We start from the raw sequence: 48,878 nt of genomic DNA on the forward strand, positions 1-48,878 counted from the left end.
CATGAATTAGGATTATACAAGAACGGGTAAGGCTCCCCGAACTGTTGTTCGATCCAATGATTTATGGCGCTGGATTCCATTGAAAATATCGTCAAAACCAGACCACCTACAACAACCCAAGAAAGAAAATGCGGCAAATAGACAACGGTTTGCACGAACTTTTTGAACCATAGCCTTCGCGCCTCATTCAGCAAGATAGCCAGAACTATCGGGACCGGAAAACCGAAAACCAAGCTCAATAAACTTAACAACAGTGTATTGCGGATAATATTCAGCGTTTGCGATTGATTAAAGAGCATTTCAAAATTGCTCAGGCCCACCCAAGGACTATGTAAAATCCCGTCCGCAAAGTTGTAATCCTTAAACGCAATGAGCAAGCCAAACATGGGGAAGTATTTAAAAATAATGAAAAACAAGACGACTGGAATAAACATCACTAACAATGGAATATTTTGGTTGAACCTCTTTTTGTTGATTGAAAAAGAACCCACGCATCGCACCACCCTAACCTAGTAATTTGTTCTGTATAGCTAATTGTAAAGAAACTGGCTCAAGCCAACATCTACGATTTATGGGGAAAAGGATACAATTTTTAGAACGTGTCAGGCCTTAGACTTAAAAAAGCTTCTATTCGAAGCCCTTTCGATGATGATACATTCGTGTAGTAGCGGTAGCTTTTCTTGCAATATCAGAAAAACGCCCAAATTGTCTTATTAGACAACTTGAGCGTCACTATTAATTAACCTTGATGCAGCTTGCGGTAATCCTTGGGTGTAAGGCCTGTCGACTGCTTGAACAGCTTGGCGAAATAATTGGGCAAATCATAGCCGATCCTGCCAGAAACTTCAGTAATTTTCATATCCGTATTGGCAAGCAGCTGCTTGGCTTTCTCCATACGCAATTCGACTAAATAATCCACGAAGCTGCGCCCGGTTTCCTTTTTGAATAAATGACTGAAATAGGCTGCATTCAAATGTATCTGCGAAGCCACCTGCTGTAGAGGGAGCGATTCGGAATAATGGTCTTCCATGTAACGGACCGCCTTCGAAACCGCATTTTCACTGTATTTTTCCTGCCACACAACAAAATTGGCCATAAACCGTTCCGTTTCCGCCTGTATCCAAGCGTATACCTCATCTATACTATCGCAACCATGCAACCTACTGATTCGCTCGGCCAACAGCTGTGGCTCGTGCTCCTGTTCAAACTGTTTGCGGGCTATATCCTGAAGCGCGAAGCTAACCGATAAGCCCTCAATTTTCCCGGCTTCCATGGGCATCATCCGCACCTCTTTAATAAGCGTGTTCAAATACTGCTTCAACAGCTCAATTTGTCCAGCTACTATCAAAGCAACCATCTGCGCACTGATCAGCTGCTGACGGGCTCGGTTAATCGGAAAGGCTGTTTTCATGCCATTCTCCTTATCCGCACGTTCAAACAATTTTGCCTCCTCCATACTAGCCTCATACAGATCCGCCAGATGTGTTACGCCTGGTATTACCCCTGAGGGATGCGCAGAGACCGTTAATCCCAGCAGACGCCCCACCGTTTCGCAAACGGCAGCACAAACCGACTGTTCCCGAGCCGTATCCTTCAAGAGCAGTGCATATCGTCCGTACTCAATCAGGAGCAGCTTACCTTGAATCCCATGCATGTCTAACAATTCACTAATAATGTTCAAGACAGCAAACTGCAATAAAGGCACGTCACGTTTCGTATATTCCTTGCGGGAGGGGTAGTAGTCGGTAATTTGGAACAAAATGAGCTTGCAGCCACCCAGGCTTCTCTCCAGCTCTTCAACCGCTTCGGTAATAAAAGGAAACCTCAGAAATATCGCCCGCAGGGTATTCTCCAGCAGCAGCTGATGCTCCGTCTCCTCTTTGCGAAGCCTGGCTTGCTTCTCCGATACAAGGGCATCCGCTTTATCCAGCACATCATAAATATCCTGTTTGCTGCAAGGCTTCACAAGCAAGTCAAGTGCACCGTAACGTAGCGCCGTTTGAGCATATTGAAAGTCCTGAAAGCCTGTAATGACAATAAACTCAATATCAGGGAACCTGCTTTTCACACGCTTCAACAGCTCCAAGCCATCCATTAAAGGCATTCTAATATCGGTAATGACGAGGTCTGGCAGCCATTCCGCAATCAATGGCTCCGCCTCTTGTCCATTCTCTGCTTCCGCACATACATTCCAGTTTGTGCCTGAATCTGTTATCAGCTTCGCGAGCCCCTTGCGGAACAAAGGCTCATCCTCAACAAGAAGGATTTGATTCATCTATCGTCCCTCCCTCCTTTAATGGCATGCAGGCTTCACACGGCAGAATCAACCTTACCTTCGTTCCCTGCTGCATACGTCGGATTTCCAATCGGTATGGCTCTCCATGTACCAAATAAATACGCCTAATGACATTTCGAACACCTATGCTCTCTCTTTCTCTGCGCGCATCATAGACGGATCGATCATCTAGCAGCTTATGTATCGTATCAGGCTGTATCCCACACCCGTTGTCCTCTATATCAATATGCAGCTCCGCTTCCTTACGATAAGCTCGAATCGTCAAGCGCTTGTCGGATGTCTGATCCCGAAATGCATGAACAAACACATTCTCCACTAACGGCTGGAGCAGCAGCCTTTGCATCCGGCAGACTTTCAGCTCATCCTCCGCCTCAATACTGACGTTCAAGCCCTCTCCATGTCGCGCTTCCTGTATGGTAATGTAATTACGGACTTGAGCCAGCTCATCCTGCAGCGTACTTGGTGTAGAGACAGAGGCCAAGGAATATCGAAGCAGCTCTGACAAGCTGGTCACAAGTGAAGCCGTTTCCGCATCATCGTAGAGCAGCATGATTTTCCAATAAATAGAATTAAGGGCATTATGCAAAAAATGAGGGTTCAGCTGAGCCTGAAGCGCCTTCAACTCAGCCTCCTTCTCACTCAGCTTGCTTATATACACTTCCTGAATTAACGATTGAATATCAGCTACCATCTTATTGAAGCTCTCGGCCAGAAAAGCAAACTCATCATTGGAGGTTTTGGAAATTTCGACGCGCAAATTCCCTTCGCGCAGCCGCTGCATAGCGGTCACTAACACATGCAGCGGCCGGAGTAATCTGCCACTGATGAACGATACGCTAACCGCCATAAGAATTACACTGATCAGACCGGAAATTAGGGCTACATGATATACGCTCCGACCTTTGGCTTCAATATCAGCCAGTGAAATTCCGCTTACCAGTGTGAATGAACGAGGCTCATACAAGCTTTTGACAAACAAATAATCTTCCTCGTTGTTACGCTGTATAAAAGTCCCTTCCCGCTTTTCCCATTCCGGCACAAATCCGTTCCTTCCCTCCGGCTCCCTGCCATAGAGCAGCCGATTGTATTGATCGTATATATATGCCCCTGTAGTTCGGCCTGCCATAAGCGGATCCAACGGACTTGCCAGGTACGATTCGTCGATAATCAAGATAAGCATTCCATATATCTCTTGCTGTTTGGGAGATTTGAGCACCCGGGCAGCTACTAAGCTATTTTTCTCCCCAGATGGTTCGGAGGAATCCGGAATTTTCAACCGCTGCCACACAATTTCGCCGGAAGGAGATTTCATACCGTTCTTTACCAGCTCATAAAAATCAGGAAATATAATTTGAATTGAAGGATTCGTATGGCTGAAATAATTATTATTGCCCTGCAGATCTACGATATATAGCGCACGGATTTGTGGTGTTTCATTCTTTAAGGGAAGTAGAATATCCGCTAAATCCCTCTCCAATATAAACCTCCGGTACTCCCTGCTCTCTCCTTCTCTGGGCTCGGCATTCATACCTTTGACAATTTGCTCTACAAGAGGATGAAAAATAATAAAGTCGGTAATACGGTACATATCTTGAATTTTGAAACCAATCTGCTCTATCGTTTGTTCACTTGTCTTAAGATACTGCTTGCTGATTTCGCTTTCAAACAGGTTCAAATATATTCGGTAAGAAACATACCCGGTAACCAAAGAACAAACAATAATAATGACAGACAGAATCAGAATTAATTTCACTTTAAAATGTTGATTGATATATTGAAGAACATGCCGATGCTTCACTTTTGAGAATTCCCCCTCTGAGAGCGGCACTAACTGACTAATAGCAAATACAAATAAAGTAGAGAAGCTGCTGTCACACAACTTCCCTACAGATTAACGGAATTTATTAAAGCAAGGCTGCTCCGATTACTTGGGTAAGCATAATCGGATTAAATCGTTTACATCGGCTGTCGCCAGACATTCCACCGTATCTGCCGCCCCGTAGTATATTTTGACCTCTCCGCTGTCCTCCAATATCATTCCCCCAGGGAAAATAACATCGTTACGGAACCCTCCATCCGTCTCATAGCTAAACTCTGGTGCGAGTAAAGGCTCTTGGCACATGCCGATGATCTTATGCGGATTGTCCAAATCGAGCAGCATGATCCCAGCTGAATAACGCTTCCTCCAGAACGGCTCCCAGCCGTTTTTACCACGGGAAGAGTCAATATCAACAGCATGGAACGTTGTCAGCCAGCCGTGAGAGGTTCTTATTGGAGGCGCTCCCGGTCCAATCTTATCATTGGCGAACGGCACCTGCTCCAAGCCCATCAGCAGCTCTGTATTCCCCCAATATTTCAAATCAGGAGAATCGGAAATCCATATGTCAAAGCTGTCCTTTCCACCTTTGCCATAGACAGGAAATGGTCTCTCCAGCCGTACATATCTGCCTCCGATCCGCTCGGGGAATAATACCATGTTGCGGTTGTCCGGTGCTGAAAGACTAAGAATCTCGAAGTTCTCGAAGTCATCGGTAACCGCTACTCCCCCCCGTACCCCGTGTTTGGTATCTACAGCAAAACAAAGATAACAACGCCCATCAATGACAGTAAGACGCGGGTCGTACGTTCTAATAATCTCTTCATTCTCCATGCCGAAGCATGGCTTCTCCTGAACCTTCCAATGGATACCGTCTTTACTGTACGCAAGCCCCAGGTTCGTTGTGTTAATAGGAAGCAGCGTTTCATTCCCAATGTCGCCATAATCGTTGCGGAACATCATGACATACTGACCTTCAAACTTAGTGACGCCAGCATTGAAAACAAGGGCAGGATTATAAGGGACGTCGCTGGAAGACAGGATTGGATTATTAGGATAACGTGTAATGCAGGAACTGGATTTAAGAGCTCCAATTATAGACATAGATGACTTCCTCCGTAATATACAATATTTTAAACCTTTGCGCACGATTAATAAATGATCCAAGCCTATATCGATTAGATAACTCTAGGCTAGTGTATTACATTCGCACTGGCTCAACATCTATAAATTATTGAAAAACAGATACAATTTTTAGATTGTGCTGCGACTATGAAATTTTAACTGCTCGCATCGATCGCCACAACACAGACTGGTCGCCAAGGCGTTCAGTCCGTTTAGCTCGTAAGCTTTATACTATCTCATATCCTTCAGGAACAATCACCTCAACCTCATGCCCGGCGGGTGCGACTTATCGAACTATAGCTTCATTGAGTTCTCACTTTCGTTAATAATCCAGGAAAGGTCGCTCTTACTCTTACTCTTACTCTTACTACCTTACTCTCTCACGGAACGTCAGTTCACTATTTACTTGCATCCTATCGAATTCATGATTTCCCGGAAGTACAGTGCGTTATTTCGTCTCTAACCAGCCAAAATGCTCCGTTATTTTGCAAATAAGGGATCGTACTTCCGTTTCACTTGAATGAACACGTGTGCATTTTAAAATAGAGCATCTCAGTTCCCCTACAGCTTAAAAAGGGGCTGTCCCTCTAGGTCTACGACCTTCGGAACAGCCCCTCCAACTGCAATTGCTTCAACGGATCTGCGATCCGACTGCTCTACTCAAACTTCCCATAGATTGCTTTACGATAAAACTCCGCCTGCTCTGTTCAAACTTCCCATAGAATACTTTACGATAAAGCTCCGTCTGCTCTACTCAAACCTCCCATAGAATGCTTCACGATAAAGATCGCCTGCTCTACTCAAACTTCCCATAAAATGCTTTCCGATAAAGCTCAGCCAGCTCTGTTACCAAAGGCATCCTCGGATTTGCGGTCGTGCATTGGTCTTCGAATGCGCGGTCAGCCAGTTCGTCGACGCGGGTTTCGAGCAGCTGGGGATCAATTCCGAGCTCCGCGAAGGAAGACTGGATTCCTAGCGCCTGATTCAACTTGCGGATTGCCTCGATCAAGCTGTTCACGCCTTCCTCTGTCGTCCTCGCCGGAAGCCCCAGAATACGGGCAATTTCAGCATAGCGTAGATCTGCAATAAAGTGTCCGTATTTCGGGAACGAAGCAAACTTCGTTGGCTTTTGAGCGTTATAACGGATGACATGAGGCATTAAGATCGCATTGGTCCGACCATGTGCGGTATGAAATTCGCCTCCCCATTTATGCGCTAAGCTGTGGTTGATTCCCAAGAAAGCATTCGCGAAGGCCATACCTGCAATAGTAGAAGCATTGTGAATCTTTTCTCTCGCCAACGTATCCCCTGTAGCCCAAGACTTTTCCAAGTATTCAAATACCAATTGAATAGCTTTGATCGCCAAGCCATCGGTGTAGTCGTTGGCCATTACAGACACATACGCTTCAATCGCGTGAGTCAGCACATCCATACCAGTATCAGCTACCGCTGTTTTAGGCAAGCTGTACACATAATCCGGGTCGATGATGGCTACATCCGGCGTAAGCTCGTAATCTGCTAGCGGGTACTTGGTATTGCCTTCCCGTTTATCCGTAATAACGGCGAAGGAAGTCACTTCCGAGCCGGTCCCTGAAGTCGTCGGGATTGCAACGAATTTAGCCTTTTTCCCCAACCGCGGATATTTATAGACCCGCTTCCGTATATCCATAAATTTTTGCTTCAATGACTGGAAGCTCGTATCCGGGTATTCATAAAACAGCCACATCGCCTTTGCCGCATCCATCGGGGAGCCCCCGCCCAAAGCAATAATGCAGTCCGGCTGAAAGCTCTCCATCATTTGGGTACCGCGCTCTACCGTATCTACAGACGGGTCAGGCTCTACATCCGCAAAAACTTCGATATAAACGGGTGTTTTACGTTTCCGCAAATAATATTCAACACGTTCCACATAGCCGAGCTTTACCATCATCGGATCCGTTATGATTAGAATTCGGGAAATATCCGGCATTTTCTCAAGATATTGTGTCGAGCCTTTTTCAAAATAAACCTTAGGCGGAATCTTAAACCACTGCATATTCACGGTTCGATAGGCAACACGTTTGATGTTAAGCAGGTTGACCGCCGTTACGTTCGAGGTTGTAGAGTTATGCCCATAGGAGCCGCAGCCCAAAGTTAAGGACGGCAGGTTCGTATTGTAAATATCTCCGATAGCGCCATGGGTAGAAGGTGCGTTTACAATGACACGGCCTGTTTTGAGAGCCGCTGCAAAATCTGCAATAACTTGATCATCCTTGGAATGAATCACCGAGGAGTGCCCCATGCCGCCATATGCTGTCACTTCGGCTGCCCGGTTGATGCCTTGGGCCGCATTTTTCACTTTATAGCAAGCCAGAACCGGACTCAGCTTCTCAGCAGACAGCGGATAAGCTTCACCTACTCCAGTCAGCTCAGCTACCAGAATTTTCGTATCCGAAGGTACAGAAATACCTGCCATCTCAGCGATCTTGACAGCCGGCTGTCCTACGATAACAGCGTTAACGGCACACTTCTCAGGATTGATGACCAGCTTGGACACCGCTTCCGTTTCTTCCTTATTCAAGAAGTAGCAGCCCATCTCACTCATCAGGTGTTTGGTTTGTGCATAGACGGGCTCTTCAATGATAACCGCCTGCTCAGAAGCACAAATCATACCGTTGTCGAATGTCTTAGATAAGATCAAATCCGTAACCGATTGCTGCAAATCAGCTGTTTTCTCGATAAAGCAAGGTACATTGCCCGGTCCGACACCTAGTGCTGGTTTACCCGTGCTGTAAGCGGCTTTTACCATAGAGGAGCCTCCTGTTGCAAGTACCAGCGCCACGTCCGGATGATTCATCAACAGGCTGGTTGCCTCCAGAGATGGATGCTCGACCCACTGAATGCAGCCCTCAGGAGCACCAGCCTTTACTGCCGCCTCCATTACCGTTCGAGCAGCGGCTTCACTGCACTTCTGGGCTGAAGGATGGAAGGCAAAAATAATAGGATTACGCGTCTTTATTGCAATAAGTGCCTTGAACATCGTAGTGGAGGTAGGGTTCGTTACCGGTGTTACACCTGCCACAATACCGACGGGCTCGGCAACCTTTTGATAATTTTCATAAGCATTATCTTCAATCACGCCGACCGTTTTATCATATTTGATGCTGTGATAAATATACTCGGAGGCGAATAAATTCTTAGTAATTTTATCCTCATAAACCCCTCTGCCCGTCTCCTCAACGGCCAGCTTAGCAAGAGCCATATGCCGATCCAATCCGGCTAAAGCCATTTGCTGAACGATGGTATCCACCTGTTCCTGGTTCAGCTGCATGAAGGAATGGAGCGCCTTCTTTGCCTTTTCTACCAGCCGATTCACTTCTTCCTGCGCCGGAGTTCCACCTGTAGCTTCCAGCTTCTCTTTTACAGCCATTAGTCCCGCCTCCATGATTCGTATATTTTTCCACTCTGATACTTTGTTTCCATTTTCGAGAATATCCGCATGACACAGGTGATAGATAACTGCTTGGTTAGAATAATAACTTATCGCAGAATCAAGCTTGTGAGATATGCCCGAAAGAGCCATCTTGGCGCTTATAGACTAGCTCCGTCAGATTCGTCTCCCGATTATGGAACAGATGGAAATCATGGTCCAGCAGCTTCATGTTCAGTATCGCTTCCTGCACATCGACCGGCTTCAGAAACACATTCTTCGTACGGACCACTTCGAAATCTTCGGCTCCCGCCACCTCGACTTCAGCGATATTCGCAAGCTCAGGAATTTCAAGCCCCTGCTTGCGCAGTCTGCCTTGGACCTTTTCCTTCAGCTTCCGCATCCGGCGCTCCAGCTTATCAGCTGCCAGATCAATGGCTGCGTACATATCGTCCTGCTTCTCTTCCACTCGCAGCGTCAGTCCGTAAAACCGTATCGTTACCTCCACTGTATGCTCATGCTTATGACCCTGCACAGATAGGGTTATATGCATATCCCCTTCTACATCGTACATACCGATAGGTTTACCTAGCTTACGTTTAGCATAGTCGCCAAGAACCGAGGTAACTTCCATGTTTTTTCCATGTATGATCTGTCTCATCGTGATCCGCCCCTTACTTTTTTTGAAAATAACTTACTTTGTGAACCTTCGCTTTTTCAGGAAAATAAATAATCCAAATCCGTTAAAACCTGTTCGGTCATTGGAAAAACAAGCTGTTCTTCCTTCGCCAAATGTTCTTTAAGAATCCGGCAAGCATGAATAAGATAAGCCAAAGCCTGATGAAGCTGTCCAAGCTCCGATTCCTGCTTAACTTCATGAACGGCTCTTAAAAAATACTGTATATACTCCTCAGCCAGTTCATGATCTTTCTCCAGCGCCCAGAATGAAGGGATCATTGAAGGCGATAGTTCTTGGTGAAAATAGTTATTTAGAAAAGGAAACAGCTCCTTCTTCTCCCATTCGGAGTGCCGCTCCAATTCCTGCATAAATGCCTTCACCCAAAGTCTCAGATGCAAAAGCGATGGGAGAGCCTTGCTCATGTCTGTTTCCTGCTCTAGCTGCCTGGCCTGACTCTCCATATCCAACAGTACCTGCATGAGCTCACCGTGCTCCTGGGTCAAACGATCCAGTGCCGCGGATAATTCAGTCGAGTGTGCAGTACCTGACTCCATTGAATGATAATTATTTTTCATGCACATTCCCTCCAATATGAAGCATTTCTTCCTCTGCCTTCTGGCTACTACACGGCCCCCAAGGTGTAAAGGCAAGGCGCTTAACACTCAATGAGACTAGAGGTTAAGCATGATTTGGCGTGTGGCCGTTTTTACCCTTGACCCCATGATTACGGTGATCGAACCAATGATGCATGTAGGGGAGCAAGTAATGATCAACACCGAATTTACCCGCGTTTGCCCCGGCAAGAATGATGATCCCTCCAATCAATACCAGCCATGGATTTGTGCTCACGGTGCCAGCGAACAGAAACATGAAATTCATCAGTAGGCCGAAGAAAGCGGCAATGGTAGTTAAGCATCCTAGCAAGAGCCCAAGACCTACCAAAAATTCCCCAAAAGGTATCATGATATTGATTAATTTGACGTTAGGAACCGCAAATCCATTCAGAAAAGCCGTGAAGGTCGGATAAACAAGCTCGTTTGTGGCTTTGTCAATGACCGGCTTGGCTGCCGCGTTTTTCAGAAATCCACCGGCGTCAAACCCTGCCGTAAGCTTATGCCAGCCTGCCGTCAACCAGCTATAACCAAGGTACAAACGAGTAATCATTAGAATTACCGCAGCATATTTGTTCCCTCTAAGCCAATTAACTAACATGGATACCATCTCCTATTAGAATTTGTTTTGTTCTTTCTGACTCCAGTGTAGCTGAATTCGGCAGGTTAGTATGTGAAATTAATCACATGATTGAAAGGAAATCAAGCCTCCTTTTTTATTTAAGCTCGCCGCTTTTTCATGTAGTTACTTAATAATTAACACCGGAGCTTCAGCGTGTTGTACAACATAATGGCTGACACTTCCCAGAAACATCTCCTTCAGTCCAGTAAGCCCTCGGCTGCCCATAATAATCAGATCGGAGCCCTGCTCATTTGCGAATTGGAGAATTTCGTTCTCCGGAGTTCCTTGTATCAATGAAACTGAATGAGGATTTGCCAATGTCGACAATTCTTTCTCCAGTCTCTTCACAATCTCGTTTCCATATTTCAGATCGGATTCATAAAAATTTTCAGTAATAACGGGATAAGCACCTGCTATAAACGCATGAAATTTTACAACGATAATAACATGCAAAGCAATATCCACATTTGTTTGAGCGATTTTTACGGCCTTGTCCAACGCCTTTTCAGATAATTCCGAACCGTCAAAAGCAACCAAAATCTTAGTGCAAAACATATTGTACACCAGCTTTCCAGTAGAATTGCTTTAAGTATACGTCCTGCAAGCACGGATGGATGTGAGATAAATCACGGTAAACATTTATTGAAGTGATTTGCGATAAGCCAAACGGTATATTCCTGCAACGAACAGGCTGCCGCCAACGGCATTTCCCAGGAAAACAGGAACAAAATTGGTTACATACTGAGCCCAAGTCGCCTGCCCTGCAAAAATACTTGCCGGTATTAGAAACATATTGGCGACAACGTGTTGAAATCCTAGAGCGACAAAGGCCATAGTAGGGAACCAAACTGCAAGGATCAACCCGGAGCCTTCGTCTGAACCATTAGCCATCCAGACGGCCAAAGAGACCAACCAATTACAGCCGATCCCCGAGATAAAGGCTACGAGGAACGGTTCCTCCAGCTTAGCATGGGTCATAGCCACGGTTTGAGCTAAGTACGGCCCATGCTCCGTCATCCCTCCGAGATGACCGAACACGTAAGCAACACAGATGGCTCCAGCGAAGTTGCTTATAGTGATGATCAGCCAGTTCTTAGCTACCTGCCAATAGGAAGCCTTGCCAGCCATAGAGGCGAAGGGCAAAGCCATCATGTTGCCGGTGAGAAGCTCACCCCCTGCAACCAAACAAAGTATAAGACCTAACGGGAATACCGCAGCTCCCATAAAGCTCCTGAAGCCTTCCCATTCAGGAGGCAAGCCCGCGCTTACTCGGATGGCTAATAAAAATCCAAGTGCAATAAATGCCCCCGCAGCAAAACCAAGCGGAAGCTGGACAGAAAGCGGCATATTCGCTTTTTTCACCCCGGCCTGCAGGGTTCGCAGGGCGATTTGATCCGGTTTAACAAAGCCCATTACTACCCCTCCATATTAAAAGTTATGTTATCGAATAAGCCTCAGATATCCGATTATCGATTCGCTAATTCAAAAGCCACCATAGTTATTTGAACGATCCGTCATTGCAGTGATAATCTCTTTTTCTTTACGGAAATGATTGTTCAGTATAGCGTGAGCTTGCAGCAAATAAGATGCCATTTCTCGGGCTTCCATACCATCTACAGGTTTAACAATCCCTTCAACCGCTTCAAGATAGGCATCAATAAATAGTTCAGCCAATTCATGCTCCTGCTCCATCAAAGTGAATTGTTGGAGTTCTTCACCGAAGTACCAAGCGATCATTGGAAACATAGCTTCTTCTTCCCAGTTCATATGTCCTTCCAGATCTCTTTGAAAAGCGGCAGCGTTGTTTCTTAAATCTCGCAGCGCACCGCCCCAGTTGATCACATCCTCATTCAAGCCTATTGCTTTGGCCTTACCGTATAATTCACTAAGCTGCTCCTGCAGAAATACATGCTCCTCTTCCAGCCTTTGAACCGCTTCATTCAATTCATATAGCGGATGTCCAATTGTAGTAAATAGAGTAGTAGACATATGTTCTTTCATAGGGTATCCCTCCGTTTTGATAAGGCTGCTGCCTTTTTATAATCAAAGTATAGCTCTACGAAATCACTTTGAATGTGAAAATAATCACAATCAATAAAAAAAGAAGCAGCCTCCCCCTTGCATCTAAGGAGGATTCTGCAGGCAGGAACCGCTTACGATTCGAGCAATCAGCTGCATGATCGTGCTGCACCTTCGGCTGCGCTTCATTTCTCCGCTTTCGTATTACGTGCTACGTGCGGAACACGGATGCTTTTTCTTTCAGTAAATCCGATTGACGCTGCAGCAATTCAGAAGAGGAAGCAATTTCCTGCATGAATGCGCTTTGCTCCTGAGTAGAGGCAGCTGCTTGCCGAGCGGAATTTAATATATCTTGCGAAATGGTATCTATGATTCGTTGCTTCTGTCCAGCATCCTGGATTTTTACCGCTTGCTTATCTACCGTCTGAGCGATACGAAGTACGGCGCCTTCCGTTTCATGGGCACTGCTTCTAATCATCTGAAGAGCTTGTTCCGTCTGCTCCCCCTTAGATGCTTCCCGATGCATGGCTTCTCCTTGCTGCTTTAACCGTTCCACAACGTCATCCACTTTACTCTGAATTTGCCAAATTAGCTCATCAATCTCTTGAGCAGACTTCGAGCTTTGCTCGGCTAGCTTCCTTATCTGCAGAGCAACAACTGAGAATCCACGTCCTTCCTCGCCAGCTCTGGCTGCCTCGATGCTTGCATTCAACGCAAGGAGATGCGTTTGCGAGGCAATCTCACCTACCAGATGGGTCACGTTCCCAATTTCCTTGGCATACACTTCTAGCTGCGCTGCCACCTCGATGGTCTCTCCCCCTGACTCGGATAACCCCATTAGGGTATGCACCAACGATCTGACGACTTGACTGCTCTCCTCAATCGTTTGGACCATTTGCGAGGAGAAGGTACATGTTTGTTCCGCTTGCTCGCTCACCTCAATCGCAGCTTGCGTTACTTGCTCCATAGCTTGGAAGGATTGCATAAACTCCGCCTTCTGCCGTTCTGCTCCTGTAGCAATCTTCTCTGAAATCAGGGAGATCCGCTCCGCTTGATTTGTAGCCTGCAGGATCGCTTCACTAAGCGCCGCTGTGCTTTGGCTCGCTGCTACTGCGTTCTGTGTGATATCTTGAACGATCTTCCTAAGCTGATTGACCATAAAGCTGAAGGACCGGTTCAAAATACCAAGCTCATCCTTGGAACGATGCTCGGGAATGGTAAGCTGCAGATTTCCCGCAGCAGCTTCATTAGCGACAGCCGTGAACTGCAATAACGGCTTTACGATCCATCTCGCCATGAGCCAACCAAGAAATCCCGTCCAGAATATACCCATACCAAGGGTCAATGAAATGAACATCCAATCCGGTAGAAGTCCAGCAAACCTATCCTTTAATACAAAAATAAAAAAGGCACTGGTTCCATAAGTTACAGCAGAAACACCCGTTACGCCGATGACCATTTTTTTTATCAAACCGAGTGACATGAAGCAGCCCCCAAATCCATAGTATTGACTCTTTTGGATTATACACAATGTTGGCAGAAATTAACTATGACAAAAATCATAGGTAACCCCTAAGCAGGTTGAGGACTGCTGAATTCTAGACAAGAAAAGCCCGATATCCAGTCAAAAACCGGATACCTGACTTTTCTCGTTGATCAGATTACTGCATCCGTATCCATGAATAGCTCTTCTTCCAAAGGAAGCATGGTTTCCTCTTCTGTTTGCAGATGCTCTTTGACCAATCGGCATGCTTGCAGCAGCTGATCGGTTAAACCGGAGCATGAAGGACGCTTTTGCTGAGCTAAGCAAATATCCGCTTCATCCAAGAAATAACCGAAAAACAAGTTAGCTAGTTCATGCTCATGCTCCAGCATCCATAGTGACGTCGTTGTATGAGGACGGTCAGGCAATTGGAAATATTCCGTTAACAGGGGAAACAGCTCGTTATCCTCCCACTTCGAATGATTATCCAGCTCCGCAATCACGCTGAGCGCTTGATCACGCAGGTCTGCCAGCTTACTTACATATTCTGCTGGCCTCTCTATTTTATTAAGAAGCTTGGCCTTATTTTCTAATTGATGGATAGCGTTGTATAAACAAATATGCTCATTCTTGAGGCGTTCGAAAGCAAAGGTAAGATCAGTTGGGTTAGCTTGCTTCTGCTTTAATTCAGTCATCGATCCTCAGCTCCTGTATCAGGTAAGTTCCACTCTGTCTTCCAAATTCATTGTCCCAAGAGATGCTGCAATACCCGATTGCATAATTCCCCATGCACGTTCCACCTCGCGCTCGGACGGTGTAGGCACACCTTCTAACGGGTAAGCTTTATTTAGCTGCTGCCATTTATATATGCCCATGCGGTGATAAGGAAGCAGCTCAGTCTTTTGCACATTTCCCAAAGTTCCTATAAAAGATCCCAGAGCATATAAATCTTCAAAGCTGTCCGTAATGCCAGGAATCAGAACATGGCGGATCCATACCGGTTTCCTATGCTCCGACAGCCAGCTGGCGAAACGGTGAATCCTATCATTAGATTGGCCTGTTAGGGCTTCATGCTTCGCCTTATTCATCTGCTTCAGGTCAAGTAACACAAGATCCGTAACTTTCATAAGCTCTTCTGCATGATCCGGCTCACAAAAGCCGGAAGAGTCAAGTGCTGTATGCAACCCGTACCGCGCCTTGCACTCCTTGAACAATTGAGCCACGAAGCCTGCCTGCAGTGTTGGCTCCCCACCGGTGACTGTAATGCCTCCTCCGGACCTTCGGTAATACTCCAAGTAAGGCTCCAGCTCTTTAAGTATCTCATCTACTGTGACCTGCTTTCCTCCCTCGGTATCCCATGTATCCGGATTGTGGCAGAACTGGCATTGCAGTGCGCAGCCTTGCATGAACAGAACAAAGCGAATACCCGGCCCGTCCACCGTTCCGAAGGTTTCTATTGAATGAATTCGGCCTTTCATACAGGCCACGCTCCTCTCTTGTGCTGTAGTTCTAGATGGCTCCGTGGAACGTGCGGTTGATTACATCAAGCTGCTGCTCCCTGGTTAATTTGATAAAATTAACGGCGTAACCCGAAACGCGTATCGTCAGCTGCGGATAGTTTTCTGGATGCTCCATCGCATCGAGCAGCTGCTCACGTTCGAACACATTGACGTTCAGATGATGTCCTCCGCTAGCCGCATAGCCATCCAACAGGGATACCAAATTGTTGATCCGCACCTGTGGCTCTTTGCCAAGCGCCTTTGGAACCAGCGAGAAGGTGTTGGAAATTCCGTCTAAGCTGTGCTCATACGGAATTTTGGCCACCGATGCAAGCGAGGCGAGCGCACCTTTGCGGTCCCGCCCGTGCATCGGGTTAGCTCCGGGTGCAAATGGCTCTCCCGCTTGTCGGCCGTCCGGCGTGCTCCCGGTTTTCTTCCCATACACCACATTGGAAGTGATGGTGAGCACCGACATCGTTGGCATAGCGCCCCTGTATGCCTTGTGCTTGCGCAGCTTGTTCATGAACGACTCTGCGAGCTCGACTGCCAAGCCGTCGACTCGATCATCATTGTTGCCGTATTGAGGGTATTCCCCCTCGATCTCGAAATCGACAGCAATCCCCTTCTCATTACGAATAGGGCGGACTTTCGCGTATTTAATAGCGCTCAAGCTATCGGCGACAACGGACAGGCCGGCGATCCCGCAAGCCATCGTACGTAAAATCTCACGATCATGCAGCGCCATTTCAATACGTTCATAGCAATATTTGTCATGCATATAGTGAATAACATTCAATGTGTTCATGTATAGGCGTGCCAGCCAATCCTGTACCCTTTCAAATTTGGCCTTCACTTCAGCAAAGTCAAGAACCTCCGATGTGATAGGAGACATCTCAGGTCCGACTTGAATGCCCAGCTTCTCATCAATGCCTCCGTTAATGGCATATAACAAGGCTTTGGCCAAGTTTGCCCGGGCACCGAAAAATTGCATTTGCTTCCCTATGCGCATCGCGGATACGCAGCAGGCGATTCCGTAATCATCACCGAAATAAGGACGCATCAAATCATCGTTTTCATATTGGATGGAGCTCGTTTCAATCGAGACCTTCGCGCAGTACCTTTTGAAGTTTTCCGGTAGCGCTGTGGACCAAAGAATGGTTAAGTTCGGCTCCGGTGCCGGTCCGAGGTTATACAGCGTATGCAGAAACCGCATGGAGTTTCGAGTTACGCGTGTCTTGCCATTCAACCCCATTCCACCGACAGATTCAGTAACCCATGTGGGATCCCCACTGAACAGCTCATTATAATCCGGGGTCCGCAGAAACTTTACAATCCGCAGCTTCATCACAAAATGATCTATGATTTCCTGCGCCTCAGACTCGTTCAAAGTCCCTTCAGCCAAATCGCGCTCGATATAAATGTCAAGGAAGCTCGATACACGCCCCAAGCTCATCGCAGCACCGTTCTGCTCTTTAATAGCAGCAAGATAAGCAAAGTACAACCATTGAACCGCTTGCTGTGCATTGATGGCAGGCTCCGAAATATCGAAGCCGTACGATAGTGCCATACGCTTCAATTCCTCTAGACTGCGAATTTGTTCCGAAGTCTCCTCTCGGGCGCGAATAACCTCCTCTGTTATAGAATCCACTTCAAACTGCAGAAGGTCTTGTTTCTTCTCTGCAATTAACCGATTTATCCCATAAAGTGCAACCCGCCGATAATCCCCGATAATACGTCCACGGCCGTAAGCATCCGGAAGCCCGGTAATAATACCGGCTTTTCGAGCTGATCGCATTTCCGTCGTATAAGCATCGAACACGCCTTGGTTATGGGTCTTGCGGATTTCAGTGAATAACTGCTCTATGTCCGATGGCAGCTTGTATCCGTAAGCTTCGCAAGCATCAACTGCCATTCGGATGCCCCCGTATGGTTGGATGGAACGCTTCAGCGGAGCATCTGTTTGCAAGCCGACAATCCTTTCGTACGATGAATCAATGTATCCGGGCCCATGTGAATTAATGGTCGATATCGTGTTCACATCGATGTCAAGCACGCCGCCATTCTCCCTCTCCTGACGGAGCAATTCACCAACCTGAAGCCAAAGCGCCTTCGTTGCATCTGTAGGAATAGCCAGAAAATCCTCATTTCCCTCATAGGGTGTTATATTTCTCTCAATAAATGAATTAATGTCAATGTGCTTCTGCCAGGCACCCGGTTTAAATGCCCGCCACGCATTTGTCGCTGCTTCTTTTTTCACAATATCGGATTCTTTCATTACCATCTGACAACACCTCCGCAATTGTTTTACAAGCATATGTTATCTTTTTCACAAAGTTTCTGCTATGAGGTAAGTCACATGATTGGCCATTTTATTATTGGAGGAGAATAGCAAAAGCAATTGTTCCGCTATTCTCTTGAAAACACAACAAACAGAGAGATACCGGAACTGCTAGTTCCGGTATCTCTCTGTTTGTGTATACAATGCTCAACCCTCAATTCGACTGCGTCGAAATCTGATCCAATAACACTAAAATATCCTCTCGATTAAAAACTCCATCCAGATTCACATCTATTTGCGTGGCAGTCTTACTCATCATTTGAACTATATCATCCATGCCAATTCTGTTATCACCCGACAGGTCCAGTCTTTTGAAGGTAATGACGGGTTTAGAAAGGATCGCCGTGTTAAACTCGTTGCTGCTGATTTTAAACGCTCCGCCTTGTAAGGATAAAGTAACCGATGTTTCATTCAGTAACACAGGTGATCCGAAGGTTAATTTAATCGTTTGATGACTATTATCGGTTAAATCATAGACGGCCTTTGTGGCTGTGCTTTGAACTCCATTTGCGATGATTTGAAATTTCGACGCTTGTATACTATACGTCACATCCAAAACCGATGATAGTTTTAACGTTATCGTTTGTCCCGCTGCATCGCTAAAAGCAGATAACACCCTAACGTCCCTCACAACCGGCAGTTCTAACGCAGCTATAGCCGCTTCCGCTGCTGTTAGTCTACTGAGATTGGTGACCAAGCTTTTCTGATTCTCTGTGAGATTATTATAGACTGCACGTGCTGCTGTAATCGCTGATTTGTCCGATAATGTAACAGCGGACTGGATCGGCAGCTGTCCAATTTGCTGCATTATCGCGGCCGCTGCACTCTCATCTGCCGCTTGCGCCGCTTCCATCGTGACTATAGCTGCTTCCGCTGCTGTTAGTCTACTGAGATTAGTGACCAAGCTTTTCTGAATCATTGTCAGATTATTATAGGCCGTACGTGCTGCTGTGATCGCTGACTTGTCCGATAATGCTACAGCGGACTGGATGGGCAGCTGTTCAATCTGCATCATCATTGCGGCCGCTGCACTCTCATCTGCCGCTTGTGCCGCTTCCAACGTGCCTATCGCCACTTCCGCTGCTGTTAGTTTACTAAGATTGGTCACCAAGCTTTTCTGATTCTCTGTTAGATTATTATAAGCCGTACGTGCTGCTGTGATCGCTGACTTATCCGATAAGGCTACAGCAGACTCGATGGGCAGCTGTTCAATTTGTACCATCATTGCGGCTGCTGCGATTCCATCCTCGGTCTGATGCAATAAAACCTCCAGCTCTACAAGTCCACTGTAAGAACCGCCTTTATTTGTAAATGTGACTCTTAGCTTGGAGGAAGTAACGGTATCAAAATTCACCATATTTAGTGTAGTCTCTGGTGTTGCCTGCGAGCTTAAAGCGGCCTCTGGTACTGCAGGGGTTTTGGTTTGGTTAATTAGGCCTTTCCAATCGCTTCCATTCCAATATTCGATTAGATAACTGGCTGGAGCCTGTACACCCCCACCGTCATTAAATAGATATAATTTTACCTGATTAAAAGATTTAACCGAGCCGAAGTCGATAGCCAGCCAATCCGTTTGATTCGGGGAGCCGTAATTAGTCCATCGGTCACGAGGGCTCTCATTGTAAGAGAAAATGCCATTAACCACACTCCAAGCACTATCACAACCGCATGTGTAGGATGCTGTAGCTTGAGGGTAGCCTGTACTACCCGGATTTAAAGCAAGATTGGGTTCACCCTCTGCATGAACTCTGTTTGAAATAAAAACCAGGGATAGAATTATAGAAATCATTACAAATACCGGCATCCTACATTTCTTAAACACGATATCAATTGAAATATAAATCCCTCCCCATCTTAGGCACACTCAAGCTCTCTTAGTCCGTATTCCTAAATGTTCATGAGGATCTCCGTTCTTTCTGAGACGATCTCCAACTGTCAAAGGGGGCTTCCAACTGCTTAGGCTTGCTCTCCCACATTAAACTGATGAGCAAGCCTAAAGTCGATATTAGAAGAATGCAGCCTAGTACGTTCCATAGTATCATTAACAAATTGTACATGCCTCCCTTGAAAATCTATAATCATCTGTAGGTGCTGAACGGTCCATACACATGCACGCTTCACTCCACATATCCCCAGACCTGTAGCTAATACCTTGCAATACAGCATACCTAGGTGACAATACCTATTAAAATGACTTAATCTGACATATCCCACTCTTCTAAACCCATTATAAATGATTCTAACGACCTAATAAAGATGAAATAATTCACTATAAGAGAACTAATTATGTACTTTTTCGACATATTTCACTATTTTACATGACTTAAGTCATATTTATGGTAAACTAAATAGAGTACATATTTCATTCTGTGAGGTATAAGATGGATGCTCAGCTAAATAAAAGAATAAATCTAATCTTGACCATGATCATTATTACAGCAACTGTCACCTTATTGCTCCATACTACCGAGTTTTCTATTGGATTATGCCTGCTAACCTGCACTTTTGTTGCAGTCGTCCTAATTCGAGATTACGTCTTGAAGGTCAATCTGCACCAAAAGACAGGCATTCTATTTTTATTTTTTCAGTTAGCCTTGGCTTTGGTTATTTTGGTAATGTCGGAAGACTTTTTTGCACAGGTTTATATTTTAGTTCTTATAGGGGAATTTACCTTTCATCACTCGAGAAATCATTCTATTCTTTTTACTATAGTGAGTTACACTTGTTGTTTACTGAGCCTTTGGATTATTCAACAATTCCCACCCTTTGAAGAGATATACTATGCTTTTCCTCGAATCATCGAATACTTTGCCATTTTTGGAATAAGCTTTCTTGCCAAAATTGCTTTTCAGCAAAAGAATCAACTGGCCAAAGATAATGAACAATTGAGAGTGGCCTCAATAGAGCTGGAGCGCAAAGCCATATTACAGGAACGAACCCGAATATCTCGTGAAATTCATGACTCCGTAGGACATACGCTAACATCAGCATTAACCGGACTGCAGACAGCAGCACATGCTATCGGGAAAAACCATTATTCCCTTGCCTTAGAAATGATCGATAGAACTAAGCAAAATATTCACAGTGGTCTGGATGATGTCCGAACCTCTGTACATCTGCTGCGCGAAAACATTCCAGATCACCAATTCATACCCGAGCTTATTGAGCTAATCGATGAAACGAAAAATCAAACCCATGTAGAAATTGCCTGTGAAATAGACAGCACAATACCGAATCTGTCACCCATGATCGAGCTAACCCTATATCGTGCATTACAAGAGGGTTTAACCAATGGAATTCGGCATGGCTCCAGCACCTATTTTCAATTTACATTAACTAATCATTCGGATCATATTCGATTTAAGTTGTCCGATAATGGTAAGTCTCCGCTCCAAATTGTTTATGGCTTTGGTCTGAACGCTATGAAAGAGAGGGTGGAGGATGTTGGAGGAGAATTGTCGATTTCGAACAAAAATGCTTCCAGCGGCATGACACTCGAGATAACCATACCTTTGGAGACAAAAACTATAGGACGGGGTGAACGAATTGTCTAAAACAACCATTCTTATAGCAGATGATCAACCTTTAATCCGCGACGGTCTAGCTGCCCTTCTAAGCATGGAGGAAAAATATACGGTAGTAGCTAAAACAGGCGATGGATTGGCTGCAATAGCGCAAGTACGATTACATCTCCCTCAGCTCGTTTTGATGGATATCCATATGCCGAAGCTAAATGGCCTGGAAGCAACCAAGCAAATCAAACTGGAATTTCCCGATATCAAGGTGCTCATTTTGACTACTTTCGAGGATGAAGAATATATATGGGAAGCGATACGTCATGGAGCCAGCGGATTTTTAGTTAAGGGGGTTGAGACTGAAAAGATTCTTTCAACAATTCAAGACTGTTTGGATGGGAGAATAAATTATCCCTTCAGTGTGCAGTTACGCCTTGCCCAGGCGCTCCAGTCATCCGAACAACAGGAAAAAGGATCATTGGATGAAGCAGCTGCCCCATCTAATTCCGAAGAGCAGCTTATGGAAAAGCTGAAATGCTTGTCCTCACAGGAACGAAACATTGTAAAGAACCTGATACAAGGGAAATCCAATCAAGCAATTGCTTCTGAATTATTTTTGACAACTGGCACCGTAAAAAATTATCTGAGCACTATTTACAAAAAGCTGAATGTTTCCAGCCGATCTGAAACTATTGCTTACTTTCATAATAACGATCTTTAATACTAACTGAGGCCTCTTTGCTGCCCAAACGGATGCAGAACAAAAAGGCACCCGATCTATATCGAATGCCCCTCAATTCACCTATCGCAGATCAGTCACAGCTACATTCAAGATTAATAGCTGACTGTAGGTTCAAGCACAGTTAATGTATTATTAAATGTATTTAGATTTACCATTGCTCCTATTGGGATCGCTGCCTTGTAGGGCCCGTGTGCGGTTGCTAGGTTAGTCATAAGAGGCTTGCCGAGAGGCACTACAAATTCTTGAATTAAATCCTCGTATGACTTGCCATATGCAACTGGACAATTTGTACACTCCCCCATGATTATTCCATTACATTCCTCGAATTTTCCTGCCAGCTTCAAATGATTCAAATACCTATAAACCGTATTAACGGGTTCGTGAGTCTCTTCCAAGAGTATTATTTTCCCCCTTGTATCTATATCAAAAGGTGTTCCCAATGTATCTACAAAGGAAGTCAGATTCCCCCCCACTATCGGCCCTACTACGTTACCCGGAACTCTGCTTATCAGAGGCATGCCTGGTGGATTTTGTATTTGCCTATAAATAGATATTGTAGAAGTAGCAGAAAAGAATTGATTATAACTATAGGCAGGAGTGTTTGGTGTAAAGTCAATAAGCATGAGACTCTGGAGAGTGATTAAATTAGAATATTGATACAATACGTTCAGTAAAATCGTAATATCGCTGTAGCCTGTAACCATTTTCGGCTTTCTTTGAATCAAATTGTAATCGAGATAAGGAAGAATTCCGGCAACGCCTACTCCCCCTCTGGTAGGTAATATCATCTTAACCTGATCGTTATCAAACATCCTCATCAGATCAAATGCTCGCTCTTGGTTCGTACCTGCAATAAACCCGTTTTGGGAATAAACATACTGACCCAGTATTACATTAAAGCCCATGCTTTTCAAAGTATTTACATTTGCATCAATCACCTGTGCCTCTAATGGACTACCTAATGTAACGATTCCGATCGTATCACCTTTTTGCAATATAGTCGGTCGAATTGCCATATGTATACCTTCCTCCCGAAAATGCAAATATCAATTCAGCTTCTATAAACTATATTGACAAATTGGGTTTGACATAACTTTTTTCATCTAAGAAAAACTAATTATGACATGAGCCCATACAATACATAGTCAATTGACTATATTATATTAAACGGAGGGCAACACATATGGGCTTTCATGGAGGGTTTGGGCACGGAGGATTTGGGCACGGAGGATTTGGGCATGGAGGATTTGGACATGGCGGGTTTGGTCACTTTGGAGGGCCATTTATTAATCCTTTTTTCCCGCGGCGCCGTTTCTTTCCATTTTTCTTCCTTTCTCCTTTTTTCTTTCCGTTCTTTAGAGGGGAAGATGACCGAGATGGTACCTATTTCGCTCAACATCAATGTATAGAAGGAGATACCCTGGGGACCTTGGCTCAGCGGTACAATGTTCCCCAACCTATTCTTGAGGCAATGAATCCACATATTCAAGATCCAAATGCCTTAATGCCAAATAGTATTACTTATATTCCACGTTTGCATATGATGTATTGTCACAAGATGTATCTGGAGCAAGAAGCACCTGCAAGCAGAGGAGATCCAGCGATGTACCCGGGGCAGCAAATGACTCCTTACACTTACTCTTACCCTTCCCAACAATAATCCGTATAGTGTGGCAATGATTTTATAAGTTCATGAGTTGAATGCCATACAGGTTAAACTCCTCGCGGCGTCCTTGGCACAATTTACGTATGCACTTTTGGGGATAGATACCGGTCTCACTCTTACTCTAACGGAACGTCAATTCGCTATTTTGCTTCGCATGCCTTGAATTCATGAGTTCACGGAACTACGATTCGTTATTTCGTCTCTAAGGCATCTCAGTTCCTTAGGAGTCAGAGCCTGTCTATTTTAGAAGAACAAAGGAACGTTTCGCACTAGTAAATAGAGTAAGCTTCACTCACCTGTAGCCTTCTTTGGCTAAGAAAAGTGGCTGATCGAATCCCTCCTGAAGAAGATACATACTTATACATTCTGTATAATATAACAAAAGGAAACAGTCCAGCATAGCTGGTTCTGCTTCCTTTTGTTGTCTTCGTGCTGCTTCCTTTTGTTGTCTTCGTGCTGCTTCCCTTTGTTGTCTTCGTTCCTGCTTCCTTTGTGTTCTCGTTCTGAATATTACTGTTTCCCATTTAGTTGTCCATTTAGTTGTCCATTTAGTTTCCCAATTACTGCTGATCGCTGCTATTGGCGGTACGGTCGCCAACAGTGACGGCGATATCTTGTTTATTACCGTTTCGGATGACTGTCAACGTCAGCTTGTCTCCTACTTTCAATGCTTGTACCTTTTTGGTTAAATCCGCAGGAGCTGCAATTTTTGTGCCGTTCACCGCGGTGATAACATCGTACGGACGAATACCAGCCTCGAACGCAGGAGTTTTCCGTTGTACATCAGCTACCAATGCGCCTTCGGTATTATCAAGCTTCAAATCACTTAACATATCCTTAGTCAATTCTCCTAGGCTCACTCCGATGAAAGGTACCGGTTCCTTCGGAATCTCGACGTTATTTTTTAATTGATCCAAAACAGTGCTAATGGTGTTGGTTGGAATAGCAAAACCGATTCCTTGAGCCTGCGAGCTGACAGCCGTATTAATACCGATAACCTCACCCTTAAGATTCAGAAGCGGACCACCGGAGTTACCAGGGTTGATAGCCGCATCGGTTTGGATCAAGTGTTTGTATTCTCTCGTCCCTTTATCATCCGGAATGCTGATCGGCCGTTCTTTTGCACTTAGCAATCCAGCCGTGACCGTATAGTCAAGGTCATAGGGGTTGCCGATAGCAACGACCCAGTCGCCTACTTTCGCATTGTCCGAGTTGCCGATAGGCAAGGTTGGAAACGGATTACTATCCTCAATTTTCAGAACCGCCAAGTCCAGATCATAGCTGTTTCCTAGCAGCTTAGCTTTAAACGGCTTATCGTACCCTTGTATGGTCACATCGATTTCATCGGCACCGTCAATAACGTGCTCATTCGTCAGAATATAACCGGATGATTCAAAGATGAAGCCGGAGCCGATTCCTGCAGGTTGTAGCTCTTGGCTTTGATCCTGTTGTTGCTGCTGTGATCCGTTACCGCCTCCAAAGAACTGCCGGAAAAACGGGTCGCTATAGAGCGGGTTGTTGCTGCCTCCGCTTTTTGGCTTTACCTTCGTTTCGATTTTAACAACAGCCGGGCCTGCCTGTTGGGCAATATCAGCAATATTGTTAGGCCGCATATCGACTGAAGCAGTTGTAGCGCCTCCATTATTTGGACTAGCAGCAGAAACATTAGAAACAAGCGGGGCTTGGATGTTGCTGAATAAATTCATTTTGTCGGATGTGTACATCAAGCCTCCTACCACCAACGCACCTGCCAAAAATGCAGCTAGCATACTTTTACCTGAAGAACGTTTTCCATTACCAGAGTTGGATTGATTGTTACCAGATTGAGAGAATTCAAAGAAACGGGGCTTAATCACGGTAATGTCTCCGGATACCGCTTTTCCTGGCTGCTCCTTTTTCCCTTGATGCTCACTATTATCGTTATCGTGCTGCTTTATGAAATCGCCGTATTCTTTTTGATTATCGTCCATGATTACTACCTCCGTTTTTATAGAATAGTCAAGTGTATGAGATACTTGTGCTTCTTACATAATCCATATTGCACCTGTAATCTTAATACCAACTTAAATATTCATAAAAACAGAATTAATTTCATTTTCCTTTTTTTTCATAGATTATTTAAAAACATTAATCTGTTCGATGAATTTCCTCGTTTCTAAGTCGTATGAAACGATAAATATAGACGATGACAACTTTACAAATAGCATAGCCTGGAACCGCAAAAAGCAATCCAATAGGTCCGACTATAGTTCCTATGACAAACAGTAAAAGAATAATCGTCAATGGGTGGATGTCAAGCCCTTTTCTAATGATTAAAGGAGTAATCAAATTCCCTTCAATTTGTTGAGCAATCAGTGTTACGACTAGTACTTTTATAACCATGCCCGGAGAGATAGTTAGACCTACAAGCAGAGCTGGTACTGCAGCAAGAAAAGCACCCAAATAGGGAATCACATTGGTAACCATCGCGAAGAGCGCAAGAAGAATTGCATAATTCAATCCTATAATTTTGAAACCAATTAGCATCAAAACTCCTACGCAAACGGCCACCATGATTTGACCTCTAATATAGAGGCTAATCGTTCTATCCATCTCAGAAAATAGCTTCCGACTATCTGAGAGACTTTTATGAGGCAAAATTTTTAAAAGCCCTTCCAACATTTTGTGTCCATCCTTCAGGAAATAATATAAGATGAACGGGATCATCACCACGAGGATGAAAAGATTGGTAATAAATCCAATAAAGCTTGAGAGGTTGGATGCCACCAGATTTAGCAGCTTTATCGAATATGCAGCAGCATTTTGCGAAATTTTCTCAGGGTCTAAGTTAAAGCTATGTATAAACTGAGCGAACCAATCTCTTTTAGCTAGTTCATAGCCTTTTGCAACAGCATTTTCAATGATCATAGGCAAATCGTTTATGAGTGATGTAAACTGTACTTTAATCATAGGCCCAACGATAATTATCAATATAATGACTACAAATACGATCACAAAATATATGAGTAATATAGATAGAGATATTGGTACCTTTCGTTTAATAAGTATATTTAGCAAGGGACGAAGCAAATAGAATAGTATCCCTGCAATGAGTAGAGGCGTAAATAACGTCTGAATAATAAGGAGCAGAGGTTGAAATATAAACTCAATATTGTCTCCGACCCATATAATCAGAAAAATCAACAGTATGCCATATCCTAGACGAAACAGCTTCGAATTTGGCATGTGATCTCCCCCAACTCCCAAAGATTATAATAGTGGAACTACAATGGTAGTTACTGTTAGACTACCCTATAAATCGTCCAATTACCCTGACACTAATTATTATCCAAAAGATACCTAGTTAATAATTCCTGAGTTGATTATTTCCACTCTTATTTGACTATGAAACCGTACCTGAGTGTACTTGTCGGCCCAATTCTCCTTTACTTGGCTCCACACCTCTGGATAGTACGCCATCAGCCGGCGAGCAATACCAAATCCGTCATGATGCGAATGCTGCATCTTTTGAATGATGGTTTTGGCTTTTTTCGTTAAATCATCGGATAATAGCTGATCCAGCTTATCAACAACTTCCTTCTTATACAGCTGGTTATGAGGATCTTCAATCACCGTAACCTTCAATTTCAAATCAAGCTGTACATCAATTTGCTGATCATCCTGCACCTTCACTTTCAATGTTCGCTTCAGCTTTTGTACAGCTATAGTTACATAATCAAGCTCAGCTACTTTCCGCTGAGTTACCGCCTTCAAAGTTAATTGTGCTGTTTTCCCCATTTGGTTGGCTAATAGTAAATACAGTGTCGATTCATCCAGATTTAGATTCCCTGTCATCCGTGTTCCGTGAAACATCGCTATTCCACTAATGATAGGATAAGGCTTGGAATTCATCAAATAAGGGAGTGCAAAATCATACCCTCGATCTAAAGGATGAATCGACTGAAGATTTACTTTGGGAATCGTAGTGGAATCTTCAATACTCTCAATCAGCTTATCCACATATTGTCCAATGGTAGTGGTACCGACTATTTTCTTGTTAATCGTATCTTGAGCTTTGCCATGAACAACGGCTAACCGGGCATTCAATGGACTTCTCGGGTCACGGAAATAAACATCCAAATTAGGCAAGAAGTCATGCTGCTTCACCAGCTCCTCACCGAGCAATAGAACCCTCATTTTAGACGAGGAATAACCTCCCGATACTTGTTGATTGAGCAGTTCTCTAGCATTCTGAGTTGTTTTAGCCATAACCGAATGAATTTCGTTCGAGTCCTTGGGCCCCGCTTCTGAGGTCTTCTTGTCACGGATAGAAACAGTAGCGAGCAGCATCCCATTGGGGGCTCGATCCATCCCTCCGATACTGACATTCCTTTGGTTCTTCAGCAGCCGTTGATCCCAGCAGCCGCTTAGTAACACCAAGAATAATCCACAAGCTAGGAGTAAGCAGCACCTTTTCATGCGAGTGCCCTCCTCTTCCTAAATATTCTCATTGAATAGTGAACGATCAGAAGAAAGATAGGCAGCCCAAGTATGAAAATATAGCTTAAGTACGAAACCATTTTCAACAAAGCACCGATCATGGCCTGATTTTGAGGAACCAACGCAATCATAAAAACTACAATCGTAACATAAGGAACGACCTTGTTATGCTGTTCTTGCCCGAAGAGCCTGGATACCCCTTTAACTGCCATAAATAAATAAGCCATGACTGAAGTTGCAACTACAATAACCCATATCGACAGGAAATAAAGGTCTGGCCGCTCTATAATACTAAAGGATAGAGCTTTAATCATATAAAGTACGGGCTGGGGAATAATTTTGAGTTCCAACTGAGTAAATACTACCAGACACGTAAACACCATGAACGTATAAAGCAAGGTTGAGAAAATATGGCCAAATAATACGGCTTTTAATTTCCCCTTGCTTCCCCCTTCCACATACGGATAACAGACCAGAATCATTTCAAAGCCATATATGGAGCTCATGGTTTCATTCATTCCCTTGACGATGCTCAACAAACCGGCTTGACCAACAGGTAAAATATACAAGAAATCCGCCTGTGAATAGGCATAAGCTGCGATGAGGATTAGGACAAGAATTAATCCGCTAACAAGCACAAAAAAACGGGCAATAGTCTGCACGCTATCCTGTACCAAATACGCGCATACCATCACGATAAGACTCAGAATGACCCATTTGGGCGTTTCAGTAAACATCCAATCCCTAATAACATCCGCAAACAGAACTAAGATCAGACTGCTTTGAAAAATAAAAAATGCGGCGAAAAGGACATGAACGATCCTGCCTAACGCCTTGCCAAGCAGTAGGTGCATATAATCAAATATCGTAAGTGTAGGGAATTTTCTTGCTAAATCCCACATGACCACAATAATCAGTTGGGCAAAAAATCCGGCAAGAAGAACAGATATCCATGCATCTCCCTTAGCAATCGCTTCAACTCTGGAAGGTAAATACAATATGCCTACCCCGACTTGCGTCTGAATGATGAAAAACATTAACTGTCCGGGAGTTATTTTATTCTCTTCTACGATTGTCATGCTGCCACTCCCTCGATTCGGTTTCCTGAACAAGTTTTTGAGGTTGGGCATCCCTCGGACGCTCGTTCAGCTTCCAGAAAGGGAGACGAACCAGGGTATCCTTCCAATCTTTCCATCTAAAAGGAGATACCGGAGCAAAGTAAGGAGTCCCGAATGATTTCAACTTACACAGATGGATTAAGATCACGGTCACGCTGAGCACGATCCCAAAGAATCCTAACAGAGCAGCGGAGAACATGACAGGAAAACGCAGCAAGCGAACTGAAGCACTCATTTCATGAGCGGGGATGACGAAAGAAGCTATGGCTGTTAAGGCAACGACAATAATCATAGGGTAGGAAACCAACCCAACTTTGACTACCGCATCCCCGATAACAAGACCTCCAACAATACCAATCGTCTGACCGATAGGACCTGGCAGTCGCATGCCTGCTTCCCTTAGCAGCTCTATGGTAAGCTCCATGAATAACGTTTCCAAAATAGGTGGAAAAGGAATCTGATCGACACTCCCTTTAATCTGGTAAAACAACTCCGCAGGAATTACCTCATAATGGAAAGAGACGACCGCAATATAAAAAGCAGGAAGCCCCACAGTAATAACAAGACTTAATAAACGGAGGACTCTAATAAATGACCCTGCAAGGGTTCGGCTATAATAATCATCGGGCGACTGAAAAAAGGCAAAGAAGGTGACTGGCATGATCAAAGCGCTAGGAGTCCCTTCTGTAAAAAGCGCGGCTCTGCCTTCCAGTAGATTGTTCACCACCTTGTCTGGCCGTTCCGTATTCAACAGCTGCGGAAATGGGGAATAAGACTTCTCCTCTATATACTCTTCGATCACGTTAGTGGATACGACACTATCTGCACTTATCGCTAGCAAACGTCGATCTATCTCCTCGATCAGCTTAGGATTAGCTAGATTATTTAAATAAACAACAGCGGTTTTGGTTTGGGTGATCGTGCCTAGTTTATAGATGCGAACTACTAAATTAGTGCTTTGGATCTGTTTGCGGACGAGCTGAAGATTAACCGTTAAGCTCTCAATAAATCCTTCATGAGAACCGCGCACTGTCTTCTCATTCTGCGGCTCATTCACATCCCGATTATAGGTTGAATTCACCTGAATGACATGGCACTCCGTTCCTCCTTCGAGAAAGAGTACAGCATACCCCTGAATCAAATCATGAATGACTTGTTCAAGCTGGGTTCGTTTATCTACCCTGATCGAAACCAGAATGTCCTCTAAGCTGCCGTCAATTCCTTGCATCAGCGGCTTCAATATCATGTCGTGAATCTTCGCTTTATCACACATTGAATCCAAGAAGACGAGGCTGCCTTTTTGCAATTGATAGGTAATAGAACGCTGATTCAAGTCCTCCGTATGAAAGAGTGCCTCCTGAAGATAGTCCACATTTTCCTGAAGAGAGGGGAATAAGACAGAAGCAGGATGGAGTGGCTTGGGCTTGCTGGAACTACGTTCACTCTTGGTTTTATTGTTGTTAAACATCTGCCGAAAGAAATTCATAGTCCTACCCCTTAGTTAGTCATTCATGTATAAATTCCCCTATTTACTGTCTAATTATTCCTCTCGTTTCATCGCTCCTCCTACAGGATTGAGGAAGTCTTTATCGCAGCCATCCTTGTATAAAAGGAACCATACTGCTACGTAAGAAATAAGCCTTCGTCAAAGTCATTGATTCCGACATCGACGAAGGCTTATTAAAAAATGTGTTGCTCTATTTTTGGTTATACAATCTGTAGATGACAACCGCTGCTTCCGCTCTTGTCACTTTATTTTGCGGATAAAGATAGGAATTATCGCCTTCGATCAAACCTCTTTTAAGTAAGCTGCTGACACTATTTATTGCATAAGAAGAAACAGCAGATGAATCCTTATAGCTGTTCAACAATGCAGAGGCTGCCTTTTCATCTGCAACTTTCAACAAAGTTAAGGCTCTGTCAAGAATGACCATCATATCCTGTCTGGAAATCGTGTCATGCGGACGGAACAAGTTATCTTCCACTCCGTCAACGATACCGAGGGCCTTTGCTGTTCCTACTGCCTCATAGAAATAATCATCTTTGCTGACATCACGGAATGCTGCCGGATTGACTGCCGTTAAACCTAGCGTACGGTTCAGCAGCAATATGAAGTCGGCTCGGCTTACTTGCGCTCCCGGACTATAAGCATCGGATTGCGTACCTTCCACAATAGCTTTGGATGCCAATACTTCAATTGCTTTCTTAGCCCAGCTGTAGCTAGGGCTGGACAGATCTGCGAACGTTTTGTACACCTCAGTTACCGCATACAAGCTAAAGTGGTTTATTTTAAATGTCACAATGCTTTGTCCGGAATCGTATTTTCCAGATGTAACAGTTTGAACTTTCCCTGACGGATCAACATACCAAACAACTACATGCTCAGGGTCGGCATTATTTGAGCTTAGAATGTATGGCACCGATACTTCAACGAATGAATCAGTGCTTCTCCATTCGCTTAAGCTGTCGCCAATCTTGAGCGCAAGATCAATGATTGGTTTACCCGCCAAAGCTTTTTGCAGCTCAGCAGGAAGCTGGGCTGTGTTCGCTTTCGTAATAAGCAACGAAGCCGTTGCAGACCTTTGCGAATCCGCTGCTTTCAGCATTGTCGTTGGTAGGATTATGGAACCGAACTCGGTTTTGATCTCAAGCTTTTTGGTTGTATCATTTGAGCTCAGGAAAGATACCGGCAGAGCGATTTCATATCCTTTTGAGCCTTCGATTCTGACTACGCTTAACGTAAGTGTCTTAATCCCATCGGCACCTGGTTTTATTTTCTCAAAAGAATTGCTTAAAGTTTCCGAGGACACGGCTGTCTTTGATACATTTGTTTGGGTATCCAAAGTAGCGGTCACTTGGTTTCCATCCTGCTTAGCTCCGTTATTATCGGCAACTGACTGCCCAGATTGGCCTGATTGTCCCGTATGATTGGATTGCCGGGTATACTCTCTTGTCACAATGACATTATAGCTCTTAGTAGAACCGTCTGCTGCTGTTACCACATAGGTGACCGGTACGCTGAAATCATTTGCTGTGATCCCGCTTTCTTGCGCAGTGGATCCTATTTGCACACTTTTTCCTGTTGTGGCAAACATGGCAACCAAATTCATCACAACCGTTTGATTGGGCACTGTTACAGCAATATTGGTGCCTGAGATAATGCCATTATATGAAGCCGGCAACCCTTGGAAACTGAAAGAGGTGATATCTTTATCACTGCTTGGAGCTTGCGGAATATCCAGAGCGCCTCCCCCTACAGGTGTAGTCGCTATGTTTTGAACGGCTTGCATACCCATACGGTCCTGCAATTGCTGGATATACAGGCTCAGCGGCTGTACATGGCGACCTTCCTGCTCCCAGTAGCCTTGAGCTCGTTCGCGGGTTGGATCCTTTCCAGCTGGAAAACTGCCTGTTGCTGGAAAGTTTCCATAATCGCCTTGATAACGTGTTCCCTTGAGTCCGATGGCATAGTTTTGTGCCGTTGGCGGTGCCTGCACGGCCAACTCTCCCTCATGGTTCCACACGACATAGTTCGCTCCAGCCCAGCCGTGTCCCGTACCGTAGTTAGCCCGGTCAATGATATTAGCATTCCCCCGAATGTTGTCAAACAAGCCTCCCACAGACCATCGATGATGCGGCTCGCTTCGCGCGAAGGAATTAACCGAATCGCTATCCGTAAAAACGTTAGGTCCTGTGACTTGACTGTTAACAATAAACGAATGCCGAGCTGTTTCCGTATATACCCGCTGTGTCAAAGCAAGCTGCCCGGTATAGAAGAAAGCATATCTCCTGCTTCCCGTAATGATGCTAACCATATCATAAACCTTAGCGTCCTGGATTGTGATCCATTTCGAAGATCTTCCTGTGAAAACGAGAGAGGTTTCCAAATGATAGCCACTTACATTCCGAAGCCATCCATTCTGAACATAGCCGAACCGTGCAAAGGTATGAGCTTTATTCTCGTCCGAATAGTAGGTGACTCCATCCAATACACTTGTCACGCTTGGGTCAAATTCCACATCAACCCGAAGATTCTCTACACCTACCTGTTCGATCCGACCGCTATCGTTATATTTCCGTATATCTCCGCCGCCCCATTGACGTTCAATCGCATTCGGGATGGGCGCGTCGACGGTGATCTCATTTCCGTTTACTCTAGTCACCACTCGGTCAAAGTCAAGCGAGAACGGCTCCCATTGAACGGTTGTTTCCGTTGTACTCGGCAAAATCGTATCCATATGAATCTCATGGATCCAACTGCTGTTTCCATAACGACGAATCATTATTTTATCTCCAGCTTTATAACCGGAACCATCCTGAACATGAAAAGTATGATTGCCTGACGGTACGTATAGATCTGTAATCTTTGTAAGTGTATCTCCCAGTAATACAGGCGCAGCCGATGTATCCCCAATATTGAGGATATACCGTCTTGTTGTTCCAGTTGCGTAGAGAACGGTGTCCTCTTTCCCCTCTCCCAAGCCTCTCAATACAACCCCGCTCTGACGGATGAATAGCTCTCCATTGATATCATAGCGACCCTTCTTGAGCAGAACGGCTCCTCGGAACCCGTCCGATTGCATAGGCAGTCCCGAAACGTAATCTATGGCAGCCTGTATGCGTGCCGTATCATCCCCGTCGCCCGGCTCCACTGCCACTCTAGCCTGCACATCCGGGAGTTTTACGCCGCCCCCCATGTAACCTACGTTGGAAAAATCGAGAATGCGATTCCCACGGTAATCAGGTACATAGACCATCTTGCCGTCCGTTCCTAAGTACGCGATGTGACTTTGATTGTCTGGAATTTGATTCACATCCAGCACGGTGAAGTACAGTTTGTCAAAAACAGTGCTTCCATTCTCTAATTTTAGCTGTAATTCGATTTCGTATAGTCCAGGCGTTGCCGATCCCGGAACTTTAAAGACCGTATCAGTCCCAGCTCCCAGCTTGACTGCTTCAAAATGATGAATGGTTTCTTGACCGTCCCGTCTTACCTGCCCTGTCAGTTCGGCATCAACAAAGCCTTTGACAGTCACATCCGGATAGTTATCCCCTGGGGGAATGAATGCGGGCGTTCCAATCTTGGTCTGTATGCTTGGGTGGATTAACCCAGTATCGGCTATGCGAGGCGTATCGTCCTTTACAATAAAGAACACGGACGCCGATTTGGTTATCGGTCCATAGGTAACCGATCCCGTCAAGAGTGCGACCCCGCCTGTAAGCGCATGAACCGTTCCGTCTTGATCGATGCTCGCAACCTCAGGCAAGCTGCTGGTAAAGCTAATTTTTGCTTCACTCGGATTCAGATTCGTTTTATCAAACATCTTGCCCCCTATCGATAATTGCGCCTCGCCTCCTTTGGGAACGTTAATTTCAGCATTTTCCGGATAATTAGGGACCGTCTGGTCGTATAAATATACTGAAGTCAGCGCATTGCTGAGGGGTGGCACCGGCACTTCATTCGTTCGATAAGTCTCCAACTCGTATATGAGAGGCGATGCGGCTTTCGACGCAAATACGTTAACCAAGAGATATCTGGCAGTAACCGGTTCGAAAATCGCCGTATCTGATTTGGCAATCAGAATCCGATTTTGATAGAAGCTCTGCCAGTTTTTCTGTGAATTACTCCAGAGGATATCTTTCCCCAGGCTATCTTTCCCGAAAGTCTGAGACCAGTTTTTCTCGTCATTTGAGTAATAGAGCTCATAATTTTTGACAGAACCATTGTCTCCACTGTTCAGATTCATGACCGTTTTATTAAACTCTGTAGGTCTGCCAAAATCAACTATAAGCTGGTGCTGACCATCATCTAGAAAATCGGCGCTAAGCGCGCGCCAATACGTGCTGGCGTTGCCGTCAACCGCTCTATAGTCATAGGTTCCGTTTGCGCAGGTACTACCGCAGAAGGAGCTTGCGGCCACAGGCTTTTTAAGCGCCATATTTACTGTAGACATATCCGTCCCCGGTGGATAAGCATCTACCCAGATGCGGGTCGATTTGGTGACGCCCCCCTTGAGTACGGACACGTTAATGTAGGTGGAACCGCTACCTACTGCTGTGATCCGCCCGCTCTGGTCTATTTGGACCACCTCAGGAAAGCCGCTGTTGTAAGTGATCGCAGCATCGCTTAAGTCCGCAGCAGCTTGATTATCCGTCACGCCCCTCACCGTCAGCTGATGAGAGTCCCCGGGAGACAACTTGAGAGTACCGTTATTGGGGTATGGGTTTACACTGGCATCGTATAAGTACACCGCGCTAAGTACGGTTCCACTCTGCGGCTGAGTCACATTAACCTGTAGATTTACGGTTTTCGTTACTCCATTTAGTGTAGCGCTTCCTGTAATTGTTGCCGTACCCACTGCTTCGGCTTGAATCTGTCCGCTCCCGTTAACCGTAGCAACGGCTATAGCGGAGCTGCTATAAGTAATGGCTGAAACTATCAATTCAGCCGGTTGTCCGTTCGTTAGCACGCCTTGCATCCGAAGCGATTCGGATTGTCCCACCGCAAGAGAGAGCGATTCACCGGGAGCATAACCCGCAAAGTATACGCTGTCAAGGACGCTCATGTCCGCCGGGGGCGCGCTTGTATTATAAACCTCGACTTCTGCCATCATATCTTTTACTGTTGAATAACTCATGTCTATCGTAAGGCTAACTTTAACAAAACGCGCAGTCTGTTTTGTAAAGGTGATTGTTTCCATCTGTGCAAGACCGCCTGATTTTTGAGCCACTACCGTTTCCGTTCCCCCGTCCGGCCTGACACTCACACTGAAGGCGACAATATAGGGGGAAGTGCTAGGAGATGTGACGCTATTGTTCAGCCCTTTCAATACAACCTTATCAAAATCGATATTACCAGAAGTACCTTTCATCAAATCAATTTCTATAGATCTTTCGCGATTAGCCGTTACATGAGATGCCTGTTTTAGTTTCCAAGTTGTATTAGCATTTCCGTCTACCACATTACTAGCAAGGTTATTTGAATTTTCCGAGTCGGTAGTGACCGGTTTATTAAGGGCCAAATTCACCGGGCCTTCGGCATATACCGAAGGGATCGAATACAGTAAGGGAATGATTAATGTAAACAATATAGAAAATGTTACGGCTTGTGCAATCCTCTTGCGAATGGATTTCATTTGTACCTTCTCCTCCTGAATTGTTCTACCCTTTTATAGCTCCAAGCAAAGCGCCCTTCACGAAATATTTCTGGAGAAATGGATAAACAAACAAAATCGGCAGCGTTGCAATCATAATGGTTGCATACTTTAACGTTTCTGCCAGCATAACCATATCGCCTGATTCCGCACCAGTAACCATTCCCGCTGTTTCCCCGGAGATTAGTATCTCGCGAAGAATTAATTGCAATGGAAACAGCTCACGATTTCGAATGAAGATCATCGCATTAAACCACGAGTTCCAGTGGCTGACACCGTAATACAGAATCATTACAGCCATGATTGGCAATGAAATAGGTATAATTATGCGAAATAAAATGGTAAAGTCATTGGCGCCATCGATTTTGGCCGATTCCTCCAAACTGTCGGGAATGGCCTGAAACGTAGTTCTCATGATAATGAGGTTAAACGTATTGATGGCTTGGGGGATGATCAGCGCCCACACGGTATTCGTCAACCCAAGTCCCTTGACCGTTAGGTAGTAAGGAATCAGACCGCCGCTGAAGAACATGGTGAACACGATAAACAGTGTCAGCTGTTTCCTGTAATAGAGTCCCTTTCTAGATAGGGCGTAGGCACCGAAGGCAGTAAGTGTCAGGTTAAAAAGTAGTCCAACAATGACGATGAATATCGTGTTGCCATATCCTTTCAGGATCATTGGGTTGTCAAAGACCATAGAGTAAGCCTTGAGCGAAAAGCCTTGCGGAAGCCAGATCATACCTTTATGAGCCATTAATTCGGTTGGATTGCTTATCGATGCAATGGCAACGTAGTAAATGGGATACAACGTAACAAGCATTAGCAGCGATAATGAAATAAAGTTAAACACATCGAATATTCTCTCTCTAACAGTTGGGTACTCCCGCATGCTGTCACTTCCTTACCATAAACTTGTATCATTAGCCTTACGACTAATGTAATTCGATAGAATAACCAATCCAAAGTTAATAACTGAGTTGAACAAACCTACTGCCGCACTAAAGCTGTAATTAAATTCCTGCAGCCCAACACGATACACATAGGAAGAAATAACATCCGCGGTTTCATAGGTTGACGGATTATAGAGTAGAATGATTTTCTCGAAACCTACATTCAGCAGTCGTCCCAGATCCAGAATTAACATAATAATAATAGTTGGCACGATACCAGGTAGCGTAATGTATCTCATCTGCTTCCAGCGATCCGCACCATCGATTTTGGCGGCCTCGTATTGTTCAGAATCAATGGTAGTCAGAGCAGCAAGATAAATAATAGTGCCCCAACCGACATGCTGCCAAATACCGGATGATATAAAAATCGTTCGGAACCATTCCGGCAATAACAGCAGACTTTCTTTAGGACCGCCGAGCCAAGCAACAAGCGTGGCAATGAGACCTCCAGTTGAGGTAAAATCCTTAATCATACCGCAAATGACGATCAACGAAATAAAATGCGGCATATAAGTTATCGTTTGCACGGCGCGCTTAAACCAAGAGAGCCGAATTTCGTTTAACAACAGAGCAAGAACAATCGGGGCCGGGAAGCCGAACAGTAAATCATAAAAGCTGATCAGAAGTGTATTCTTCAACGTTCGAATGAAATACGGGCCATTGAAAAATTGGATGAAATGATCGAAACCCGTCCATGCGCTTCCCCATACTCCAAGGGTTGGCGAGTAATCCTTAAAGGCAATCACAGCTCCATACATCGGCATGTAATGAAATAAAACATAGTAAAGCAAGACGGGAGAAAGCATAATATATAAATATTTATTTTTACGAATATCCCATAAAAGATTTATTTTTCGGCTTGAAGCTAGCGTTAGAGGGGTCTCCACCTTCACTGTTTGCACTATTGCATCCCCTTTCCATCAGGGACAATTCCTTGGAATGTCCCCTTACCTATTTTAATTTATCGTTTATTATATCGATCCAATGCCGCTTGATAGATTTCAACGACCTTTGGCAACCCGAGCTGATTCATCTGGTCTACGAATTTATCGAAGTTCTCGATCGGTTCCTTGCCCATAATAAATTTGAGCTGCATCTCTTCCTTATAGCTCTTGATGGCGGTAGTAAGCTTTGCCAGCTCCTTGCTCTCACTATCGGTTGGAGTTATAAACGGAGGCAAGGTATGCTTCTTCGCATCCGTAGCCGACCACAGCTTCACCGCTTCTTCCTGCTGCGGATATTTCAAGATCAGCTTGCTATATCTCTCATCAATCATGAACGGTCCATTCTGCCTTGTATATTGCGACAGTATTTGAATCGTGGTATATTTCGGGTCCTTATTCACCTTATCCGAGAATGCAATATTGCCATTGTTTGAAACATAGCTTTCATTCGGAATCCCAAAGTTGAACAATTCGTTGCCTTCTTTGCCATATGCATAATCCAGCCATTGGACAGCAAGCTCCGGCTTCTTCATGTTAGCGGAGATGGCCACCCCCCGGCTCGGCTCGACCTTGAAGTCATATTGGCCAATAAATGGTGTCTCTCCTTTGGCTAATGTCGGATATGGAGCGCCCACCATATTAAATTTAGGGTTCTTTTCTCTCATAGCATCTGTATAAGATTGAAGTCCTCCGCTCAGCAGGTATGTCGTGGATCCGGACTGTCCGCTTAAAATTTTGTTATTGTTTGCTTTCGCATCAGTTACTGCAAAATTATTATCCAGCAATCCCTCATTGTACCACTTGCGGAATAACAGGATGGCATCCTTGTATTGCTTGTCGGAAGGTCCATATTTGACTTTACCTTCATCATTCACATAAAAACCGGCTGACGTCTTAAACGCTCCGATGAAAGTATCCTGAATATCCATGCCACCTGTATTCGAATAAATGATGCTTAGCGGAGTTGAAGCCCCTTTCTTCTCTTTAAAAGCACGTAATGCGGTTTCCCATTCATCGATTGTAGTCGGAACCGGCAGACCGAGCTCATCCAACCAATCCTTGCGAATCATGGGACCTCGATAAACTTGACTGAAGCTGTTGCGGATCATTGGGAACACGAAATATTTCCCGTCATCGGTTTGAAGCATTTTGGCCAGTTCTTTATCTTCTTCTAGTAGTTTGTTTAAATTGGGTGCATGCTTCTTAATCAAATCATTCAATGGTGTGATCACTTTATCATTGATTGCCTTCTGGGAGCCTCCCGGATAAACACCATTATTAAACCAGTTCGTTTCAATCATATCGGGAAGCTCGTTCGAAGCGACCATCAAGTTGAATTGCTCTCGGTCTTGACCTTGAGGAGGATGCGTAAAATTCACTTGGACCCCGGTTCTTTTGGCCAGTTCTTTACCAAATGGAGCTTCCCCGATGCTTGAGAAAAAGTTAGCCATATTTGTATTCCCCATTAGTCCCCAGTATGACAGGGTTTGATTGGTATTTAACGGGTACGTCACAGCAGTTGGCTGGCTGTTATTAGTTGTACTTTTGACTTCGGCCGGGCTCGACTGCTTACTGCATGCGATGGATGTGGATATCAACGTAACGGCTGTCATACATTGAAGCATCCTTTTGCTTCTTTTGTTCATGGATAGATAATCCCCCTTTGTATTGGTTACACTCTCTTTGCTCTGACCGATCATAACCCAATTTAAGTAGTGTCTATAGAGGTAAAACAGTGAAACGAATGGTAAAACTGTTAATTAAACTTCAGAAAAAGTGCAATCACCTTGCAAAAAAAAGAAAACTGAGGTGTAAACTCCTCAGCTTTGGGGTAACTCCCTATATTTCCCAGGTGTAATACCTTCATATTTTTTGAAAATACGATTGAATGTAGATATTTCATTGAAGCCAACCTGGTTTCCGATCTCGAGAACGCTTGCTGAGGTTTCCTTTAACAAGCGTTTGGCATGAGCAATCCGATTTTTTTGAAGATACTCCAATAACGATTCGCCATTATGATTCTTGAAGAGCCTGGCTAGATAGGGAGGAGTCAGGTCAAATGCATCCCCGATTAACGATACGTTCAAATTAGGGTCGCAATAATGCTGATTGACATAGACTTGTACTTTCTCCATCAGTTCATTATTTACACCTGACTGCCTCTCTGAATGACACAGAAGCTTGATTATCTTGTCCAGCTCTTCTTCCAAGTCCTTAATGCTGCGGCATTGAAGCAATTGATTATGAACTTGCTCGAAGGAGAGGCTGTCTTGCTCGGTTCTTCCTGGTAGTTCAATCATTGCCTTCATGAAGGTGCTTGCAAATTCAACTACAATGCAGCGAATGAATGGAATAGAAACCTGGCTGCGAGTCATGTTCGTTGAAATAATGTCCTTGGTTACTGCCATAGCTTTCTCAGCATCGCCTGTCTTAATGAAATTGATTAGCTGTTGCTCCGCGGCTAAAGGATAATAATAAGCAGGATGATAATCCTGTGAAGCTCCTTGAATCATCTCATCATAAACTAGGATCTCCCCTCCGCCCATCAGGAACTTGTATTCCATAGCCTCCATAGCTTCCTCATAAGCTTCCTGCAGCCCGAACAGGCTCTGCTGCACCGAGCTGATTGAGACAGTCACTACCACTTGAACGTGTGTTGACAAAAACTCTTGGGTTTGCCTCGCAATAGATTGCCATTCTTCAAGCACCCCTGAGTGATCAGGACCATTCAGAATGCAGCATAAATATTCATCGATTTCAACCATATAGGCTACATTATTCTTATTGGCCAATTCCTCTACTACATTGATCATCATAAAATGCAGCAGCTTAACCCTGTCGTAGTGAGATTCATCATCAGCAGGGGAATCTAGTTTGCCGTAGTCATCAATATACATCATTAATACGCCAAACCGCTCATGTGGAAAATACACCTCATAGGCGGCAAGTACATCGCTTAGGGGAAGGGTGCGCTTCATCCTTCCTTTAAGTAACTGACCTAATAAATGGTTGCGCATAGCAGGATGCTGCTCTTTAAGCTTATGCTTGAAATGATCCTTCTCTTGAATCAGGCTTTCTAACGCGTTCTGAATATAGTGGTATTCATTGAAGGAAATGTTGTACGGGTCAGCCTTCTGGTGATTCACCTTATTCATGAGAAGTTGAATCGGACTATAGTTCCGACGTAGAAAGAAATACGCTGCCACACTGCCTAATAATAAACTTAGGGCAACACACAGATAGATTATCCGTTTAATATAAATCAATTTCTTCAAGAAAACTTCCTGAGGAGTTATGAATATATATTGCCATCCCGATTGACTAGAGGTGACGTATGAGACAGCCAATTCACTGCCCTCATCCGACTCTTGAATGACACCGCTAACGCCCATAAACTTAGAAAGCCATGGGGTATAATTCGGGATATCAGAGCTTGTTGATGCAATGACCTCATGCTTAGCATTGAGGATCAGAATGTGACCATCATTCACAATAGGTATGTGTTTTATCGTATTCAATAGCTTAGATGAATTAAACATAAACATTACACTGACACCGGGACGGTCAGGGTAATTGGGTATTAACGTTCTTACATACATGACAGATTTCCCTTTATTATCTACTTCCTGCTCTAGGGCAAAGTGGGTGTTGATATATCGTTCTTTGAGCAGTGAAGTCCAGTCCATATGATTATCCGGTTTGAGAAGGTCGAATAAAAAATGGCTTTGCTGTGCATTAGAGTCTGAAACGATCATGTCACTGCTGTGGAAGTATACAAATACATAATCGATAAAGTCATTTCCAAACTTCGTAGTCTGCAAATCCCTCATCAATTCAAACATCTTGTATCTTTCATCATTCGTAAGTGGATTTTGGGCATTATACAGGCTATCCAGCTTTTTATTTATTGCCAAATCAACACTGAACTTGTCCATCTCCGCTAAACGGCTATCGACTCCGCTTTGAATTTGGGTGAGCAATGATTGGTTGGACCGGTTAATCTCATTACTTAGGACCTCGGTTGATTCTACATAAATTAATACACCTACAATTATGGGGATCAAAAGAATGGTTACATATGAGAGCAACCAGCCTTTCATGATTGTATTCTTTTTCATAGCTCTGACGATCATCGCATCTCTCTCCCGAGTCTAATTATTACTTATCGCTGAGGCATCTCCTCGGTTATCGTTGTACCTATCTCCTGATCGCTATCCACATTCAACTATTATTAAAGCGCTTGCACTGCAGCTCAACAGCAATCACGTCATTTGATTATGTTTGCTTATTATAGCGTTTGATTACTCCTCTTATCAACTCAAATCCGTCCAAAATTCCTTTACTCAGACTTTCAGACTTCCTCCTTCGGACTCCAACCAATAGCAAATACGAGTCTCTCCCGCTTTCATCATAACCACCCTCTTAATAGGACATCAAGTGTTTATGCTCAGTTTTCACCAAAATGCTTTTCAATTCACTAAAATGATTATCGGCATTTTTTATTATTGCCATATACAGTCTTTTTGTATATAGTGTAACTATACAGTTCAACTATATAAAGTTTGACGATATACAATTCCGTTGAATACAAGGAGGGGAAGCATGGGGAGAGATACAAATTTGCCGCTTACAGAAACCGTGTATTATATACTGTTGGCCTTGACGGAACCTGCGCACGGGTATTTGATCATGCAAAAGGTGGAGGAGTTAAGCGGCGGGCAGGTAAGAATGGCGGCTGGGACCCTTTATGGAGCGATTGAGAACCTGATGAAGCTGAAATTTATAGAGCCTGTCAGAAGTGAGGATAGTCGCCGCAAGGTTTATGTCATTACAGAAAAAGGAATGGAAATTTTGCGGCTCGACTTAGAAAGAATGAATCATATGATTCAGGTTACGAAAAGTACACTGAGATGAGAATGGGGGAACAAGAATGAGAAAATTCAAGTTCTTTACTAATTTTGACAAAGAGGAAAAATGGTTGAATGAGATGGCCAAGCAAGGTTATCAATTCAAGAAAAAATCGATTGGCTATGAATTCCAACCCTCCAAGCCCGAGAATGCAGCAATCAAAATAGATTACCGCACATTTAAAAAGAAGGCGGATTTCGAAGACTACTGTGCCCTTTTTGAAGACAGCGGTTGGAAACATATCACAGGAACGAAAAGCTCGGGGTATCAATATTTTCAGAAGGCAGATGAAAACGGAAGTGAAGATATATTTTCGGATGTCGATTCCAAAGCTGTCCGATATAAGCGGCTATCTGAAATGTGGAGCTCTTTGGCTACTTCCTTCATCCCTATTTTTGTAGTGCTAATTTCCACCGACTCTATTGATGCAGCCGCTCTGCTCAATCCGAAATTATTGTATTATACACCGGGTCTATGGGAAAAAACCGGAGAGGCTTTTTGGAGATCCTTCCTCTTTGAAACACCATTCGCATTTTTTAGAGGGTTTTTCTGGATGCTCCTGCCGATTATGATTGTTTTATACCTTATATTTGCCTTCAAAGCGAATAAGCAATATAAGCAAACACAAGAAGATAACCCTATGGAATGAATTCAATAATACTTCAATAGTGTAGTTGTTGCTTTGTTTTAATTTGGGGGCTGCTTGCAAGGCGGAATCCGAGGTCGTCGATGTAAAATGACGGGTGGCTGCGACGACGGCACGTAGCCCCACAACCCCTGGCCTCTTCAGCCCAGCTACCACCGCGAAAAATTCGATAGGAGCCGTATACTTTCTCATCATATACGTCCCAACACCACTCCCAAACATTTCCTAACATATCATACAGCCCCCATGCATTTGGTTCCTTTCTTCCTACTTCATGGATTCTGCCTCCTGAATTTTCATTATACCAAGCAATCTTATCAAGCTCTCCGTATCTATATCCTGTAGTTCCTGCCATACATGCATACTGCCATTCTGCTTCTGAAGGAAGGCGATAGCCGTCTGCTTCCCAATCACAGATGATATTTTCACCCTCATTACTTATCGAATAGAACTCTTTCAATCCAGCTTTCTGAGAAAGTAGATTACAAAAAGAAATTGCATCATTCCAAGAAATATTCACAACCGGCTTGTGATCTCCGTCAAAGGAAATCTGTGATTTTTTTGTAATAGCAAAATATAGTTCCATAGTTACAGGATATTGGGCAAGAAGGAATGGTTTTATTTCGGCCTTCCATTTACTCTTTGTTCTATCGTCTCTTAAAATTATTTCTCCGCCTGGAATTTTTACCATCGGGTAATCCATGGATCTTGGTTGCATTAGATACTCTACCTTCCTCCTAAAAAGCTCAGTTTATCAACAGCTAGCTCTTCATCGGACAAGAAAAATATATCCTTCCCTTTGTTGCATTCACCGATGAAATCATTCAAGCTCTTACTTGAATACACGGAAAAATCACCAACGATTGCAATTTTTACATGATAATTAATAAACTTTTGTAATATTTCACCGGCAAGCCTTGTTTTTAAGTTGAAAAATTCTTCGCTTATTGCTGATTTGTTCAAAATGATACGATCACAGCCTGCTTCAAAGTTTACGGTTGCTAATAAATCTAATGCCGATTGAACATCCGTTATCAGAATCTCACTGGTGCTTACAACAGCAATTTCTACATCATTTTTTATTACTTTAGTTATGTTCACAATCTTCCTCCTCCAATTAATGAATGGATATCATTCATCCTTGATAAGCCTCTTGACATAATCCTCGCAGATATATCGATTATCTTCACCATTCAAGGGCTGGATATTCGCTACTCTAAAGAAACTTAGCCCTATCACCATCGCTAGCAGTCCATAAGCGGCGCTTTTCGAATCCTCCACCTTCAGTTGCCCCAACATGTTGCCATAGTCGAAAATTTTCACAATCCCTTTAATGTCTTCCATATAAGACGCAGAAACTACTTCTTGCAAATTACGATCTAACACAGCTTTGGAGAAGAAATGAAGAAAAAGCTTTGCTTGATCTTCGTGCGGGATATACATCTTTTCAATCCCCTCAAGATCCGACACATTGATTGCCCCTTGCGTATCACTATTAGGGGGAAGGATGTGCTTCAGCGTGACATTGATCATTTTCTCAGCAGTCATTGTATGCTGAATTTCAGAATTGATCTTCAAACCATAGTAGCCTAAGAACGCCTTGAAAGCTTCGATAATCAAGTTATCCTTGTTCTTAAAGTAATAAGTTACAACGCCAACGCCACCAATCATTATCCTGTTCATCGAGTGAAACCCAGGCTACAAGTGTATTGCACTTTTTTACCCACTCACTCAAAGCGGTTGTTTTTCCATAACCAGCTTGTGAGGAGACTAGCGTCAACTTGACTTTCATTCCTTCATCAAGCTTGCTCAGGAGTCTAGGACGAGCGACCACAAAGTGTTTTACATGGGGAATATGAATTTTCGCACATATAATCATTGTAAATGCCTCCGTTATATATTTAAATGACATCTTTCTAATATTTGTATTTTTTCGTAAATATTTAATGGTATTAATCAAATTAATATACGTAGCCTATTGATTTACGTTCCCGTTTATTCCGCTTTTGCCTTCCTCGCACAATAAAAAAACCTAGCAGATCACCGCTAGGTCCTATATTGTGAAAATCTATATGTTTGTGCGTCAGCCATAATATTTCTTTAGTAACCCTTTAAGATGATACCTCATCAATATAGTCTGTTCTACAGGACTCATTCCTGCTGCTTCCTCCGCGGGACCATTCCAATATTCCATGGCTATTATTCCATCCCAACGGAGTCCTCTTAACCTTTTAATAATCGTGTCAAAATCAATTTCCCCATATTCAAATGGACATTTCGGCCAGCCAACTGCCGCCTGTCTTGCGTGCATATGTCCCGTATATTCCAACAGCTTCATGGATTCGTCTTGACTGTGACCGTTAACCTGAAAGTGTAGAAAGTCAAGGGTATACCTTAACCCAACTGCTGCTTTTGCCATCTCTACGGCCTTGGACGGTACATTCAGCAACGAGTTCTGGCTAGGTTCAACATGAAATGAAATCCCTTGATCCGAGGCGATCTGTACCATTTTCCCCAAAGTCAACGCTGCATTATCAAATGAACGTTCAAAGCCTTGTTCCTGGATTAACGTCCCTGCCGACCCCATTATACTTCGAAACCCGGCAAGACGAGCGTATTTGCAGATTTTATCGAAATTCACATACATTTTATTTCTTTTTCTAACGTCAGGCTGGCTTGTCTCTATTTTTTCAACGTCAACCCATACATTGCCCAAAAAGTATTCGGCCAGCTTAATCCCGTGTCTCCCAGACAGCTCTTTAACAAAGCTCGCCATGTTTTCCGGATTTTCAATCACATCTTCCTGACGAATCGTTCCTACGGAATCTACATCAATGAATTCAAAGCCCAATTTCTTAATAAATCCAAAAATTTCATCAGGTGTGCCGGCACCGTAATTTCTCGAATGGCAGCTGAATCCTATCATGGACTCCCCCCTCCCTAACCTTGGACATTAGTCTAACAGAATCTGTTTGCCTTTATTTTTCATGGACAGCTTAAGCGCATCCAATACCTTCATCACTACAACGCTTCTCTCGCCGTTACTGATATAGGATTCTTTACCTTCAGCAATACATTCAAAAAAATGCTTGTACATCGCTGCATGTGTTTTTCCGCATGAGATAAGCGGTCTGGTTTCCGAGAGGTGACCCGCTTCATGCTGCGTATAGATGCGTATGCAATCATCCGATTGCTCCTTATAGCATTTATTGACATCATACTTGATTAACCCCATATCTCCCTGGATGCTTACCTCATATTCTGCTGGAGCCGCTGCTGATCTCATTGCTTTATACATAAAGCTGCTGCCGTTGTCGAATTGAATCAATGCCAAAGAGCAGTCGTCTACTTCATCGGCTTCCCTTTGCTCCAACGGAATAGAGATATTGTCATATTTGTAGTAACCCACACCCGTAACAGATACCGGCTTAGGATCACCTAGAAAGAACAGCGCCCATTCCACATTGTGAGAAGCGCTTTCCATACTGATGCCGTCGCCGCCAATTGTTTTGCGTTTGGAGCTGTCTGCGCTCCTTGGATACGATCGAGTGATGCTTACGTTGAATACTTCACCCAGCTCATTATTATCGATCATCCGTTTGAACATAAGCATCTGATTTTGCAGCATGCCATTGGAGCCGACGATAAACACCTTTCCACTTTCCTTCGCAGCCTTCATTACCTCCCGCATCTCAGTTTCATTCATCGTTGCAGGCTTCTCAAGGTATACATGTTTCCCAGCCTGAAGTGCATCAATTGCAATTGTTGCATGTGTGAACGTTGGTGTACAGATAGAGACCGCATTGATCTCGTCCATCGCAAGAAGTTGTTTATAATCTTCAAACGCATACGGAATAGTTAGATCTTCAGCTATTTTAGCCGCAAGTCCCGGCTTAGCGTCAGCTACCGCTAACAGCTGTACATGAGGATTATTAATAGAAGAGATCGATGGAATATGTCTTTGTACCGTAACTTTTCCCATACCAATGATCCCAAGTCTTATCTGTTTATTACTATGCATACCTAGTCATCTCCCTTAACTTAATTTATTGTAATGTCGGAATGGAAGGGCTGCGAAGCTCAATGAGTCCGGTTCGATAGCCTCGTCTCAAGAGAAACGTTGCATTCCGCAAGCACGGCTGAAAATGCCCCCCTAACACTGCATCCGCTTCCATTTTGGACAAACGATTTAGTGATTTTAAATAGAGACCTGCATCAAAATCCTCAGCTACTGTAACTCCCAGTTTAGGTTGGCCATTTGGACCGGACATGACCGTATCTCCAGTGAATAAAATCACTTTGCCATGATTAATTAGCTTATAAATGACAGAACCACGAGAATGTCCAGGCGTATGAATAATTTCAAAAGAAAGTCCAGCGATTGTTATAACGTCTCCGTCCTTTACTTTCACATCAACAGGACATGGAACAAAATTTTGCTTATAGGAATAATATAGGGTCCTCTCATCCCCTAGCTCTATGCCCTCCGCATCACCTGCACCGGCAATTAATTGGGTACCCTTCTTGCTGAAGATATGGGCGTTGCCGCAATGGTCAAAATGGGAATGGGTAAGCAGCAGATGACTGACCGGATAATGGTCCAACCCCCATGATGCCAAATTGTGTTCGATCAGCTTATAGTCTTCATCCCCAGTCCCACAATCTATCATCACGATGGACTCTTGTCCCATGACAGCGTAAACATTAGACGACACGCCATAGGGCTGGCCACTTAATAAATAGACATCCTTCATTATCTGCATAAGAAGTCCCCCATCTTCCATTCAATTATTTACCAAGTATAACCCAGTTATTTCATCGAATACTACTATTACACCAATAAAAAAGGAGTGATTACC

40 protein-coding genes (1 of these 40 cut by a window edge) are annotated in these 48,878 nt (G+C 44.1%); 5 read left to right on the forward strand and 35 right to left on the reverse strand.

Going from position 1 to position 48,878, the window contains the following annotated elements:
• The 16 genes from GC093_RS00715 to GC093_RS00790 form a co-directional block, all read right to left on the reverse strand.
• On the reverse strand, positions 1-434 hold the 5' portion of the coding sequence (locus GC093_RS00715; RefSeq protein WP_171649968.1) for an ABC transporter permease. It extends 421 nt beyond the left edge of the window; the window shows 434 of its 855 coding nt (coding positions 1-434); its start codon is at positions 432-434; its stop codon lies beyond the left edge, outside the window.
• 305 nt (positions 435-739) lie between these two features.
• The gene (locus tag GC093_RS00720; protein ID WP_171649922.1) at positions 740-2,275 is read right to left on the reverse strand and encodes a response regulator transcription factor; all 1,536 of its coding nucleotides are present in this window, start codon (positions 2,273-2,275) and stop codon (positions 740-742) included.
• Positions 2,253-4,094 carry a sensor histidine kinase gene (locus GC093_RS36540; RefSeq protein ID WP_171649923.1) on the reverse strand — a complete coding sequence of 614 codons (1,842 nt, stop codon included), beginning with the start codon at positions 4,092-4,094 and terminating at the stop codon, positions 2,253-2,255. The genes GC093_RS00720 and GC093_RS36540 overlap by 23 nt, the downstream gene beginning before the upstream one ends.
• A gap of 126 nt (positions 4,095-4,220) precedes the next feature.
• Positions 4,221-5,216 (reverse strand): glycoside hydrolase family 130 protein, encoded by a 996-nt coding sequence (locus GC093_RS00730; RefSeq protein WP_171649924.1) that lies wholly within the window; start codon positions 5,214-5,216, stop codon positions 4,221-4,223.
• A gap of 817 nt (positions 5,217-6,033) precedes the next feature.
• On the reverse strand, positions 6,034-8,646 hold the full coding sequence (adhE, locus tag GC093_RS00735; RefSeq protein ID WP_171649925.1) for a bifunctional acetaldehyde-CoA/alcohol dehydrogenase: 2,613 nt from the start codon (positions 8,644-8,646) through the stop codon (positions 6,034-6,036).
• Between the two features lie 121 nt (positions 8,647-8,767).
• The gene (gene hpf, locus GC093_RS00740) at positions 8,768-9,307 is read right to left on the reverse strand and encodes a ribosome hibernation-promoting factor, HPF/YfiA family (protein ID WP_171649926.1); all 540 of its coding nucleotides are present in this window, start codon (positions 9,305-9,307) and stop codon (positions 8,768-8,770) included.
• Positions 9,308-9,363: 56 nt separating this feature from the next.
• Complete coding sequence (locus GC093_RS00745) at positions 9,364-9,900, reverse strand: hemerythrin domain-containing protein (protein ID WP_246313207.1); 537 nt, start codon at positions 9,898-9,900, stop codon at positions 9,364-9,366.
• Between the two features lie 103 nt (positions 9,901-10,003).
• Positions 10,004-10,537, reverse strand: coding sequence for a DoxX family membrane protein (locus tag GC093_RS00750; RefSeq protein WP_171649927.1), 534 nt, complete (start codon positions 10,535-10,537; stop codon positions 10,004-10,006).
• Positions 10,538-10,681: 144 nt separating this feature from the next.
• Complete coding sequence (locus tag GC093_RS00755) at positions 10,682-11,113, reverse strand: universal stress protein (protein ID WP_171649928.1); 432 nt, start codon at positions 11,111-11,113, stop codon at positions 10,682-10,684.
• An 84-nt stretch (positions 11,114-11,197) separates the two neighbouring features.
• Entirely contained in the window at positions 11,198-11,971 is a 774-nt protein-coding gene (locus GC093_RS00760; protein WP_171649929.1) for a formate/nitrite transporter family protein, read from the reverse strand.
• A 69-nt stretch (positions 11,972-12,040) separates the two neighbouring features.
• Positions 12,041-12,559 (reverse strand): hemerythrin domain-containing protein, encoded by a 519-nt coding sequence (locus GC093_RS00765; protein ID WP_171649930.1) that lies wholly within the window; start codon positions 12,557-12,559, stop codon positions 12,041-12,043.
• Between the two features lie 229 nt (positions 12,560-12,788).
• Positions 12,789-14,060, reverse strand: coding sequence for a methyl-accepting chemotaxis protein (locus tag GC093_RS00770; RefSeq protein WP_171649931.1), 1,272 nt, complete (start codon positions 14,058-14,060; stop codon positions 12,789-12,791).
• Between the two features lie 173 nt (positions 14,061-14,233).
• Positions 14,234-14,755, reverse strand: a complete 522-nt coding sequence (locus GC093_RS00775; RefSeq protein WP_171649932.1) for a hemerythrin domain-containing protein — start codon at positions 14,753-14,755, stop codon at positions 14,234-14,236.
• A gap of 18 nt (positions 14,756-14,773) precedes the next feature.
• Complete coding sequence (pflA, locus tag GC093_RS00780; protein ID WP_171649933.1) at positions 14,774-15,538, reverse strand: pyruvate formate-lyase-activating protein; 765 nt, start codon at positions 15,536-15,538, stop codon at positions 14,774-14,776.
• A gap of 31 nt (positions 15,539-15,569) precedes the next feature.
• Complete coding sequence (gene pflB, locus GC093_RS00785) at positions 15,570-17,840, reverse strand: formate C-acetyltransferase (RefSeq protein WP_171649934.1); 2,271 nt, start codon at positions 17,838-17,840, stop codon at positions 15,570-15,572.
• 211 nt (positions 17,841-18,051) lie between these two features.
• Positions 18,052-19,719, reverse strand: coding sequence for a discoidin domain-containing protein (locus tag GC093_RS00790; protein ID WP_171649935.1), 1,668 nt, complete (start codon positions 19,717-19,719; stop codon positions 18,052-18,054).
• 559 nt (positions 19,720-20,278) lie between these two features.
• On the opposite strand from GC093_RS00790, the gene GC093_RS00795 reads away from it, so the two are divergent.
• Together GC093_RS00795 and GC093_RS00800 are read left to right on the forward strand one after the other, a co-directional pair.
• Entirely contained in the window at positions 20,279-21,451 is a 1,173-nt protein-coding gene (locus GC093_RS00795; RefSeq protein WP_171649936.1) for a sensor histidine kinase, read from the forward strand.
• Complete coding sequence (locus GC093_RS00800; RefSeq protein WP_171649937.1) at positions 21,444-22,133, forward strand: response regulator transcription factor; 690 nt, start codon at positions 21,444-21,446, stop codon at positions 22,131-22,133. Before GC093_RS00795 ends, GC093_RS00800 begins: the two co-directional genes overlap by 8 nt.
• Positions 22,134-22,246: 113 nt before the next feature.
• On the opposite strand, the gene GC093_RS00805 is transcribed toward GC093_RS00800, so the two are convergent.
• A complete protein-coding gene (locus tag GC093_RS00805; RefSeq protein ID WP_171649938.1) occupies positions 22,247-23,170 on the reverse strand; it encodes a S66 peptidase family protein in 924 nt (307 codons plus the stop codon).
• Between the two features lie 167 nt (positions 23,171-23,337).
• On the opposite strand from GC093_RS00805, the gene GC093_RS00810 reads away from it, so the two are divergent.
• The gene (locus tag GC093_RS00810) at positions 23,338-23,814 is read left to right on the forward strand and encodes a LysM peptidoglycan-binding domain-containing protein (protein ID WP_216624437.1); all 477 of its coding nucleotides are present in this window, start codon (positions 23,338-23,340) and stop codon (positions 23,812-23,814) included.
• Positions 23,815-24,089: 275 nt separating this feature from the next.
• Here GC093_RS00810 and GC093_RS00815 read toward each other — a convergent pair whose 3' ends face one another.
• The 11 genes from GC093_RS00815 to GC093_RS00865 form a co-directional block, all read right to left on the reverse strand.
• A complete protein-coding gene (locus GC093_RS00815; protein WP_171649939.1) occupies positions 24,090-24,344 on the reverse strand; it encodes a hypothetical protein in 255 nt (84 codons plus the stop codon).
• A 36-nt stretch (positions 24,345-24,380) separates the two neighbouring features.
• The gene (locus tag GC093_RS00820) at positions 24,381-25,790 is read right to left on the reverse strand and encodes a S1C family serine protease (protein ID WP_171649940.1); all 1,410 of its coding nucleotides are present in this window, start codon (positions 25,788-25,790) and stop codon (positions 24,381-24,383) included.
• Between the two features lie 157 nt (positions 25,791-25,947).
• A complete protein-coding gene (locus tag GC093_RS00825; protein WP_171649941.1) occupies positions 25,948-27,045 on the reverse strand; it encodes an AI-2E family transporter in 1,098 nt (365 codons plus the stop codon).
• A gap of 114 nt (positions 27,046-27,159) precedes the next feature.
• Entirely contained in the window at positions 27,160-28,278 is a 1,119-nt protein-coding gene (locus tag GC093_RS00830) for a Ger(x)C family spore germination protein (RefSeq protein ID WP_171649942.1), read from the reverse strand.
• Positions 28,275-29,378: a GerAB/ArcD/ProY family transporter gene (locus GC093_RS00835; RefSeq protein ID WP_171649943.1), complete on the reverse strand. Its 1,104-nt coding sequence runs from the start codon at positions 29,376-29,378 to the stop codon at positions 28,275-28,277. Before GC093_RS00835 ends, GC093_RS00830 begins: the two co-directional genes overlap by 4 nt.
• On the reverse strand, positions 29,356-30,903 hold the full coding sequence (locus GC093_RS00840) for a spore germination protein (RefSeq protein ID WP_171649944.1): 1,548 nt from the start codon (positions 30,901-30,903) through the stop codon (positions 29,356-29,358). Before GC093_RS00840 ends, GC093_RS00835 begins: the two co-directional genes overlap by 23 nt.
• Positions 30,904-31,114: 211 nt before the next feature.
• Positions 31,115-36,553 (reverse strand): S-layer homology domain-containing protein, encoded by a 5,439-nt coding sequence (locus tag GC093_RS00845; protein ID WP_171649945.1) that lies wholly within the window; start codon positions 36,551-36,553, stop codon positions 31,115-31,117.
• Between the two features lie 25 nt (positions 36,554-36,578).
• The gene (locus tag GC093_RS00850; protein WP_171649946.1) at positions 36,579-37,460 is read right to left on the reverse strand and encodes a carbohydrate ABC transporter permease; all 882 of its coding nucleotides are present in this window, start codon (positions 37,458-37,460) and stop codon (positions 36,579-36,581) included.
• 12 nt (positions 37,461-37,472) lie between these two features.
• Positions 37,473-38,327: an ABC transporter permease gene (locus GC093_RS00855; protein ID WP_171649970.1), complete on the reverse strand. Its 855-nt coding sequence runs from the start codon at positions 38,325-38,327 to the stop codon at positions 37,473-37,475.
• 155 nt (positions 38,328-38,482) lie between these two features.
• Positions 38,483-40,111 (reverse strand): extracellular solute-binding protein, encoded by a 1,629-nt coding sequence (locus tag GC093_RS00860; protein WP_171649947.1) that lies wholly within the window; start codon positions 40,109-40,111, stop codon positions 38,483-38,485.
• Positions 40,112-40,285: 174 nt separating this feature from the next.
• A complete protein-coding gene (locus GC093_RS00865; RefSeq protein WP_171649948.1) occupies positions 40,286-42,583 on the reverse strand; it encodes an AraC family transcriptional regulator in 2,298 nt (765 codons plus the stop codon).
• A 484-nt stretch (positions 42,584-43,067) separates the two neighbouring features.
• Between GC093_RS00865 and GC093_RS00870 the strand changes: the two genes are divergently transcribed.
• Positions 43,068-43,379, forward strand: a complete 312-nt coding sequence (locus tag GC093_RS00870; RefSeq protein ID WP_171649949.1) for a PadR family transcriptional regulator — start codon at positions 43,068-43,070, stop codon at positions 43,377-43,379.
• Positions 43,380-43,395: 16 nt separating this feature from the next.
• A complete protein-coding gene (locus tag GC093_RS00875; protein ID WP_171649950.1) occupies positions 43,396-44,022 on the forward strand; it encodes a DUF2812 domain-containing protein in 627 nt (208 codons plus the stop codon).
• A gap of 13 nt (positions 44,023-44,035) precedes the next feature.
• Here GC093_RS00875 and GC093_RS00880 read toward each other — a convergent pair whose 3' ends face one another.
• From GC093_RS00880 to GC093_RS00910, 7 genes are all read right to left on the reverse strand, one after another.
• Entirely contained in the window at positions 44,036-44,722 is a 687-nt protein-coding gene (locus tag GC093_RS00880) for a formylglycine-generating enzyme family protein (RefSeq protein ID WP_376768609.1), read from the reverse strand.
• Between the two features lie 23 nt (positions 44,723-44,745).
• Positions 44,746-45,120 (reverse strand): DUF4180 domain-containing protein, encoded by a 375-nt coding sequence (locus GC093_RS00885; RefSeq protein ID WP_171649951.1) that lies wholly within the window; start codon positions 45,118-45,120, stop codon positions 44,746-44,748.
• Between the two features lie 30 nt (positions 45,121-45,150).
• Positions 45,151-45,702 (reverse strand): TetR family transcriptional regulator C-terminal domain-containing protein, encoded by a 552-nt coding sequence (locus GC093_RS00890; protein WP_246313217.1) that lies wholly within the window; start codon positions 45,700-45,702, stop codon positions 45,151-45,153.
• The gene (locus GC093_RS00895; RefSeq protein ID WP_216624438.1) at positions 45,653-45,898 is read right to left on the reverse strand and encodes a hypothetical protein; all 246 of its coding nucleotides are present in this window, start codon (positions 45,896-45,898) and stop codon (positions 45,653-45,655) included. Before GC093_RS00895 ends, GC093_RS00890 begins: the two co-directional genes overlap by 50 nt.
• Positions 45,899-46,102: 204 nt before the next feature.
• Positions 46,103-46,945: a sugar phosphate isomerase/epimerase family protein gene (locus GC093_RS00900; protein WP_171649953.1), complete on the reverse strand. Its 843-nt coding sequence runs from the start codon at positions 46,943-46,945 to the stop codon at positions 46,103-46,105.
• Between the two features lie 27 nt (positions 46,946-46,972).
• Entirely contained in the window at positions 46,973-48,040 is a 1,068-nt protein-coding gene (locus GC093_RS00905) for a Gfo/Idh/MocA family protein (protein ID WP_171649954.1), read from the reverse strand.
• 25 nt (positions 48,041-48,065) lie between these two features.
• Positions 48,066-48,782 carry an MBL fold metallo-hydrolase gene (locus GC093_RS00910; RefSeq protein WP_171649955.1) on the reverse strand — a complete coding sequence of 239 codons (717 nt, stop codon included), beginning with the start codon at positions 48,780-48,782 and terminating at the stop codon, positions 48,066-48,068.
• Positions 48,783-48,878 lie beyond the last annotated feature (96 nt).

This window comes from Paenibacillus foliorum (genome assembly GCF_013141765.1).
In the GTDB taxonomy this organism is placed as follows: Bacteria; Bacillota; Bacilli; order Paenibacillales; family NBRC-103111; genus Paenibacillus_S; species Paenibacillus_S foliorum.

What these genes read in the sequence shown, in the direction of transcription:
- GC093_RS00815 (WP_171649939.1), bottom strand. Translation starts at nt 24,344, where the DNA reads ATGGGAAACAGTAATATTCAGAACGAGAACACAAAGGAAGCAGGAACG.
- GC093_RS00835 (WP_171649943.1), bottom strand. Translation starts at nt 29,378, where the DNA reads ATGACAATCGTAGAAGAGAATAAAATAACTCCCGGACAGTTAATGTTT.
- GC093_RS00765 (WP_171649930.1), bottom strand. Translation starts at nt 12,559, where the DNA reads ATGAAAGAACATATGTCTACTACTCTATTTACTACAATTGGACATCCG.
- GC093_RS00720 (WP_171649922.1), bottom strand. Translation starts at nt 2,275, where the DNA reads ATGAATCAAATCCTTCTTGTTGAGGATGAGCCTTTGTTCCGCAAGGGG.
- GC093_RS00875 (WP_171649950.1), top strand. Translation starts at nt 43,396, where the DNA reads ATGAGAAAATTCAAGTTCTTTACTAATTTTGACAAAGAGGAAAAATGG.
- GC093_RS00890 (WP_246313217.1), bottom strand. Translation starts at nt 45,702, where the DNA reads ATGAACAGGATAATGATTGGTGGCGTTGGCGTTGTAACTTATTACTTT.
- GC093_RS00770 (WP_171649931.1), bottom strand. Translation starts at nt 14,060, where the DNA reads ATGTCACTCGGTTTGATAAAAAAAATGGTCATCGGCGTAACGGGTGTT.
- GC093_RS00830 (WP_171649942.1), bottom strand. Translation starts at nt 28,278, where the DNA reads ATGAAAAGGTGCTGCTTACTCCTAGCTTGTGGATTATTCTTGGTGTTA.
- GC093_RS00870 (WP_171649949.1), top strand. Translation starts at nt 43,068, where the DNA reads ATGGGGAGAGATACAAATTTGCCGCTTACAGAAACCGTGTATTATATA.
- GC093_RS00730 (WP_171649924.1), bottom strand. Translation starts at nt 5,216, where the DNA reads ATGTCTATAATTGGAGCTCTTAAATCCAGTTCCTGCATTACACGTTAT.
- GC093_RS00775 (WP_171649932.1), bottom strand. Translation starts at nt 14,755, where the DNA reads ATGACTGAATTAAAGCAGAAGCAAGCTAACCCAACTGATCTTACCTTT.
- GC093_RS00865 (WP_171649948.1), bottom strand. Translation starts at nt 42,583, where the DNA reads ATGAAAAAGAATACAATCATGAAAGGCTGGTTGCTCTCATATGTAACC.
- GC093_RS00820 (WP_171649940.1), bottom strand. Translation starts at nt 25,790, where the DNA reads ATGGACGATAATCAAAAAGAATACGGCGATTTCATAAAGCAGCACGAT.
- GC093_RS00855 (WP_171649970.1), bottom strand. Translation starts at nt 38,327, where the DNA reads ATGCTTTCTCCCGTCTTGCTTTACTATGTTTTATTTCATTACATGCCG.
- GC093_RS00905 (WP_171649954.1), bottom strand. Translation starts at nt 48,040, where the DNA reads ATGCATAGTAATAAACAGATAAGACTTGGGATCATTGGTATGGGAAAA.
- GC093_RS00845 (WP_171649945.1), bottom strand. Translation starts at nt 36,553, where the DNA reads ATGAAATCCATTCGCAAGAGGATTGCACAAGCCGTAACATTTTCTATA.
- GC093_RS00755 (WP_171649928.1), bottom strand. Translation starts at nt 11,113, where the DNA reads ATGTTTTGCACTAAGATTTTGGTTGCTTTTGACGGTTCGGAATTATCT.
- GC093_RS00750 (WP_171649927.1), bottom strand. Translation starts at nt 10,537, where the DNA reads ATGTTAGTTAATTGGCTTAGAGGGAACAAATATGCTGCGGTAATTCTA.
- GC093_RS00910 (WP_171649955.1), bottom strand. Translation starts at nt 48,782, where the DNA reads ATGCAGATAATGAAGGATGTCTATTTATTAAGTGGCCAGCCCTATGGC.
- GC093_RS00895 (WP_216624438.1), bottom strand. Translation starts at nt 45,898, where the DNA reads ATGATTATATGTGCGAAAATTCATATTCCCCATGTAAAACACTTTGTG.
- adhE (WP_171649925.1), bottom strand. Translation starts at nt 8,646, where the DNA reads ATGGCTGTAAAAGAGAAGCTGGAAGCTACAGGTGGAACTCCGGCGCAG.
- pflB (WP_171649934.1), bottom strand. Translation starts at nt 17,840, where the DNA reads ATGGTAATGAAAGAATCCGATATTGTGAAAAAAGAAGCAGCGACAAAT.
- GC093_RS00745 (WP_246313207.1), bottom strand. Translation starts at nt 9,900, where the DNA reads ATGAAAAATAATTATCATTCAATGGAGTCAGGTACTGCACACTCGACT.
- GC093_RS00850 (WP_171649946.1), bottom strand. Translation starts at nt 37,460, where the DNA reads ATGCGGGAGTACCCAACTGTTAGAGAGAGAATATTCGATGTGTTTAAC.
- GC093_RS00810 (WP_216624437.1), top strand. Translation starts at nt 23,338, where the DNA reads ATGGGCTTTCATGGAGGGTTTGGGCACGGAGGATTTGGGCACGGAGGA.
- pflA (WP_171649933.1), bottom strand. Translation starts at nt 15,538, where the DNA reads ATGAAAGGCCGAATTCATTCAATAGAAACCTTCGGAACGGTGGACGGG.
- GC093_RS00825 (WP_171649941.1), bottom strand. Translation starts at nt 27,045, where the DNA reads ATGCCAAATTCGAAGCTGTTTCGTCTAGGATATGGCATACTGTTGATT.
- GC093_RS00805 (WP_171649938.1), bottom strand. Translation starts at nt 23,170, where the DNA reads ATGGCAATTCGACCGACTATATTGCAAAAAGGTGATACGATCGGAATC.
- GC093_RS00860 (WP_171649947.1), bottom strand. Translation starts at nt 40,111, where the DNA reads ATGAACAAAAGAAGCAAAAGGATGCTTCAATGTATGACAGCCGTTACG.
- GC093_RS00760 (WP_171649929.1), bottom strand. Translation starts at nt 11,971, where the DNA reads ATGGGCTTTGTTAAACCGGATCAAATCGCCCTGCGAACCCTGCAGGCC.
- GC093_RS00840 (WP_171649944.1), bottom strand. Translation starts at nt 30,903, where the DNA reads ATGAATTTCTTTCGGCAGATGTTTAACAACAATAAAACCAAGAGTGAA.
- GC093_RS00880 (WP_376768609.1), bottom strand. Translation starts at nt 44,722, where the DNA reads ATGGATTACCCGATGGTAAAAATTCCAGGCGGAGAAATAATTTTAAGA.
- GC093_RS00900 (WP_171649953.1), bottom strand. Translation starts at nt 46,945, where the DNA reads ATGATAGGATTCAGCTGCCATTCGAGAAATTACGGTGCCGGCACACCT.
- GC093_RS00795 (WP_171649936.1), top strand. Translation starts at nt 20,279, where the DNA reads ATGGATGCTCAGCTAAATAAAAGAATAAATCTAATCTTGACCATGATC.
- hpf (WP_171649926.1), bottom strand. Translation starts at nt 9,307, where the DNA reads ATGAGACAGATCATACATGGAAAAAACATGGAAGTTACCTCGGTTCTT.